Origin of the sequence: Tenacibaculum halocynthiae (assembly GCF_964512825.1) — a bacterium.
GTDB classification, from domain to species: Bacteria; Bacteroidota; Bacteroidia; order Flavobacteriales; family Flavobacteriaceae; genus Polaribacter; species Polaribacter halocynthiae.
In genome coordinates this window covers 1,214-58,884 of record NZ_CAZELG010000036.1, presented here as the reverse complement: position 1 = coordinate 58,884, position 57,671 = coordinate 1,214, and the positions used below count along the sequence as shown (strand labels likewise).

The 57,671-nt window shown below is 29.9% G+C and carries 57 protein-coding genes and 1 tRNA gene (2 of these 58 running past the window's edge); 20 read left to right on the top strand and 38 right to left on the bottom strand.

Going from position 1 to position 57,671, the window contains the following annotated elements; translation table 11 throughout:
* A protein-coding gene (locus ACKTTQ_RS13910; RefSeq protein WP_408049549.1) for a hypothetical protein crosses the window boundary here: on the top strand, window positions 1-479 show its 3' portion. 55 nt of this gene lie to the left of the window's left edge; 479 of the gene's 534 nt are visible here — the last part of the coding sequence; its start codon lies off the left edge, out of view; it ends in the stop codon at window positions 477-479.
* 81 nt (window positions 480-560) lie between these two features.
* Here the strand turns inward: ACKTTQ_RS13910 and ACKTTQ_RS13905 are convergent, their stop codons facing one another.
* The 3 genes from ACKTTQ_RS13905 to ACKTTQ_RS13895 form a co-directional block, all read right to left on the bottom strand.
* Window positions 561-1,040, bottom strand: a complete 480-nt coding sequence (locus tag ACKTTQ_RS13905) for an ABC transporter ATPase (protein WP_408049548.1) — start codon at window positions 1,038-1,040, stop codon at window positions 561-563.
* Window positions 1,041-1,131: 91 nt separating this feature from the next.
* The gene (locus tag ACKTTQ_RS13900) at window positions 1,132-1,722 is read right to left on the bottom strand and encodes a thioredoxin family protein (RefSeq protein ID WP_093870108.1); all 591 of its coding nucleotides are present in this window, start codon (window positions 1,720-1,722) and stop codon (window positions 1,132-1,134) included.
* 75 nt (window positions 1,723-1,797) lie between these two features.
* On the bottom strand, window positions 1,798-2,757 hold the full coding sequence (locus ACKTTQ_RS13895; protein WP_408049547.1) for an NAD-dependent epimerase/dehydratase family protein: 960 nt from the start codon (window positions 2,755-2,757) through the stop codon (window positions 1,798-1,800).
* A gap of 144 nt (window positions 2,758-2,901) precedes the next feature.
* Here ACKTTQ_RS13895 and ACKTTQ_RS13890 point away from each other — a divergent pair, with 144 nt between their 5' ends.
* The 3 genes from ACKTTQ_RS13890 (at window position 2,902) to ACKTTQ_RS13880 (ending at window position 7,638) form a co-directional block, all read left to right on the top strand.
* Entirely contained in the window at window positions 2,902-3,447 is a 546-nt protein-coding gene (locus ACKTTQ_RS13890; protein ID WP_408049546.1) for a hypothetical protein, read from the top strand.
* A 101-nt stretch (window positions 3,448-3,548) separates the two neighbouring features.
* A complete protein-coding gene (locus tag ACKTTQ_RS13885) occupies window positions 3,549-6,983 on the top strand; it encodes a T9SS type A sorting domain-containing protein (RefSeq protein WP_408049545.1) in 3,435 nt (1,144 codons plus the stop codon).
* A 133-nt stretch (window positions 6,984-7,116) separates the two neighbouring features.
* Window positions 7,117-7,638 (top strand): nuclear transport factor 2 family protein, encoded by a 522-nt coding sequence (locus ACKTTQ_RS13880; RefSeq protein ID WP_408049544.1) that lies wholly within the window; start codon window positions 7,117-7,119, stop codon window positions 7,636-7,638.
* Here the strand turns inward: ACKTTQ_RS13880 and ACKTTQ_RS13875 are convergent.
* Genes ACKTTQ_RS13875 through ACKTTQ_RS13860 form a run of 4 tightly spaced genes read right to left on the bottom strand, consistent with a single transcriptional unit; the run spans window position 7,631 to window position 10,333 of the window.
* The gene (locus ACKTTQ_RS13875; RefSeq protein ID WP_408049543.1) at window positions 7,631-8,101 is read right to left on the bottom strand and encodes a regulatory protein RecX; all 471 of its coding nucleotides are present in this window, start codon (window positions 8,099-8,101) and stop codon (window positions 7,631-7,633) included. The two genes, ACKTTQ_RS13880 and ACKTTQ_RS13875, sit on opposite strands and share 8 nt — an antisense overlap.
* A 14-nt stretch (window positions 8,102-8,115) precedes the next feature.
* Window positions 8,116-8,517: a GlcG/HbpS family heme-binding protein gene (locus ACKTTQ_RS13870; RefSeq protein ID WP_408049542.1), complete on the bottom strand. Its 402-nt coding sequence runs from the start codon at window positions 8,515-8,517 to the stop codon at window positions 8,116-8,118.
* A 31-nt stretch (window positions 8,518-8,548) separates the two neighbouring features.
* Window positions 8,549-9,256: a LytR/AlgR family response regulator transcription factor gene (locus tag ACKTTQ_RS13865; protein WP_408049541.1), complete on the bottom strand. Its 708-nt coding sequence runs from the start codon at window positions 9,254-9,256 to the stop codon at window positions 8,549-8,551.
* A gap of 3 nt (window positions 9,257-9,259) precedes the next feature.
* Window positions 9,260-10,333, bottom strand: coding sequence for a sensor histidine kinase (locus ACKTTQ_RS13860; RefSeq protein ID WP_408049540.1), 1,074 nt, complete (start codon window positions 10,331-10,333; stop codon window positions 9,260-9,262).
* 210 nt (window positions 10,334-10,543) lie between these two features.
* Between ACKTTQ_RS13860 and ACKTTQ_RS13855 the strand changes: the two genes are divergently transcribed.
* Together ACKTTQ_RS13855 and ACKTTQ_RS13850 are read left to right on the top strand one after the other, a co-directional pair.
* Window positions 10,544-11,083: an ankyrin repeat domain-containing protein gene (locus ACKTTQ_RS13855; protein WP_408049539.1), complete on the top strand. Its 540-nt coding sequence runs from the start codon at window positions 10,544-10,546 to the stop codon at window positions 11,081-11,083.
* A gap of 5 nt (window positions 11,084-11,088) precedes the next feature.
* A complete protein-coding gene (locus ACKTTQ_RS13850; protein WP_408049538.1) occupies window positions 11,089-13,416 on the top strand; it encodes a TonB-dependent receptor domain-containing protein in 2,328 nt (775 codons plus the stop codon).
* 234 nt (window positions 13,417-13,650) lie between these two features.
* On the opposite strand, the gene ACKTTQ_RS13845 is transcribed toward ACKTTQ_RS13850, so the two are convergent.
* From ACKTTQ_RS13845 to ACKTTQ_RS13830, 4 genes are read right to left on the bottom strand one after another with little or no spacing between them, the layout of a single operon-like run.
* Window positions 13,651-17,115, bottom strand: coding sequence for an efflux RND transporter permease subunit (locus tag ACKTTQ_RS13845; RefSeq protein WP_408049537.1), 3,465 nt, complete (start codon window positions 17,113-17,115; stop codon window positions 13,651-13,653).
* 9 nt (window positions 17,116-17,124) lie between these two features.
* Complete coding sequence (locus ACKTTQ_RS13840) at window positions 17,125-18,291, bottom strand: efflux RND transporter periplasmic adaptor subunit (RefSeq protein ID WP_408049536.1); 1,167 nt, start codon at window positions 18,289-18,291, stop codon at window positions 17,125-17,127.
* Window positions 18,292-18,298: 7 nt separating this feature from the next.
* Window positions 18,299-19,642 carry a TolC family protein gene (locus tag ACKTTQ_RS13835; protein ID WP_408049535.1) on the bottom strand — a complete coding sequence of 448 codons (1,344 nt, stop codon included), beginning with the start codon at window positions 19,640-19,642 and terminating at the stop codon, window positions 18,299-18,301.
* A gap of 2 nt (window positions 19,643-19,644) precedes the next feature.
* The gene (locus tag ACKTTQ_RS13830; RefSeq protein WP_113787599.1) at window positions 19,645-20,256 is read right to left on the bottom strand and encodes a TetR/AcrR family transcriptional regulator; all 612 of its coding nucleotides are present in this window, start codon (window positions 20,254-20,256) and stop codon (window positions 19,645-19,647) included.
* Between the two features lie 126 nt (window positions 20,257-20,382).
* Between ACKTTQ_RS13830 and ACKTTQ_RS13825 the strand changes: the two genes are divergently transcribed.
* On the top strand, window positions 20,383-21,354 hold the full coding sequence (locus ACKTTQ_RS13825) for a polyprenyl synthetase family protein (RefSeq protein ID WP_093871989.1): 972 nt from the start codon (window positions 20,383-20,385) through the stop codon (window positions 21,352-21,354).
* A gap of 52 nt (window positions 21,355-21,406) precedes the next feature.
* Window positions 21,407-21,480 (top strand) — tRNA-Ile (locus ACKTTQ_RS13820).
* Window positions 21,481-21,542: 62 nt separating this feature from the next.
* On the opposite strand, the gene ACKTTQ_RS13815 is transcribed toward ACKTTQ_RS13820, so the two are convergent.
* The 21 genes from ACKTTQ_RS13815 to ACKTTQ_RS13715 form a co-directional block, all read right to left on the bottom strand.
* Window positions 21,543-22,490 (bottom strand): hypothetical protein, encoded by a 948-nt coding sequence (locus tag ACKTTQ_RS13815; RefSeq protein ID WP_299135493.1) that lies wholly within the window; start codon window positions 22,488-22,490, stop codon window positions 21,543-21,545.
* 11 nt (window positions 22,491-22,501) lie between these two features.
* A complete protein-coding gene (locus ACKTTQ_RS13810) occupies window positions 22,502-22,969 on the bottom strand; it encodes a hypothetical protein (protein WP_299135494.1) in 468 nt (155 codons plus the stop codon).
* Between the two features lie 133 nt (window positions 22,970-23,102).
* Window positions 23,103-25,682, bottom strand: coding sequence for a PKD domain-containing protein (locus ACKTTQ_RS13805; RefSeq protein WP_408049534.1), 2,580 nt, complete (start codon window positions 25,680-25,682; stop codon window positions 23,103-23,105).
* Window positions 25,683-25,722: 40 nt separating this feature from the next.
* Entirely contained in the window at window positions 25,723-26,520 is a 798-nt protein-coding gene (locus tag ACKTTQ_RS13800; protein WP_299135496.1) for a hypothetical protein, read from the bottom strand.
* 15 nt (window positions 26,521-26,535) lie between these two features.
* On the bottom strand, window positions 26,536-27,543 hold the full coding sequence (locus ACKTTQ_RS13795) for a hypothetical protein (protein ID WP_299135497.1): 1,008 nt from the start codon (window positions 27,541-27,543) through the stop codon (window positions 26,536-26,538).
* 67 nt (window positions 27,544-27,610) lie between these two features.
* Entirely contained in the window at window positions 27,611-28,054 is a 444-nt protein-coding gene (locus ACKTTQ_RS13790; RefSeq protein ID WP_408049533.1) for a hypothetical protein, read from the bottom strand.
* Window positions 28,041-28,334 carry a hypothetical protein gene (locus ACKTTQ_RS13785; RefSeq protein ID WP_299135499.1) on the bottom strand — a complete coding sequence of 98 codons (294 nt, stop codon included), beginning with the start codon at window positions 28,332-28,334 and terminating at the stop codon, window positions 28,041-28,043. The genes ACKTTQ_RS13790 and ACKTTQ_RS13785 overlap by 14 nt, the downstream gene beginning before the upstream one ends.
* Window positions 28,335-28,338: 4 nt before the next feature.
* Window positions 28,339-28,539: a hypothetical protein gene (locus tag ACKTTQ_RS13780; RefSeq protein WP_299135500.1), complete on the bottom strand. Its 201-nt coding sequence runs from the start codon at window positions 28,537-28,539 to the stop codon at window positions 28,339-28,341.
* Window positions 28,539-29,414 (bottom strand): hypothetical protein, encoded by an 876-nt coding sequence (locus tag ACKTTQ_RS13775; RefSeq protein WP_299135501.1) that lies wholly within the window; start codon window positions 29,412-29,414, stop codon window positions 28,539-28,541. Before ACKTTQ_RS13775 ends, ACKTTQ_RS13780 begins: the two co-directional genes overlap by 1 nt.
* A 2-nt stretch (window positions 29,415-29,416) precedes the next feature.
* Window positions 29,417-30,754, bottom strand: coding sequence for a hypothetical protein (locus tag ACKTTQ_RS13770; protein WP_299135502.1), 1,338 nt, complete (start codon window positions 30,752-30,754; stop codon window positions 29,417-29,419).
* Entirely contained in the window at window positions 30,747-31,322 is a 576-nt protein-coding gene (locus ACKTTQ_RS13765) for a DUF6046 domain-containing protein (RefSeq protein WP_299135503.1), read from the bottom strand. The genes ACKTTQ_RS13770 and ACKTTQ_RS13765 overlap by 8 nt, the downstream gene beginning before the upstream one ends.
* A 14-nt stretch (window positions 31,323-31,336) precedes the next feature.
* Window positions 31,337-31,813, bottom strand: coding sequence for a hypothetical protein (locus ACKTTQ_RS13760; protein ID WP_408049532.1), 477 nt, complete (start codon window positions 31,811-31,813; stop codon window positions 31,337-31,339).
* Between the two features lie 3 nt (window positions 31,814-31,816).
* The gene (locus ACKTTQ_RS13755) at window positions 31,817-32,032 is read right to left on the bottom strand and encodes a hypothetical protein (RefSeq protein WP_408049531.1); all 216 of its coding nucleotides are present in this window, start codon (window positions 32,030-32,032) and stop codon (window positions 31,817-31,819) included.
* A gap of 359 nt (window positions 32,033-32,391) precedes the next feature.
* A complete protein-coding gene (locus ACKTTQ_RS13750; protein ID WP_408049530.1) occupies window positions 32,392-32,730 on the bottom strand; it encodes a hypothetical protein in 339 nt (112 codons plus the stop codon).
* A 145-nt stretch (window positions 32,731-32,875) separates the two neighbouring features.
* Complete coding sequence (locus tag ACKTTQ_RS13745) at window positions 32,876-33,526, bottom strand: hypothetical protein (RefSeq protein ID WP_408049529.1); 651 nt, start codon at window positions 33,524-33,526, stop codon at window positions 32,876-32,878.
* Between the two features lie 5 nt (window positions 33,527-33,531).
* Entirely contained in the window at window positions 33,532-37,449 is a 3,918-nt protein-coding gene (locus ACKTTQ_RS13740) for a hypothetical protein (protein ID WP_408049528.1), read from the bottom strand.
* Window positions 37,450-37,531: 82 nt separating this feature from the next.
* The gene (locus ACKTTQ_RS13735; RefSeq protein ID WP_299135511.1) at window positions 37,532-37,867 is read right to left on the bottom strand and encodes a hypothetical protein; all 336 of its coding nucleotides are present in this window, start codon (window positions 37,865-37,867) and stop codon (window positions 37,532-37,534) included.
* Between the two features lie 195 nt (window positions 37,868-38,062).
* On the bottom strand, window positions 38,063-38,491 hold the full coding sequence (locus tag ACKTTQ_RS13730; RefSeq protein WP_299135512.1) for a hypothetical protein: 429 nt from the start codon (window positions 38,489-38,491) through the stop codon (window positions 38,063-38,065).
* A 22-nt stretch (window positions 38,492-38,513) separates the two neighbouring features.
* Window positions 38,514-39,770 carry a DUF2586 domain-containing protein gene (locus ACKTTQ_RS13725; RefSeq protein WP_408049527.1) on the bottom strand — a complete coding sequence of 419 codons (1,257 nt, stop codon included), beginning with the start codon at window positions 39,768-39,770 and terminating at the stop codon, window positions 38,514-38,516.
* Window positions 39,771-39,876: 106 nt separating this feature from the next.
* Window positions 39,877-40,032: a hypothetical protein gene (locus tag ACKTTQ_RS13720; RefSeq protein WP_299135515.1), complete on the bottom strand. Its 156-nt coding sequence runs from the start codon at window positions 40,030-40,032 to the stop codon at window positions 39,877-39,879.
* 10 nt (window positions 40,033-40,042) lie between these two features.
* Entirely contained in the window at window positions 40,043-40,759 is a 717-nt protein-coding gene (locus ACKTTQ_RS13715) for a hypothetical protein (protein WP_408049526.1), read from the bottom strand.
* Window positions 40,760-40,871: 112 nt separating this feature from the next.
* On the opposite strand from ACKTTQ_RS13715, the gene ACKTTQ_RS13710 reads away from it, so the two are divergent.
* The 3 genes from ACKTTQ_RS13710 to ACKTTQ_RS13700 are packed head-to-tail and all read left to right on the top strand — an operon-like array spanning window position 40,872 to window position 42,278.
* Window positions 40,872-41,465, top strand: coding sequence for an N-acetylmuramoyl-L-alanine amidase (locus tag ACKTTQ_RS13710; protein ID WP_299135517.1), 594 nt, complete (start codon window positions 40,872-40,874; stop codon window positions 41,463-41,465).
* 21 nt (window positions 41,466-41,486) lie between these two features.
* A complete protein-coding gene (locus ACKTTQ_RS13705) occupies window positions 41,487-41,948 on the top strand; it encodes a hypothetical protein (protein ID WP_408049525.1) in 462 nt (153 codons plus the stop codon).
* 6 nt (window positions 41,949-41,954) lie between these two features.
* Window positions 41,955-42,278: a hypothetical protein gene (locus tag ACKTTQ_RS13700; protein ID WP_299135519.1), complete on the top strand. Its 324-nt coding sequence runs from the start codon at window positions 41,955-41,957 to the stop codon at window positions 42,276-42,278.
* A gap of 84 nt (window positions 42,279-42,362) precedes the next feature.
* Here the strand turns inward: ACKTTQ_RS13700 and ACKTTQ_RS13695 are convergent, their stop codons facing one another.
* Both ACKTTQ_RS13695 and ACKTTQ_RS13690 read right to left on the bottom strand, forming a co-directional pair.
* Complete coding sequence (locus ACKTTQ_RS13695; RefSeq protein ID WP_408049524.1) at window positions 42,363-43,898, bottom strand: patatin-like phospholipase family protein; 1,536 nt, start codon at window positions 43,896-43,898, stop codon at window positions 42,363-42,365.
* 231 nt (window positions 43,899-44,129) lie between these two features.
* On the bottom strand, window positions 44,130-44,720 hold the full coding sequence (locus tag ACKTTQ_RS13690) for a riboflavin synthase (protein WP_408049523.1): 591 nt from the start codon (window positions 44,718-44,720) through the stop codon (window positions 44,130-44,132).
* Between the two features lie 58 nt (window positions 44,721-44,778).
* Here ACKTTQ_RS13690 and pdxA point away from each other — a divergent pair, with 58 nt between their 5' ends.
* The 9 genes from pdxA to ACKTTQ_RS13645 all read left to right on the top strand — a co-directional run bounded on the left by pdxA (window position 44,779) and on the right by ACKTTQ_RS13645 (window position 52,038).
* Entirely contained in the window at window positions 44,779-45,813 is a 1,035-nt protein-coding gene (gene pdxA / locus ACKTTQ_RS13685; RefSeq protein WP_408049522.1) for a 4-hydroxythreonine-4-phosphate dehydrogenase PdxA, read from the top strand.
* A 73-nt stretch (window positions 45,814-45,886) separates the two neighbouring features.
* Window positions 45,887-46,423 carry a YceD family protein gene (locus ACKTTQ_RS13680; protein ID WP_093870070.1) on the top strand — a complete coding sequence of 179 codons (537 nt, stop codon included), beginning with the start codon at window positions 45,887-45,889 and terminating at the stop codon, window positions 46,421-46,423.
* Between the two features lie 8 nt (window positions 46,424-46,431).
* Window positions 46,432-46,626 carry a 50S ribosomal protein L32 gene (gene rpmF, locus ACKTTQ_RS13675; protein ID WP_028892219.1) on the top strand — a complete coding sequence of 65 codons (195 nt, stop codon included), beginning with the start codon at window positions 46,432-46,434 and terminating at the stop codon, window positions 46,624-46,626.
* Between the two features lie 152 nt (window positions 46,627-46,778).
* Entirely contained in the window at window positions 46,779-47,774 is a 996-nt protein-coding gene (locus ACKTTQ_RS13670; protein WP_408049521.1) for a beta-ketoacyl-ACP synthase III, read from the top strand.
* A gap of 24 nt (window positions 47,775-47,798) precedes the next feature.
* Window positions 47,799-48,284, top strand: a complete 486-nt coding sequence (gene accB / locus ACKTTQ_RS13665; protein WP_113787603.1) for an acetyl-CoA carboxylase biotin carboxyl carrier protein — start codon at window positions 47,799-47,801, stop codon at window positions 48,282-48,284.
* A 76-nt stretch (window positions 48,285-48,360) separates the two neighbouring features.
* Entirely contained in the window at window positions 48,361-49,698 is a 1,338-nt protein-coding gene (accC, locus tag ACKTTQ_RS13660) for an acetyl-CoA carboxylase biotin carboxylase subunit (RefSeq protein ID WP_093870067.1), read from the top strand.
* Between the two features lie 144 nt (window positions 49,699-49,842).
* Window positions 49,843-51,009, top strand: a complete 1,167-nt coding sequence (locus tag ACKTTQ_RS13655; protein WP_408049520.1) for a 3-deoxy-D-manno-octulosonic acid transferase — start codon at window positions 49,843-49,845, stop codon at window positions 51,007-51,009.
* A 53-nt stretch (window positions 51,010-51,062) separates the two neighbouring features.
* Window positions 51,063-51,623: a YeeE/YedE family protein gene (locus ACKTTQ_RS13650; protein WP_093870065.1), complete on the top strand. Its 561-nt coding sequence runs from the start codon at window positions 51,063-51,065 to the stop codon at window positions 51,621-51,623.
* Between the two features lies 1 nt (window position 51,624).
* Complete coding sequence (locus ACKTTQ_RS13645; protein WP_093870064.1) at window positions 51,625-52,038, top strand: DUF6691 family protein; 414 nt, start codon at window positions 51,625-51,627, stop codon at window positions 52,036-52,038.
* On the opposite strand, the gene ACKTTQ_RS13640 is transcribed toward ACKTTQ_RS13645, so the two are convergent.
* From ACKTTQ_RS13640 to ACKTTQ_RS13625, 4 genes are all read right to left on the bottom strand, one after another.
* On the bottom strand, window positions 52,035-52,640 hold the full coding sequence (locus ACKTTQ_RS13640; protein WP_113787606.1) for a DUF4230 domain-containing protein: 606 nt from the start codon (window positions 52,638-52,640) through the stop codon (window positions 52,035-52,037). The two genes, ACKTTQ_RS13645 and ACKTTQ_RS13640, sit on opposite strands and share 4 nt — an antisense overlap.
* Before the next feature lie 123 nt (window positions 52,641-52,763).
* Window positions 52,764-54,713, bottom strand: coding sequence for an OmpA family protein (locus ACKTTQ_RS13635; protein ID WP_093870062.1), 1,950 nt, complete (start codon window positions 54,711-54,713; stop codon window positions 52,764-52,766).
* A 19-nt stretch (window positions 54,714-54,732) separates the two neighbouring features.
* Window positions 54,733-55,656 (bottom strand): PorP/SprF family type IX secretion system membrane protein, encoded by a 924-nt coding sequence (locus ACKTTQ_RS13630; protein ID WP_093870061.1) that lies wholly within the window; start codon window positions 55,654-55,656, stop codon window positions 54,733-54,735.
* A 217-nt stretch (window positions 55,657-55,873) separates the two neighbouring features.
* Window positions 55,874-57,671, bottom strand: the 3' portion of a protein-coding gene (locus ACKTTQ_RS13625) for a T9SS type B sorting domain-containing protein (RefSeq protein ID WP_408049519.1). Its footprint extends 23 nt past the window's final position; only the last 1,798 of its 1,821 coding nucleotides appear in the window; its start codon lies off the right edge, out of view; its stop codon occupies window positions 55,874-55,876.

Genomic DNA, 57,671 nt, shown 5'->3' with positions numbered 1-57,671 from the left:
AAAATGATAAAGCGCATCCTTTTTTTACAGGATCATTAAGCACAACTTTTGGTATAAATCAACAGTATAAAATAAACGAAGAAGGAAACGGTCCTTTTATAGTTCCTAAATCTATTTTATTAAGAACAGGATTCGGGTATCAATTTAACAAACGTTGGGCTTCAAGTATAAATGTTGGATATGATCATCATTTTAGCTATGCCATTAACTCTATTCCAGCATTTGCTAGCTTACGATATAATTTCATTAGAAATTCAAGCGATGCTTATTTTATAGAAACTAGTTACGGACAAATGTTTAGGTTATCGAAAAAATTCTCAAATGGGAACTATTATAAAGTAGGGTTTGGAATGCTTTCAATAAGTAACAATAGATGGAATGGGCTCTTACGATTAGATTTTCATAGAAAAAAAATAGCTGGTTTTAAAAACGGTAATCTCGATAGCGTTTCTATTGGTTTTGGTTTCTCTTTTAATTAAAAGCCATAAAAAAGAGGTAGATTAGTTAATCTACCTCTTTTTTATTTATTACTGCACTTTAAGTAAATCAATACTATAAAATTATAAAAATCTATTATACCAACTTTCTGTAATAGGCACTTCCCAATGGCTTTCTAATTCTCCTTTTGTTTGAATTAAATTATCAAAAACTATGGTTTTAGGAGATACTGATTTTTGCTTTAGCATCTTTTTAAAATCTTTCAAATCTTTATACTGAACAAATTCGCCTTGCTTAAAGCATACATTCATTTTATCTAGTAACTCAACACTATATTTTTCTTGTAACCCAAGAATAAAAGCTACTTGTTTATCAATATCTTCATTTTTTAACTCTACATCTTCAGCAGCATAGAAAACAATGAACCTATTGTAAATTAATTTATATGATGCTTTAAAGTTTTCGTCTTCTAACTTCCATTCAGTTGTAAAATCTTCTAATTCTTTTTTTATTCCTTCAATTTCTTGAGGATAAAATTTTCTACTTGATGGATATACCCAAACCTTTGCTTCATTAGACAATAAATCACAATCTATCAACATATTACTTTCTTTTAAGCTGCAAAGATACCAAAACAAAAATCCGTTTAGCCATAATGGTTAAACGGATTTTAAACTTTTAATTTTAATTTGATTAGCTCAATAATGATACCAAATCATCCTCGGTATTTCTACCCTTATTTTTATTGTACCAAATTTGCAAATCTTTTTTGAATTCTGCATCTAATTTTCCATTTTTTTCTTTATAAGTTTTCACCATAGCAGTTGCCTCACTTGGTCGAGGTCCCCATGTACCAACCACATTTTTCTTATCATCTAAAACTATTAATTTCGGAATTGAACGTCCTCCATTTGTCAAAAAACTATCCATCAAATCTAAATTCTCATCTCTAAGAACTAATTGTAAGTTTATATTTGAGTTTTCTTTCGCTATTTTATTTATCATTGGTAAATTTTGAGCTGCGTCACCACACCATCCTTCAGTTAATACCAACCACGTTTGTTTATCCTTAATTTTTTTTACGTTCTCAATAGACTCAGAAGAAACATGTAACGTTTTATCTAAACGCTTCATTCGTTTATCATTTAAAACACTATAATTTAAAAGATCTTCAGATTGATTTTCTCCAGTTGATTTTCCTTCTTTAATCAGTTTATCAACCAACACCTTATAATCATCGTAAGACATTGCTTTACTTAAGCTCTTTTCAATAATTTCTTTCATCTTAAATATTTTTAACTAAAACACTAAACTATTTAGTTGTATTCACTCAATTTTAGACGCAACTTTTTAGAAAGCTTACAACGAGTATTCTTTACTTTTTTTCAGATTCGAAATAATATCATTAGTCATAGAAGCTAAATCAAATTCATGCTTCCAACCCCAATCCTTTCTAGCCTGTGAATCATCAATTATTTGAGGCCATGTATCAGCGATGTCTTGTCGAAAATCAGGCTTATAAGAAATAGAAAAATCTGGAACATATTTTTTTATCTCATTAGCAATCTCTTTTGGAGTAAAACTAATTGCCCCCAAATTATAGGAGGTTCTTATTTTAATTTGATCAGAATTGGCTTGCATAATTTGTATTGTAGCGTCAATAGCATCTTTCATATACATCATTGGCAACCTAGTATTTTCGCCTAAAAAACATTCAAAATTTTTGTTCTTTAATGCTTCAAAATAGATATCAACAGCATAATCTGTAGTACCTCCACCAGGTAATGTTTTCCAACTTATGATCCCCGGGTATCTTATACTACGTACATCAACCCCATATTTATTATGATAATAATTACACCAATGTTCACCAGCAACCTTACTAATACCATAAACTGTTGACGGCTCCATTACAGTTTTTTGAGGAGTATTCATTTTAGGAGAAGTATTACCAAATACAGCCATTGAACTAGGCCAATAAACTTTCTCAATATGTTTATCTTTAGCTAATTCTAAGACAGCTAATAGTGAAGTCATATTTAAATCCCAACCTTTTAAAGGATACTTTTCAGCAGTAGCTGATAACATTGCTGCCATTAGGTATACTTGATTTACATTGTACTTTTCAATTACTTCTAAAATTTGTTCTTTATTGGTCGCATCAACTATTTCAAAAGGGCCAGCAGCCATCATTTCATCATTCCCTTCTCTAATATCAGAAGCTATTATATTTTTACCCCCATAAACCTCTCTTAACCTTTCAGTTAACTCAGTACCTATTTGACCACAAGCACCTATAATTAGTATTGTATCTTCCATTTATTAATAATTCAAAAATATAAACATACAAAAGTAACAAATTTCAGATTTCATAAAATAAAAATATTGTTTTTTAAGAATTAATAATTTTTCTATCAAAAAACATCAATTTGACTTTAACTAATAAATCTGTAATTTTACATCATGATAAATTTAAAGAAACTTCCAGCTCTTCGTTTTTTAAAACTATTTGTATTAATTATAGTTTTAAGTTGTTCTCAGTCTAAAAAAGAGACAAAAAAAACTACTATAACAAAAAGTGGAATGAATATTACAAATAGTTATACCTATAATAACTTAGATAGCCTTTTTCTAATCAAATTAAAAAAGTGGAAAGAATACTCTGATTTAGCTGAATTTCTTAATCAATATGAAAAAACAACTCCTAGAGAAGCTTTGAACAACGCTTTAGAATTAAAAAATTTAACAAAGAAAGCGAAAGATAGCAATATTATAAAAACACTTAAAACACCTGCTTTCAATGCACGAATTAATGTTTTTGAAAATGAAGTTTTAAGATTAGCTGACATGACGTATATTCCTGCAATTTCCTCACAACAAGTAAACAAACAAATAGAAAATATTTTTTCAACATTTAACAGTCTTAACTCTAAAATAATTGCAATTTATAAAAAAGACAAATTCAGCAACTCTGTTAAAATTGATGAAGTATTCAAAAAAATACGCTAAATTAGTAGGGTTTATGGTGTTAAATATGTTAATATTGTGACTACTAAATGTTATTTTAGTTAAAATGAAATAAAAAACATAACTCTTTTACAATTTTTAGAATGAAAAATACAATTACCCTTTTATTGTTTTTCGCTTTAACATTTCCTTTTTATGGGCAGGTTCAGCTTAATGCTCCTTGGTCTGAATCAAGTGATTTAAAGCAAAAGAAAAAAACCACCTTAGAAAATGTTTCTAAGGCTGCAGAAGCTTACTTTAAAACCATTGACCGAGATAAAAAAGGTAGTGGTCTAAAACCCTTTAAACGATGGGAATACCATTGGTCAAATTATTTAAAGGCTGATGGAACTATTGCACCTGCCAAAGATTTATGGAATGCTTGGGAACAAAAAAAGCAATTAAGTGCACAAAACAAAAAAAATAATGGAGACTGGAAACCTCTGGGACCTTTTGAAAATTCAAATAGGTATAATGCCACTAATTTTAAACAAACTGGACAAGGTCGTATTAATGCAATAGCTGTAGACCCAAGTAATACAAACACCTATTATGTTGGTTCTCCAGCTGGAGGTATTTGGAAATCTACTGATGCTGGCCTTAACTGGAATCCTTTAACAGATTATTTACCTCAAATAGGAGTATCAGGAATTGCTATACATCCAACAAATTCAGATATTATTTATATAACCACAGGAGATGATGACGCTAACGATTCTTACTCTGTTGGTGTATGGAAATCTACCAATGGAGGAACTTCATGGAGTAACACTGGAGCTATTCCTGGAATATCACCTTCTGGTAGTACACAATTCATGAATGAAATCTATATTAATCCTAATAACCCTGAAACAATTTTAGTTGCAACTACTTCTGGAGTTCAAAAATCAACTAATGGAGGTAATTCATGGACTACTAAACTAAATGCAAATATTATAGATCTTAAAATGAAACCTGGTGACTCAAACACTTGGTATGCTATAACAAAAGATAAATTTTACAAATCCACTGACGGTGGTGATTCTTTTATTGAAAAATCAATTACAGGTCTAACCAATTCCTCAAGGATGACTATGGATGTTACCTCTATTGACCCTAATTATATATATATAGTTAGTGCAGGGTTTTCTAGAAGTAATTTTAATGGAATCTATAAATCAACAGACAGTGGTGAAACTTTTGCAAAAACAAAAGAATCTGATGATATTTTTGAAAGTACTCAAGCATGGTACGATCTAGCTTTAACTGTATCTTCTACTGATAAAAACACAGTCTATGTTGGAGTATTGGACATCTGGAAATCTACTGACGGAGGTGATGATTTTGCTAAATTAAATCGTTGGAATGATCCTAATACAGGTTCTTATACACATGCAGATATTCATTTTCTTCGTTTTATAGATAATAAATTTTTTGCTGGTACGGATGGAGGTATTTATGTATCAACTGATGAGGGAAGTAATTTTACAGATTTAACTAAAAACCTAGCAATAAGTCAGTTTTATAGAATATCAGTATCACAACAAAAGGCTAATACAATTGCAGGAGGATTACAAGACAATGGAGGTTTTGGACTTACTGATGGAAAATGGTATAATTATCATGGTGGTGATGGAATGGAAGGTGTAATTGATCCCACTAACCCTAAAACATACTCAGGATTTACACAATATGGAGGAAGTCTAAATATTTCAACCAATGGAGGCCTTAGCTCTGATACATGGGTCCGTTCTCCTAGCGCAGAAAGAACCTCTGCTAATGATAGTGGAGGAAAATGGATCACCCCCCTAGTATCAAACAGCAAAGGACAACTATATGCTGGTTACAGTCAAGTTTATAAATTACAAGACAATAACTGGATTAAAGTTTCTAATCAAGACTTTGGAGGTGATTTAGAAGTAATGGAAATAGATCCAAATAATGATAATATTATATATGTTGCTAGAAGCTCTGATTTATACAGAAGTACTAATGGTGGTGCAAATTTCACTAGAGTAAATTTCAACAATAGTAACGTAAAATCAGTAGAAGTAAGTAACTCTGACTCTAATACCGTATGGGTGGTAAGTGCTCTTGGTGTGTACAAAACCACCAATATAAACGCTCTCTCAGCCAACTTTACTGAAATAACAAAAAATTTACCTTCAGAAAATAAATTAGTAATAAAACACCATCAAAGAAGTGGAAATAATACTATATATTTAGGTACAAATTTAGGAGTATATTACACTAATGATGACCTTTCTGAATGGAAGACATTTGATAGCGGCTTACCTAATGTACAAATTAGAGATATAGAAATCAACGAAGAAGACTCTAAAATATTTGCAGCTACTTACGGTCGTGGTATCTTCTCTTCAGATATTCCAAATGCAGCTCCTGAAAAGGATATACGTTTATTAGAAATAAACTCTCCTACTCAAGGATTAAATTGTAATGCTACAATTAGTCCTGAAATAACAATCAAAAATCAAGGTAAGCAAGCTGTAACAGATGTTATTATTAAATACAATATTGATGGTGGTTTTGACAAAACTTATAATTGGAGTGGTAATATTACATCTGGATCAAGTCAAAAAATAACAATCCCAAATATAACATCAACTAAAGGTAGTCATATATTAAACATAAATATAACTACAACTAATGATGAATATACATCTAACAATTCATTAAAAACTGAGTTTAAAATTAATGATTTTAATTCAAAGCCTACCGATGTAAATACATTTAACAATGGGGAAACTTTATACACAGACACAACAAATGAAACCGTATGGGAAATAGGTAGTATTAACAAAACATTACTTAAATCTTCTTCTAAAGCCTATTCTACTAAAGTTAGTGACAACTACCCTAACAAAACCAAAGGATATTTATACTCTAATTGCTATAATTTAATAAACGTAACCAATCCTGTTCTTAAATTCAAAATGGGATTTGATACAGAAAGAGATTTTGACTATATGGTAGTTGAATACTCTTTAGATCAAGGAAATAATTGGACTGTCTTAGGAAACGCGTCTGACCCTAAATGGTATAATAGTAGCGCTACTAAAACTCCTCAAGGAAACCCTTTACCTGGTAAACAATGGACCGGTCAAGGTGAAGACGCTAATCCATTAGGAGGAACAAATGCTACAATACATGAATACAGCCATGACTTAAGCACTTTTACAAATGAAAGTAGTTTTATATTTAGATTTACTTTCATCTCAGATGATAGTTCTAATGAAGAAGGAGTAATTATTGATGATTTAGTAATTGAAGGTACATTATCTAGTGGTGATGTTACTTTACTAAATAACATTTCAATTTCTCCAAATCCATCTGAAAGTATTTTTAATTTAAAATGGAAATCAGAAGGTGAAACTATGAATGTTGGTGTTTTTGATATTACTGGTAAACAAGTATTCTCTAAAAAGAATATTAAAGATAGTAATCATCGTTTAGACATGAGTAACTATTCTAGTGGTATATATTTACTAAAAATGCAAATGAATGGTAAATCAGCTACTAAAAAGCTTATTTTAAAATAATAAAATATTTTTTTTGATTCAAAACCGAAGCTATATGCTTCGGTTTTTTGTTTTTATAATTAAAAACAAGTAATTACAAATTCAATTATTTTTTAGTAGTTTTGGTTTTATTAGACCAAATTCTATAATCAAGATGAAAAATTTTCTATTATTATTTTCTTTAAGCGTACTTTTTTTTACTGCCTGTAATGAAAAAAAAGAGACTCCAAAAATTAGTGTTAAGGAAATAAAAACAGAAGTTAATCTGTTATTAAACAATTGGCACAATGCTGCTGCAGAAGCTAATTATGAAAATTATTTTAATAGTCTGGCGAATACTTCTATTTATATTGGGACTGATGCTTCAGAAAATTGGACTAAAAAAGAATTCAGTAATTTTTGTAAACCTTATTTTGACAAAGGAAAAGCTTGGAATTTTAAACCTCTTGAAAGAAATATTTACACTAGTAATAACAAAGAAATTGTTTGGTTTGATGAATTACTAAATACATGGATGGGAACCTGTAGAGGCTCAGGAGTACTAGAAAAAAATAAAAATAACGAATGGAAAATTAAACACTATGTTTTATCTGTAGAGATTCCTAACAACAACATCAAAAAAGTAATTGACATCAAAAAAGTACAAGACTCGCTATTCTTATCTAAATTCAAATAACGACTTCATTTACCGCTTCAAAAATTAAATTAGTTTCAAAACCTTTGTATAATAGGTGATCTATAATTTTCTTTTTTTTCTTAAATAAGTTTGTTTCGCTTGAAAAGTTATTTTTCTTTTCTATTAAACTGTATAAAGTAGTTATATAATCTTGTTCATCAATTTCTTTTAAAGCCGTTTTTATATTATAAGACGATATCTCTCTTTGTTTTAATTCACGAACTATTCGTTGCTTACCCCACTTTTTTATTCTAAATTTTCCTCTAGCAAAACTTTTTGAAAATCGTTCTTCATTTAAAAAATTGTGCTCCAAAAGATGTAATAAAATATATTCTCTTGCTTCGGGGATTAAATTATATTCTCTTATTTTTTTTTCTACATCTTTATGACATCGATCTTGGTATACACAATAGAATTCAATTTTTCTCTTAATTTCATCAACAGTAAATATTTTTTTATTCATATTTTCTTATAAACTTACTGTATTAATGCAACTGCATATTCTGCTACAAGGAAATCATTTTCTATTGAACTTCCACTAACCCCAATAGCCCCTATAATATCACCTTCAGTATTTTTTATTGGAATTCCTCCTGGAAATGTAATTAATCCACCATTAGAATGTTCTATATTAAATAAAGGTCCATTAGGTTGTGATAGCTCACCTAACACTCCTGTTTCCTTATTAAATAAACGAGCTGTTTTAGCCTTTTTAATAGCAATATCTATAGCTCCTAGTACAGCTCCATCCATTCTAGCAAAAGTCAATAAATTTGCTCCCGCATCAACAACTGCTATATTCATATATACATTTAATTGATTTGCTTTAATTTTCGCCCTGCTAATTACATTTTCAGCTTCAAGTAATGTGATATTCATAATGGATATTAATTTTTCAACTACAAATGTATTAAACTATATTCTTTAAAAAAGTAATAACCTTATCTTTATAACTAGCCCCAATAGGAATTTCAACTGAATTCACTTCTATATCATTAATTGTAAAAGCTGAAATTTTATTTGTATTTATGACATAGGAACGATGTACACGTAAAAAATTTTTATGTGCTAATTCTTCTTCTATTTCACCTATTTTGTATTTAGAAACAATTCGTTTATCATTAACCGTATGAATTTTAATATAATCTTTCAAACTTTCTATAAATAAAATTTGATCAATTTTAATTTTATGATGCTTATTTCCTGATTTAACAAGGATAAATTCATCTTTTAAAACTTCTTTTTTTTCAGGTACAATTAAAGAATTCGCTCTAAGAAATTTATCAATAGATTTGAAGAAACGCTCAAATGTTATAGGTTTTAATAAATAATCAACCACCTCTAAATCGTAACTCTCAATAGCATAATCTCTATATGCTGTTGTGAAAATTGTTTTCGGAGGGTTTTTTATAGTTTTCAAAAAATCAATTCCAGTAATATTAGGCATTTTTATATCCAAAAACAATAAATCTATTTCCTGAGTGCTTAAAATTTCAAATGCTTTTATAGCATTATTGCAAGTAGCCACAACCTGTAAAGAATCAATTTTTGAAATATGATTTTCTATTAACTTAATAGCTAATGGCTCATCATCAACTAACAAACATTTTATTTTCATAAACTAACTTTCATTAATATTTAATATTACCGTAAAATTATAGTTAGAATAATCTATTTCCAAACTATATTTTTTTTGGTAAATTAAATTAAGTTGCTTTCTAATATTCGTAAGACCAATGTTCTCTTTGCTTTTAGATTGATAGCCTTTTGACACAGAGTTTGAAATCTTAAAAAGAAACCCATCATCATCATTTGATATATAAATATTAATTTTTGGCGACCCGCTATCTTCTCCAGCTCCATGTTTAAAAGCATTTTCTACTAACGACAATAAAATTAATGGAGGGATTTCTATATCATTTTCAATTTCTGTAATAAAAGAAATTTGCAATCTATCATCATATCTTAATTTTTCTAATTCTATATAATTTTTCATCAACTGTATTTCACTAGAAAGTGTTACAAACTTACCATTACACCTATACAACACATGATCTAAGATTTCTGAAAGCATACCAATTGATGTTGCTGTTTTTGGGGAGTTCTCTAAAGAAAGTGTATAAATATTATTCAACGTATTGAATAAAAAATGTGGATTTAATTGTGCTTTTAAAGTTTCCAACTCACTTTTAGTTTTTTCTTTCTCTAGCACCAACCCTTTTTCCGTTACTTTTTTATAATCCATAAAATACTTAACCGAAAGAAAAATTAATGTAATTAAATACATACTTGGTATGTAATAAAAAAGTAGTTTTTTCCAATCGGATAGTATTTCCAAGATTGGCTCTTGTGTAAAAAAACCTTTTCTAACTAATATTTCACCAACATGCACCACTAAAAACCGATTAAATGCAGCTAACAAATAAGATCCCAACAAAAACAATATAATTGTTTTTACATATTTTTTCTTCAACAAAAACTTTGGAATTACATAATACGCTAAAAAATAAGAAGTCAATATTTGTGGAATCATATGACATAAGGACATCACTGTTGTTCCTATAAAAGTAAACTCTTGATTATGTTTAATAGAATCTTTAGGGAAATCTAAAATAAAAAAAGCAAACCAAAATAGAAGATGTTGTAATGCTCTGTTCTTCTGAAAAAAATTAATAATAGTTGTTATTGTAATCATACTTGTAAATATATAAATAGCATAATCAATTATTAGTACTAATCGACAAACTAGCTTTTTTTACTCCTAATTGTATTCTTTTTCCTCCTAAACTAATTATTTAATTAAAAAAACACCAAACGTCGACTTTTAGTACTCATTTGTCTATTCTCTATATAATATCCTCAAATACATCTCATTTTTGTTTAACAATTTAAATATTCTAAAAAGATGAAAAGGTTATTATTAATCATTATTAGTTCTTTTACTTTATCAAGCTGCTCTCAAGACAATTGTAAGAAACTACTAGATGCAGTAAATAAAAGAAACATAACACAAGTTCGTACATTATTAAGAACTACAAATCCAAATTGTAGCTACAGAGGTTTAGGAGAACCAAGATCTCCATTAGTTTCTGCGGCCCGAAAAGGAGACTTAACTATTGGTAAACTTTTAATTTCTTATAGCGCTTCAACTGAATACCATTCATCTGGAGACGAAACTCCTTTAATTGCTGCTTCAGCAAATGGGCATTTAAATTTCGTTAGTTACCTTATTAAAAAAGGAGCAAAAATTAATAAACAAGTAAATGGTGATGGCACTGCTTTAATTGCTGCTGTTAGAAATAACCATTATAAAATTGCTGAAATTTTATTAAAAAACGGCGCAGATCCTATGCTGAATTCTCCTGGTGACGAATACCCAATGTACCATGCAATTTCAACAAAAAATGAAGCTATGATAACCTTATTAAAAAAATACATTAAATAAAAAACATGAAAAATTTACTATCAATATTTATTTTATTCTTTGTAATTTCACTTTCAGCACAGGTAACAGTTACTGGAAAGGTTGTTGAAAAGAGCACAAATCAACCATTAGAATTCGCAACAATTATTTTTAAAAACCCTGCTACAAATCAAATTATAACCGGTGAATCAACTGATCAAAAAGGGAACTATTCTGTAAAAGTCAAAAAAGGTGTTTATAACGTAATAGTTGAGTTTATAGGATTTAAAAACTATTCCATAAATAGTCTCTCACTTACAAAGAGCAAAAAAATGGTTACTATTCATTTAGAAGAAAATGCTCAAGCCTTAGATGAAGTAGAAGTCATTGCAGAAAAATCAACTACCGAATACAAGTTAGATAAGCGTGTTTTTAACGTTGGTAAAGATTTAATTTCAAAAGGAGGGTCAGTAAACGACATTTTAAACAATGTTCCTTCTGTTAATGTAGATATTGAAGGTGCAGTAAGCCTAAGAGGAAACTCTAATGTACGTATTTTAATTAATGGAAAACCTTCTGTTTTAACAAGCAACAACGGCTTGGAATCTATTCCCTCAGAAACCATCCAAAAGGTAGAAGTTATTACGAATCCATCAGCCAAATACGATGCTGAAGGAACCGGAGGAATCATTAATATTATTTTAAAGAAAAATAAAAACAATGACTTTGGTAGCTCACTCCAACTCACCGCAGGAGTGCCAGACAATCATAGTATTAATTACAATATGAACTATAAAAAAGAAAAATTTAATCTATTTTCAAATATTTCATATCGTTACATGTCGTTTAATGGTAATGGTTACTTAAACAGAACTAATTTTACCAATAACACTATTAGTTCATTTTCTAATAGAACAACAGACATGAATAGATCCCGCAGTACGTTTAATCTTTATTTTGGGAGTGATTACTACATAAATGATCAAAACACCCTAACCCTAAGCTACTACTATAGAAATAACACCAGTAAAAACAATGTAGATTATACTTTTAATTTTTTAAACAACTTAAAACAAATAGACAATATTCTTACCTCTAAAGAAACATATAAAGAACCTCAAAAAGCGAATCAAATTGAATTAAACTTTGTAAAAAAATTTGCCAAAAAAGGTCAAAAATTAACTGTAAATTTTCAATATGATTTTTGGAATGATGACGAAAACGAATTAGTTGAAGAGCAACAAACATTTCCTACAACCTCAGCAATAAATTTATTAAAAAGTAGAGATATAGAAAGCAGTAAAGATTTTTTATTTCAATCTGACTTTAAATTACCTATTTCAATAAAAACACATATTGAAATGGGAATAAAAGGAGAAATCAGGAACATTGATAGCGACTATAAAGTATGGGACAACGCTACACTAATAGATAGCTTAGATAACTTATTAAAATACAACGAACGTATTTACGGAGCATACATACAATATGGTAACAGAAAAAACAAATTACAATACCTAGTTGGACTACGAGCAGAATATGCTAATACTGGAAGTACAGACAGGAAAAATAAATTTAAAACTGCAAAAAGTTATACTGACTTATTTCCAACAGCACATTTAACCTATAACTTTAATAAGAGAACAAACATACAACTAAGTTATAGTAGAAGAATAAGACGTCCTAGTTTCTGGCATTTAAACCCTTTTGGAGGAATTTCAGATAGGCGAAATATTCGTGTTGGTAATCCCGATTTAAATCCTATGTACACAAACTCTTTTGAGTTAGGTGTATTAAAACGTTGGAATAAATTCACCTTTAATCCTTCTATTTATTATCAACGTACAACAAATGTTTTTGAAACCTTAATAATTCCAAATACGACAGGAGCATTAATTTCCAAACCTATAAACTCAGGAACTGAAAATAGATTTGGAGCTGAATTAGCTTTACGATATTCTCCTTACAAATGGTGGCGTTTATCTAGTGAATTTAACTATTATTCTTTTGATCAAAGAGGGATTTACACAGTAAACGACAATACATGGTCTACTCGTTTAAATTCAAGAATAAGATTTTCAAAACTTACCATCCAGTCAAGCTTTAACTATAGAGGAGAAAGACAAAGTGGGCAAATATTTACTGAAGCTCAATACAGAGCAAACATAGGGATTAGCAAAGATTTCTTAGAAGATAAAGCTACTGTTACTCTAAATATGAATAATATTTTAGACTCAAGAGTTAGCAAACAATTAATAACAGGAGAAAATTACACAACAAATACATACAATCGTCCAATTGGTAGATTTACTTCAATAACGCTTACTTATCGCTTTAACCGATCAAAAAAAGATAGAGATCGTTTGCCTGATTAACACTTTATATTATAACCTATAAAAACCAGTAAGAAATCCCTTTTTTACTGGTTTTTTAATATTCTATATTTCTTAAAAGATTATCTTCCATAGGCATCCAATGAATGACACACTTTATAAAGAGCAATAATTCAGCTTTAAATTACTTAATTGTATAGCAATCATATCAAATTACAATAAAAAAGGTTGAAAGCTTTAAAACTTCCAACCTTTTTTAGTTAACAAATAAACTAATTATAAAACGCTACGTAACCACATTTTAAACTTAGTTATTAAATAAAATAATATTGGCACTACAATTAAAGTTAAAAAGGTAGCTATAAATAACCCGTAAATTACCGTTTTTGCAAGTGGCCCCCAGAATATTACATTATCACCTCCAATATAAATATGTGGGTTTAACTCACTAACCAAGGTAAAAAAGTTAATGTTTATTCCCCATGCTAATGGTATTAACCCTAAAATAGTAGTAATTGCAGTTAATAATACTGGTCGTAAACGTGCTTTACCTCCTCTAATAATAGCTTCTTTTAAGGTATCAACATCTACATAATCATTTTCTCCTATACTTTGCTCTACTTTTTTGCGATCAATCAGTAATTGAGTATAATCTAATAAAACCACTCCATTATTCACAACGATACCTGCTAATGAAATAATACCCATCATCGTCATCATTATAACAAATGGTGCTGCGGTTAATATTAACCCTCCAAAAACTCCAATTAAACTTAAAAAGATTGCCAACATAATAATAGCAGGCTTTGAAATCGAATTAAATTGGAAAATCAAAATAAAGAAAATCAACCCTAAACCAGTAAAGAAAGCCCCCATTAAGAACAACATTTGCTTATTCTGTTCTTCAATTTGTCCTGTATAATCAATTTTAACAGTTGCTGGTTTTTCAGTAAACGTTTTCATTTCGCTTCTAATTTTCCCAACAATAGAAGCCGCATCTGTATATCCAGGAGCTAAAGCTGAATAAACGGTTACAATTCTCTTAGCTTGCTTATGTTTAATTGCACTATATCCTGACGTATTAGTTTGTTTAGCTACTGCAGAAACTGGTATTGTTTTTACTTGACCATTTGAAGGATCTCTAAATGTTATTTTCTGATTAAAAATGGCGCTCTTGTTATACCTATTATCCTTATTAAAACGAACATAAATATCATAATCTTCACCATCTTCTTTATAAATCCCTGCCTTAGCTCCAAATATTGAATTACGCAATTGTTGCCCAACTTGAGCAGAACTAACTCCTAGCTCTCCAGCTTTTTTACGATCAACATTAACTAACATTGCTGGCTTTGATTTATTTACATCAATCTTTAATTCATCTATTCCAGGAATACTTTTTGAGTTGATAAAATCACGCATCTTCTCAGCAGTATTTATCAATTCTCCATAATCTTTCCCTTCCAATTCTATATTAATAGGATAACCAGCTGGAGGACCTACTGCCTCTTTTTCTACGGAAATTGCCAATCCAGGATAAACTCCTTTTAAAACTTCCGTTACTTTTTTCTGCAATTCTTTACTATTTGCCCCTCTTCGAAATTTATACTCACGCATTGACGCAGTTATTTTTCCTCTATGTGGCATTTCAGCAGTAGAACCCCCATCAGTTTGCGGATTCCCTGAGCCTGCTCCTACTTGAGAAACAGTACTTTCTACCAAGAAGTTATGATCACCATCAAGATATTCGGAAGAGTTTAATACTTTATATACTCGCTCTTCTAAATCTTTCATTATAGTATTCGTTTTTTCTATATCTGTACCTTGAGGGTATTCAATATAAACTATAATTTGATTTGGCGTATTATCTGGAAAAAATTCAACTTTTGTTCTTTGACTAGCTACAGATGCTCCAAAACCACCAAAAGCAACCACTAACATTACCACTGTTAAAACAGTTAAAACTATTGGTCTGTATCCTTTTAAAACTGCTCTTAATGATTTTTCATAAAAACGTTCCCATCTAGGTAATATTTTATTTTGAAAAGCATTTGCCCATGGTCTTAATGCTATTCGATACAACCATAACATAATAGCCGTAAATACCATTATTGTTCCTAAAGCTCTATTAGCACCTCCAAAAATTATAATCAATAATCCAATACCTCCCATGATTGAAGACATCGTTATAATACGCTTTAAAGGCATGCTTTTATCTTCCACACTCATAAATTGAGAAACCATTACTGAGTTAAAAAAGATCGCAACAAATAAAGATGACCCCAACACTACAGATAATGTTATTGGAAAATAAATCATAAACTGCCCCATAGTTCCTGGCCACATTCCTAAAGGAACAAAAGCAGCAACTGTAGTTAATGTTGAAATGATAATAGGAAAAGCAATCTCTCCAATCCCTTTTTTAGCAGCCTCTATTCTTGTCATTCCTTCATCCATCAAACGGTATACATTTTCAACAACAACAATACCATTATCTACCAACATTCCTAGCCCCATAATTAGACCAAAAAGGATCATTGTATTCATAGTATATCCTAACCAGTTTAATATCATTAATGACATAAACATTGACATCGGAATTGCAAAACCTACGAATAGTGCATTTTTAAACCCAAGGAAAAACATTAGTACTAATACCACTAAAATAACTCCGAAAATAATATTATTCACTAAATCATCTACCTGACCTATTGTTTTAGAAGATTGATCATTAGCTATAGTAACTTTCAAATTACTAGGAAATACATCAACTTTTGCATCAGCAACAATCTTTCTAATTTTCTCTGCTGCTTCCACCATGTTTTTACCTGAACGTTTTTTAACATCCAACATTACAACAGCTTCCCCAAATTCACGTGCATAAGTAGTCTTGTCTTTATCTTTAAAGGTTACAACAGCAAGATCTTTTAAATAAATTGAATTCCCTTTTTCAGATTTTACAACAAAATTTTGCAACTCTTGTGGTTCTTCAATTTCACCTAAAATACGAATAGTACGCCTTTGTCCACTTGCAATTAAGTTTCCGGCAGACATTGTTAAGTTTCCTCCATTAACAGCATTAATGATATCTTGAAAACTAACCTTAGCTGCCATCATTTTGTAAATATCTACCGCTATTTCAACTTCTTTCTCTTCTGCTCCACGGATATCTACCTTTTTAATTTCTGATAACGTTTCTATCTCATCTTCTAAATATTCTCCAAATTCTTTTAACTTATCTACAGGATAATCTCCAGAAATATTAATATTTAAAATAGGCATTTCTTCAGAAATACTTAACTCAAAAACATTAGGTTCTACCTTCGCTCCGTTAAATGTTGGCCAATCTTCACCTGACGTTTTTTGATCTATTTCATCTTTTACTTTTTGTTTTGCTTGATCTACTGCTATTTTTTCATCAAACTCTACAACAACCATAGAAACATCTTCTTGTGAAGTAGATGTTACTTTTACAACATTACTAACCGTTTTTAATTTCTCTTCTAACGGGTCAGTTATTAATTTCTCTATATCTTCAGCTGTATTACCAGGGTATATAGAGCTGATATAAATCTTAGTCTCTCTAATTTCAGGGAAATTCTCTCTAGGCATGTTAACAAAGGCAGAAATTCCTAAAATAAGAATTAACACCATTAATACATAGATGGTAGTTTTATTACCAATAGCCCAAGAGGATAGACCAAATTCTTTATCGACTTGTTTTTTTTGTTTTTCAGTCATCCTAAATAATTATTGGTTTAATAGTTTAACCTCTTGTTTATCCTTAACACTACGAGCTCCTTCTTCTATAATTTGAACTCCATTGGTAAGACCTGATAAAACCTCAATAACATCTCCTTGAGTTTTACCTGTTTTTATAATTACTTGTCTCGCTTTTCCTATTTTATTCTTAACATTTTCAACAATGTATACATATTGCTCTCCCTTTGCATTTTCAGAAATAATACTTTGAGGAATTAAAATAGCTTTTTGATTCGTGTAATCGTTAATTCTTAATTTCGCTGTTAAATTTGGTTTAATGCTTCTATCTTTATTTGGCACTCCAACCTCAACTTTAAATGTTCTATTAGCAGGATTTATAAAGTTTCCGGCTTGACGTACAGAAGATGTTACTGTTTTTCCTAAAACTGGAAACTCTACTTGTACTTCTTTTCCTTTTTTTACCGTTGTTATATAACTTTCTGGAACATCAGTTTCAATATACATATTCCCTAAGTTAACAACTCTAAACACTTCTGCACCTGCTCCAGGTGCTACTACAGTACCTTCCTCTTTAATTACATCATCAACAATTCCTGTAAAAGGTGCTTTAATTACACTTCTTCCCAACTGTTGTTTTAATTGATTTACAGATCTAGTAGTAGCTTCATAGTTTGTTTTTGCTTGCAAAAATTGAATTTCAGAACCAACTTTTTGATCCCATAATCTTTTTTGTCTTTCAAATGTAGTTTTCGCTAATGCAGCTTGAACTTCTACTTGAGCAACTTGTTGGTATAAACCACCATCGTCAATTTTAGCTAATGCCTGACCTTTTACTACTCGTTGTCCTTCTTTAACGTAAACCTTTACTAATTTACCAGCCATTTCAGGATATACTAGTACATTCTTTTTAGTTTGTACATTCCCTTGTAAATCTAAATAGTGAACAAAAACTTCTTCATGAGCACTAATGGCAGTAATTAATGGTACTTTTTTATTTGTATCTAACTTAGCTATTTCATTGTTTAATAATTTAATTTGAGTAGCTAATTCTTGTTGTTTCTTATCTAACTCGTCTTTTTTAGTACGAATTGTTTTTAAATCTTTTGAGTTTATTACCGACTCAACTGATTGCTCTTTGCTTCCACATGAAGCTAAAAGTGTTGCTGTGATTATTATAATTGCAATCCTTCTCATTAGTTGATTATTTAATAGGTATGTTTAGTGCGTTTTCTAATTTGGCTTTTTTGGCAATGACATTTAACATCGATTGCACATAATTATTTTGTTGCGAATACAATTGATTTTGTGCTTGCAACAAATCAAAACTTGAAGATATCCCTTCAAAAAACTTTATTTGTTGTTTTTTTTCTATTCGCTCTGCTAATGCTAAATTTTTCTTAGCAGTATCATAATTTTCAATACTTAGTTGATATTCACTTTTTGCTGATTTTGCTTGAAGGCGAAGTTTTTGCTTTACTTCTTCTTTTTTAATATCGGCATTCTCTAATTCAATTCTAGCCCTAGCTGTTTTTGACTTTCTTCCGAAACTACTAAAAATAGGTACATTTAAAGTTACTCCTAGCAACGAATAATCAAACCATTTTTGATCTCCACTAAAAAAATTAAAATCATTTGAATTGGCATTAGCTCCATAATTAACAAAAGCTGATAAGCTTGGTAGTGCTTTACTTTGTTCCAACTTCATTAATAATCGTTTACTTTCACGATCGTTCTCAACCATTTTAAAGTCAATGTGTTTTTTAACATCAAATACTTTACTTAGCAAATCTAAATCGGTATTAGTAACCACTAAGCTATTTAACGAATCAGTTAACACTAACTTTTTTTCTATTGAACTTCCTAATGATATATTTAACATTTGATATGCAATTTCTTTCATTCTTTTCGCATTATTCAAATTGTTTTCTACATTACCAAGAGTTATTTGTAGCTGCTCAACATTTTCTAATTCAGTTAATCCATTATCATATATTTTTTGAGTTTCATTTAAGTTTTTTTGTAAAACTTTTCTGTTTTTCTCCAAAATACTAATAGTTTCTTCAGTTATTAAAACATTACCATATGCGTTAATTACTGCTTCTCTTGTTGTTAAAACAGTTTTTTCTTTTGCCTGCTCAGAAATCTTTAAGTATGTTTTAGCAGATTGCAATCCAACTAAATAAGAACCATCAAATAGTAATTGTCTTAATGTTACGGAAGCATTCATTGTTTGTTGCGTTCCAAATCTCACAGGTACAAAAGACCCAGGAGCACCTCCTGCAATTTCTCCTGGCAATAAAGAAACTTGCTGTTTCAACCAGTTTTGATAATCTACCTTTCCATCAATTTGAGGTAAACCAATTGTTGTTGTTTCCCATTTCCTTTCTTTTGCAGCTTCAATATTTTTTGAAGCTATTTTATTGCTGTAGTTATTTTTTATAGCGTAATCAATTGCCTCTTGCATTGATATACTTATTTCTTTTTCTTGTGCGAGTAAAAAACTCGTACAAAAGAATACAAATACACTATATATGTATTTTCTCATTGTTAGTGATTTTTATTTATGATTTTTAATTGTTTCTCTAATTCTACTATCCCTTTTTCAGTAGCAATAGCTCTAATATGATATTCTAATACTTCATATTCTATTTTCATTACTTCTTTCATTTCATGCCCATATAAATCGCTTTCAAAAACGCCAAAGATTAATGTGAAATAAAAATTCACTATTAAATCTATTTTTATGTTTTCCCTATACAGTCCTTGTTCAATCCCTTTTGTTAAATTATCTACATTGCAATCTCTGAACATACATGCTTCACGTTCCATTAACTCAGCATATGTTTCAGGATAATACTTTTTAAGTTGATACATTGGTGACGTTTTCGCGTTTTTAAACATCTCTTTAAAAATTGCTTTTACAGCAAACTCTTCAGCTATCGCATTATGTTTTTGTCCTTTAATAAATAAAATTGCTGCATCAATAGCTTCTTGAACTGCTTCTGTTGATGCTCCTACCAAACCAACTTTATTAGGAAAATACTTATAAATTGTTTTTTTAGATATCCCCAGCTCCCTTGCTATATCATCCATAGTAACACTTTTAAACCCAAGGTTTAAAAACATTTCTCCCGATTTTTCTAAAATTTTATCTCTCATAATTCTTTGCAAATCTACGAAAGGAAACTTAGGAAACAATAAAAGTTTCCTAAGTTTTAATCTTTTTTTAACATTCTTTTGGGTGTACTTTTTTTGTTTACCTTATTTTTACAAAAAATTTCAGATTTGGACTTATTAAAATATCATTCAGACTTTTTAACCTATTTAGAAAAACAAAACTTTACAAGAGAGCCTAAAAACCTATACGAACCAGTAGATTATATTCTACAATTGGGAGGTAAGAGAATTAGACCAATCTTAACATTAATTGCTTCTGATATCTTCTCAGGAAGTCATACAGAGGCTCTTCCTGCTGCATTAGCTGTAGAAGTTTTTCATAACTTTACATTGGTGCATGATGACATTATGGATGATGCCCCTTTAAGAAGAGGTAAAGAGACTGTTCATGAAAAATGGGATATAAATACTGGTATTTTATCTGGTGATGCTATGTTAATACTAGCATATCAATACTTTGAAAACTACAAACCAGCTGTTTTTCAAAAATTAGCTCAATTATTTAGCAAAACCGCTTTAGAAGTTTGCGACGGACAACAGTTAGATGTTGATTTTGAAACTAGAAATGATGTTACTATTGATGAGTATATTAAAATGATTAGTTTAAAAACTTCTGTTTTAGTAGCTGCTGCTTTAAAAATGGGAGCTATTGTAGCTGAAGCTGATGAAGAACAAGCTCAACATTTATATAATTATGGCTTAAACTTAGGTATTGCTTTTCAATTACAAGATGACTACTTAGATACTTTTGGAAACCCAGATACTTTTGGGAAACAAATTGCTGGAGATATTATAGAAAACAAGAAAACATATTTATATTTAAAAGCTCTTGAAGTAGCGAACACCTCTGATAGAGAAAATCTATTAAATTTATTTAATGGAAAAGAAAAAAATATTGAAGAAAAAATCAAGCAAACAACTTCTATTTTCACTGATAATAACATACCTCAACACACACAACAACTTATTGAATACTACACAAATAAGTCGTTCGAGTTTTTAGATATCATGACACTAAATGAGGACGCAAAGCAAGGCTTACGCACTTTTGGTGAAAATTTAATGAACAGAAAAGTGTAAAAAATGTTTGGTATTTTAAAAAAGATGCTATCTTTGCACACCCAAAATAACGGGTCCTATAGCTCAGTTGGTTAGAGCACCTGACTCATAATCAGGTGGTCCGAGGTTCGAGTCCTCGTGGGACCACTTTTAATCAAAAAGCACTTACATAAATGTAAGTGCTTTTTTTATTTAATATACTTTTTAACTTATAAATTAATAACTCTGTAAGTTAAATAAAAATCAACTGAACCATCTCCTAATGTTGGCAAAGTTCCTGATGGCACTACTTTTAAAGGAGCATGTTCCTGTAATCTTTGTGATTCAGTTTCTGCATAAGTAAATTTCTCTATATAACTTGTTGTACTAGAAATATAAACCACTCTTGAGCCATTAAACATATCTTCTGCTCCTATTTGAAACTTTAGCCCAGCTGAATTATTAAATACAGAACTACCCACATTAAATTTATAAACAGTAGAAATCAACTCTATAACAGTATCTTTTCCTTGCGCTGGAATTAAACTTACGGCTTTTCCTGCAATTAATTGAGCTGCAGAAAGGGACACTTTTATTTTTTTAAGTTCAACTGTTGAAGTATTGTCTTTAATACTCACTCCTTCTCTTATAATAGAAAAATTATAAAAACCTGAATTTCTAAAGTTAAATGACAAAACACCGCTGTTACTTGGATAAAGCTTATAAAATACTCGCTTATTATCTTGAAATGTTATTTTTTCATCAGCCAAACAGTAAAAAGAAACCGGTACAGGGTTAAAAGGATCATTATATAAATTTATATCTAACTTAATAACTGCACCCTGAGGATTGAATCTAGAATTTGGTTTGATTCTATCAATACCAAAGAAAAATTCATCTTTTGTGTTTTTTACTATAGCATAGGGATTTGGATTAAAAAATAGTGCCGAATTTGAAAAAGTATCATTTTTCATTTGAATGAAAGGAACTCTATCATAATGTAAAACACTTCTATTTCTACCACCTAAAAACTCAACACCTTGTAATCTTCTACTAATTCCTGCAAACAACAAGGAATTATCTTCATAAATAGGAATAATTTCTTGTGGATGAATTTGCCTTTCACCAACTCCTATTTTCCCTTTTCCTCCTTTAATTAAAAATCTTCTTTTACTCATATCCTTTTTTATTAACTTTGCATTTGCTCAACTAAATTATATTCAAAAATCACTATTTCATCTTCTAAAATAGTAATTGGAGGGTTCGATTTATTTAAAATATTCACTAATAATTTCTCAACACCTCTAACAATTCCACCAATCGGTAATGGCCCCATAACTCCACCTTCTATAGGTCTTGCTATATTAATTTCTCTACGCCCACCTTCAGAATGACCTGGAAAAAGTCGCACATCGCCTAAATCTATTACTCTTATTTTATTATCCTGAGAAATCTTAGGTTTTGGAACTGTTATAGATCCTCTATTTGACAATCCTACTACAGTATCTCCTCTATCATTTATTTCTACTTTAGATATATATATTTTAGTTTCATCATCTTGATGTACTAAACTATCAATTAAATCTTCAAATTGTACTTGTGTTGGCTTATCTCCAGCTTGAAAATAGGATTTAAGCACTTCTTTCGATTTTTTCATATCATTTTAATTTAACTTCTTAAAAATTCTACATATAAGATCTAGCTTATAAAAACGAATGGAATAAACTTAGTAAAAACTAACTATCCCATTCATTGATTACAAACATTAAATTTTCTATTAAACTTCTCTTTTAATTATTTCTAATTGACACCTCTTCAGGTAGTTTATCTAAAACATCTACTCTAGCTATTGGCTTTGCTTCTATATCTCCAACAACTCTAGCTTCTGCTCTTATAATTTTCGCATTGTGTACCATACAACCTTCCACAAAATAATTATCACCTTTTTCTAGCTGTAAAAGGCCTATTTCCAATGGTTCTTTTATAGTCTTTTTCGACTCGATCTCAACCAAAACTCCATTTTTATCAACTATATAATAACCACCTCTTAAATCATCAGGTAACAACCAAGCTACTTCTTCCTTATCTCTACTTGCTAATATTGGGTGCGAAGGAGTAACATGTAATATCTCACCATTTAATAATGTTATTTTTCGATATTCGCTCACTTTTTTAGTACCGAAATCTACTACTTTACCAACCTCTTTAGTTGCTCCTTTAATCAACTCACTTAACAGCCTAAATTCTTCTTTACCTGCTGGTAATAACTTAGTAAATCCGAACACTCTTAATTCATCACCTACTACAATATTTTTAAGTTTTTTACTTCTGCCTGTAGCCATTAAAACGTCAGATTCAAGATCGAAGCAACCTCCGCCTCCACCTCCGCCACCGCCACCTGGACCGATAACTATTGACTCTTGACTCCAAGCTAAAGAAGCTCGTTCATTATTTTCATTTAAAAAAGATATAGTTCCACTACGTTTAACACTAGTAGGTTCAATTGTTACAGTAAGAACTTCTGTTCCGCTTCCACTATTAGGAGTAATCGTCATAAAATCTGGCTTATTTTCCAATTGCCAATTATAACTTGATGACATTCGAACTTTTACTTTCCCATCAATACCAATTGGAATATTATTTTGAGGAGAACCATCTAACTTAAACTTAAGAACTCCAAAAGCACTAAATATTACAGGAGCATGAACCGCTACAACAACAGTATCATTTACTACAGCTCCTTCATTGTCTTTAACTGTAAGTTTAAACGTATAATTTCCTTGAACCAGACCTGTAACTTGAGTTGTTAAAGTATTATTACTTACTATAACAGCCCCACTAGGGTTACTAGAACCTTGACTCCAAATTGTACTAGAAATAGTACCATCGCTATCGCTTGCACTACCAGAAAGCGTTGCGCTATTTGTTGGCAACTTAATTATTTGATTTTTACCTGCATTTACTACAGGTAAAACATTATAATCTCCCACATAAATAATAAAAGCTAATACGTAATAAGGTGGGCGGTTTTCGTGTGGACTATCTCCTCCTGCATCCTCTATTGGGCTAACATAATTATTCCCTTTAGGAATTAATGTAAACTCGTTATGTGATCCTCCTGAATTATCATCATCTTTTTCTGTCCCATATTTCCACTCATGCTTATGCCTTGGCATTTCACTTATTTCCAACTTAACAGTACCTAACCCTCCAGTATTATGAATTTTACCATAATTTTCTGTGTTCTTTGAAGAAGTATTAACAGGAGAAGTAGACTTTCTTGAGTCATATCCTACAATAAACCGACCTCTTAAATCTGGTATTTTAATTCCATTAATTCCTGTTCTTCCATCACAAAGTATCCAACCAACTGGCACAGTAGTAGGGTCTCCACTCCACATCATTACCATTCCTGGTAAAAAGTTAGCACTACTAATACCTGTAGTGTTTTTACCGACATTACCCTCAGCATCAATAACTAATGGTGTTTGACTAGATACGTTTTTTAAATTTTTAAACTTTAAGCTTTCTCCTCTAGCATCAACTTCTAAACTTTTATCTGGATCAGACACTCCAATACCAACTTTACCATCTGTTTGAACCCTGAATTTTTCTCTCCAAGTTTCTTGACCAGCTACTGCTCCTCCAACCACAAAAGCATCTCTTCCCCCCTGATCAGTATTGTCTCCTATACTCACTCTTAACTCTGTGGTGTCTGAACTAGGGGTATGCTTATTTATAAAAACATTATCTGTATTATTCCCTGTGCCTTTAAAAAACAACTTTGTACCATCTTCCCCATTAGTTACACTAGATTTCTCCTCTCCAAGATGTAAATTTCCTGTCATTGGTTTTGACCCATTTCGAGGCAAGTACGCTTCTTTAATCGTATTTATTTGAGTTTCATTGTTAGATACCTCATCTGTCAATTCTTTAATTGTTTTTAACTTATTAAAGTTAGACAGATCGTAATTACCTCCAGATAGTACTAGTTTCGCAATAAACTCTTCGTATACTTTATTTTTAGTTCCACTAGCATATTGTAAACTTCCTTTTTCTCCTGCTCTAACATCTTCAACACTTACTCTAGCACCTCCTTTATTATACAATAACCTTACTAACTGAAGCTTTATCTCTTTTCTTCCTTCACTAGTATCTTCTTTACCTTCTACTAAAATTTCAATAGGTAAAACAACCCAGCCATCTTCATTTTCAGTAGCTTTCTTTATTAAATATTTCTTACCAGAATCTAACCCCCATTGTGCAAATAATGCTTCTAACATATCTTCAGAATATGCCTCTTGTATTTGCATTAATGTTTCTTGCTCTAAAGGAAAACCTCCTCCGTAACCGAATACAACTCTTTTCATTTCTTTATTTTTTTTTATTATTTTAAATCAACCCTAACTATTATTTAACGTACATGTACTTCTTTAAAGATTGCTTTTCTTCTTTATCTTTTCGTACTGTATCTAACGTTGTTTTTTTGGAATATTTATAGGTATGTGTTTCATAACTTTTCCCTGCTAGTTTATAATAATTGACCACTTTATGAAACTTAGCACTTGTTATTTTTATAGCATCAGGATGTTTACTAAACGAACTATCTTTTTTACCTATTAACATCTCTGCCAATTCCTGTATTTGTTCTGATTGTTCTTTAATAGTGATCATTCCACTTTCTAGTTTACCATTTAAACATGAAAGTACTTCTTTGTATTTCTCATAGGATACTATCAAGTTCCCTGGTATATATATTCTAAAATTAAAGAACTCAGTACTATCAAAATCTGAAGCTCCAGATAAATACAAAAAGTTCTTATACCTTGTTTCATCTTTTAATACTTCTCCATTTCTTGTTACTATAATAGCCTCATCTCCATTATTTTCAATTTCATTATGTGTATATAAATATTGAGCTCTTGGCCTAAATGCATCTTCAATAAAAATGTATCCTTTCTCAATCTTATCTTCTATTGATGTACTATAAGTATACTTTACCCCTGGATTAAAAAGTTCATTCAATACTTTTTCTAAGTACATTACTTGTCCATTATGCTGCATTTTATATAAAGTATCTTTATATAAACTTTGTAATGGAGTTGATAAAACTTGTAACCAAACGGCTTGTTTCTTCTTACGTAATAAAGGTGGTAGTAACATTAACAATGTTTTACCCCAATGTATTTCTGTATATTTTTTAAACATAATTTTTATCAGGATCTAAACATTAAAATTAGGATTTGTTTGAAGATTGTATGGCTTATACGTAATATTTAAACTATCAGAATCTAGATTAAAATACCCTGAATTTGCCACAAAAAATGGAGTTTCCTTTTTAGCATCTGAATCATTATAAACAACATTTTCAGTATCTTCACCTTCTTTTTTAATTGATATCTTTCTTAAAAGAGGTAATGCTACACCTGGTACTTTTTGAACTTTATCAATTAAGTAAGTAGGCACGAAAGCGCCATTAAATTCCAAAGTAGAAACATATTCGTTTATAGCATCTTCAACAGGACTAATAGCTAAATTATTAAGCAACTTACCTACATTTTGTTTATCTGAATCCGTTTCGTTTTCTGTATAAATTACTAAAGGATCTACATATACCTCTAACTCAATAAAAATAATATCCCCTTTATTTGACACTACTCGTATTTGAGTACCAGCATCTTTAATTTGATTCATATAGGCACGAAAAGCTCTTTTTTCCTGTAGCTCTAGTGGCACTTTTTTTCCACCTACTTCTTTAGCTACTTTTAGCGTTAACACCCCAACTTGATTGTAGTAGTACTCACTTATTATATTTGATAAGTTTTCGCTATTTAAATCTTGATCTCCTTTTTTCTCTACTTCATCAAACAATCTTTCTGAAATAGCACAGTGTTTTATAATACTCAACTCTTTTACTTTCTCTTCAGATAATTTAGGATATTGAAAATACCCATCTCTCCATTCTAAATTTATTGCTCCTTTATCTACATCATCTCCAATTCCATATAAAAAACCAAGCGCTTGTTCTTTATACCAATTAAGTGTATGTGGACGTGAAAGCAGTGCATTTCTTTCTACTATTTTTTCGTGTAACCAAATAGCAGTAGACACTATATACACCCACAATTTCCATACAGCTGTTTTTGATGTACTTGTTAAAGCTGATAGTTCACTGTATTTTTCTTTTTCTACTAATATTTCTTGTTGTATTTCTGCAATTGTACGAGCCATTTTTATTTTTCTTTTTATGTTAGATGATTTATAGTAACATTTACTTCAACAAACATCTATGTAATTTTTATTCTTCTTTCTTGTGCACTATGAAGTCTTGAGCTACTTCCATATACCCGATACCTTCATCCTTTTGATTGTAAATTATTTCTTCTATACAGTTTTTAGGCTTCAACTCTGGTTCTTTATACACAATAAAATCGTGTTCAATCTCCATACATTCTATCCCTTCACAATCTTTAGATTTCACTAACAGTTCTAATTCATTTTTAGACAATTTAGTTGCTGGTTTTTTACCTCTTGAGATATAGTATTCTACAATATCTCTTTTTGCTATTTTACCCTTTACTTCTAAATCATTATAAACCGAAATTTCTGTTTCATTATTTACAGGAGCTATATTAGTTATTTCATTAGCTTCTAATAATTCAAACAACCCTTCTATGCTACCATATTCTTGTAATGTAGCATCAAATAGGTTTTGATTTTCTTCTAATCTAATAATTCCCATCTATATGTATATTTTCAAGATTATTAACATCTACTTCCTTTATCGTAAAATTGTCGTATTCTAACTGATTATTTATTTCATTTTCCAATCGAAGTCTTGAAATTATTTCAGGACTTTTTAAATAATCAGTAATACCCACACCTAATATTGGATATTCTTTAAAACTTCCTTTATGAGTTAATAAAATAAGTTCTATGTTTTGTTGATCAGTATTTTCAATAGAAAAATCTCCATTTTCAAATGCTAAATCCATTTCTTCATTTAATTTAAAGTCTTCCATATATTTATGATATTGAACCCGGTCCGTGAGGAGTTATTATTGTTGCTGACTTAATATAGTTATGTATTGCATCAGTTAAATCTTTAGCCAAATCATTAATAGATGCTTCTATTTGTTGTTCAGGGTTATCTCCTCCATTAGGTTTTTGATTTTTTTCTAATGCTGCTTTTATAGCAGTTTCTAATGTTATTTTAACTAATGGCATTATTCTAAAATTTTGGAAATATTATTTTTAATTGTTATTAATTTACCTACATCTGGGCTTGTTCCTTGTACAACTACTATTTTTGACACTACATCTATAAAGCCCTCAATTTCATCTTTTAAGTTTTTCCCATTTGCTTCTACCTTAAAAAGTTTCTCCATTTTAAAGTGAAGTTTTTCATCTGGTGCATTTTCATTTTGATAATCAAACTGTACTTTATCCTTATCCATAAGAGTTTGATAACCCAACCCTTCATCAAAATCTACAGCCACTTTTGTAGCATCTAAAGTTGTTTTTTGTAACACTTTATCATCATCTGGATTTATAAATAATGTTTCTACTTTATCATAACCTATTGTAGTTTCATGAATTACCTTATTCTCTTCTTCTTCATTCCAAAACTTAACATTTAATGCTTTTTCTACACCATTAAATTCTAAACTCGTGCTATTTTTATGTGTTATTTTTTTATCTTTTTTTTCTTCTTTCTTAAATAACAGACTTGTAGAATTCACATCAGATTGCAATTCAAAAAACTTATTTTCATTATCCTTGATACGTAAAAATATTTTTTCTATTTCAGAATATTGAGAAATGAAAGCTCTAGTTTCTGTAGTTTCAATAATTGACACAAGAACCCAGCTATTTAATTTCGGCACACACACAACCCCTTGCTCTTTATCTTGTACAGATGCTTTTAATCTAACATTTTTTATTTCTGCTCCATCTGACCTTAGTACATTTACTGTAAAGGCTTCTTCTGAGTTATGAGTTGATTTCTCTTCTCTATTTACAGCGATTACTTTAGCCGCATACGTTTGTATGGTTCCTTCTCCATTAGCAATTTGCTCTATTATAGTATTTGCTCCTTCCATCTTTATTTTTCTTTTTTAAGCAACCTTCCTACTGTTATTACTTGTCTATACCCACTAGTTCCATAACTACGCTGAACTTCTTCTACTTGAAATACACCTGCTTTTTCAGAATCTTCTGAATTTTCAAGACTTATTTTATCTAATGGTCTCATAAAAGGTTCTCCAAAAGTTGTAATAGTACCAGTAAGTCCTGTTTGTTTTAACTTAGCTAATCGTAATCCTGAAATCACTTCTAATTTTGCTTTTATTTCCTCTATCTTTTTTTTACATTTAATAGGATCTTCAAAATCTAATTCTTCTTCATTATTATGAAAAACGTATTTTTTTACTAGCGCTCCATCTGGATCTCCAATTTCTGAAGCAATTGGTATGTTTGAGTTAACATAGTATTCTTCTGCTCTTATGCGTACTTTTTTTACTTCCTCCTCAGTTACTTTTAAACTATCATTAATTATATTGTAATGAAAACGAAATCGCCCTTCACCTATATACGTATCATCCTTTTTAAAAAAATTTAATACGTCACCAATTCCTGTTAAAGAAATAGCTCTTTTTAACAATGCTTTTGGCAGCGGTGTTTTCACTTCAATATTTTTATATTTTTCCAAAAAAGTATTGATCTCATTTTCTTTATACAAACAAGGGTTGTTAGTTATGTATAATACACTCTTATAAACATCTCCGTCTTTTTCTAATCTGAAATATGAATAAATATCAAATTTATTTCTGAGTTCTTTTAAAAACTGAACAATATTCCAACGTCTATCAATTACTAAATCTCCTATACTTTCAATTGTTATTTTAGTTGCATCATAAAAAGGAATATTTATCTCTTTTAATCTACTCTTTAAAGTCTCTATAGGAGTATTAACTGTCTTTGAGTTATTCTTTGGAATTTGATTTTTCTCATCCTCTTCTTTAACCTCTTTAGCTTTATCTCTTGCAACCATTTTGTACTTTTTCAAGTAGTACATCATGTCATCACATTCAATTTGCACAGGCGCATCACCTTTTACTTCTCTTATGTACCCCCTAAAAGCAGGTTTAGAATCTCCGTTATATCCTAAAAAAATTTCGACATAATAATCGATCTTAAAAAACTCATGAACACTTCTTTCTTTTAAATCAACAGGTAATCTTCTAGCAATTTCAATACCTAGTGTATCATTTAATTTATTAGCAACAATAGCTTTTGGTATTGTTATAGTAGCAGTATCTGTAAAATTTTTATACGATGAATTTATAGCTATATTTTTTACATGTGTAAATTGATATACTTTCCCTGAAGGTTGTAAATCCTTCGTTTCATATACTTTTATTTTGCAATTTAAATTAAGCATTATCTCTAATAATTAGTTCTATAGGTTCATCTGAAGTTGCTTGAAATGAAAATTTCTGGATATTTTTCACCCCATCTATAGAAGGTATACTATAACTATCTATTACTATCTCATACACTCCTAATCGATTTAAAATAGCATGTGTTACTCTTAATGCATAAGGTGCGTGTAAAAATTGCTTTAATAAAAACAACTTCCCTTTTGGATACTCTTTTGTATATCCATCGTCTGCAATTAATCCTTCAACAGAAATACTAAAATCTCCATTAGAAATATGCTCTTTAACAGTATGATCTCTTCCTTCAATTGCTGTTTTTACGATATTTTTAGACCTACTTGTTGAAATATTTACTGCATCTATTCGTAAAAACGGAAGTACAAGATCTTTTTTTATTAAAGGTTCAAATACTAAGGGAGCAAATACAGGTAAATTAAATTCACCTCCTTTTTTATCTACAATAAAGTCTTTGAACTCGGTAACTCCTAAATCAACTACTTCTTGTGCCGCATAATCAATAAGTGTCTCATATTGACTTAATGCATTTTTTAGCTTTATATTAAATGCCATTTTCTTTTTCTTTTTTAAAATGAATTATTTGCAAATGTTTTCACCAACACGTTTGACAATGTCATTTCTAATTGCTTATTTTTATATTCCTGTAACCATAAAGCTTCTCCTACTAATTGATGAAACTCATCAATTGGCATAGCATACGGATCTTTATTAAAGTAGTGTCGTACTAAAGCTGCCGATTTTTTAATCTCATCTACTCCTACTTCTTTACTTATAGTGCTTTCAACAGCTTTTGGTATTTTTTCTAATAATGATTTACTTGCTGAGAGTATAAATTCATCTTCATATACTTTATCTTCTAATACACATTCTTTAAAGATAAAAGCTAATGCTTTGTACTGATCTTCTTCTTTTAACTCTTTAAATTTTTGTACTGTAGCTACTGTTGGTTTTTTTAAATAAGCAATTTCCTCTTCTGAGGTTACTTTAATTACCTCTTTATATATTTTTTTCCACTCTTCTATTTTCAATGCTATTTCTGCCATAAATTATAATTGAGTATCTCTTCGTATTATTTCTAATTCTTCTCTTAACGTTTTACTTGGCGTTTCTTTCACCACTTGTGCTACCGTTAAATTACCTATTACAACTTTTGGTTGTTGATTTTGAGCATTCATAAATGCTTTACCTACAACCGAAACATCAGGTATTTTTGGATTTTCATTTAAGTCAAAAAAGCTATCATTATCTGTAAGTAAACTCATATTTCATCTTCTTCTTTGGTGAGTTATAAAAATAAAAAGATGATTCTGTTACACGAATTTTTAGAGGTTCCTTTTCCTGTGTTTGCAGTAAATTTATAAACGTGTTATTTTTCGTTCGTTTGTATTTTTTTGATTTCCAACTATTAGTCAATAATCTACTCTTGCATAAAACAACAACATTAATCCAATATACTATCTGAATTTTTACACCAGTAAAAACAAACTATCTTATATAATTTTTTCACCATTGAGATATGTGAAACTTTTAGGAAGAGCACAAAAAAATAACTCTCGATATTTATTCAAAATGAATAAATATCGAGAGCATATATACCTCTTTAACTATTTTATACTACGTATTATTTAACCAAACCAGGAAAAGATGTTACTGGTTGAATTTTAATATCTGGGAAACTTTCTGTGATGTACACTTTTAAATCTTCATTGTTTTCTACAATTTGCCATTCACCACATTCATCAGCAAAGTTCTCTACAAATTTCACTTTTAAATCAGGGAAATTATTTACTATTTTCACTTTAACATCTGCCTGTGATGCATATTCTACCAGTTTTATTTTACCATATAACTTTTTCCCTTCAAACTCACATGAATTTAAATTTTTAGCCACTTCTTTTGTTTTTGGTTGCGCAATTACAAACGACAAGCATAAAACAGCAATAATAGATATAGTTTTCATTTTTTTAATTTTAGCAATTAATAATTTATACTAAATTCTAGTTTTTAAATATACCAAAAATCTTGCCTCTTTAAATATTATTAAGTTTTTGAAAAGAAATCTTCTGAGCTAATAAAAATAATTCAAATTTATCAGAAACTAATTTCTACTTCAAATACTCAAACTCAACAGGAAAAGGTGTTATTTCAAAACCTGTAAGCTCTGCTTCTTCCAAGGCATTTTTTAACCGTTCACTAATTAAAATACCATAAGGATATGGCATTGCCATACAATCTATTTCTTTGAATTCTGGTTTCATTACAGCTCGTTCAAACCCCCATCTTCTCCAACCTTTAGTATATTCAATATCATTCAAATTTTCTTCACCTTCAGCTTTTACATAATCAATTCCTATTTTCTTATTTCTTTTCCATTCACAAAAAGTGCTATTTTTAAAATTAATATACTTATCAAAGCCTCCTCCTTTTAATTCCCATACATAATATTCATAATCATTCTGCTTAAAAATAACTTTACTTTTATGAAAAACACTATTATAAATATTAAACCTACTTAAAACTTTTTTCATTTTTTTAGAAACAATAGGTCCGTTGAAACTGTAATTCACACAAGCTCCTATCCAACCATGATAATCTTCTATTCTGGTTACTTCCCTATACTCATCTATATGTCTAGGGAAAAAGTAACCTGTCCCACCTGGAAAAGCTTTTTCTCCATCCAGTAAAGAACATATTATTTCATTTTCATTGTTTTTATATGTTACTCCTATTTTTAAGTTAAAAACTTTAAACTCCATAAATTTTATAAATTATCTAATTTACCATTATTAACCTGAATTACTTTTTTTACAATTAATTCAGTTTCTTCCTCAAGGATGTCTTCTATTTGATTAAAAGCTTTCTTAAAACTTTTTTCATCATTATGCTTAATAGTATTCTTCAATTGATCTATTTTTAAAATAGCAGACTGGGTATGCTTCTCAAAAACATTTTCAACTTCACTTATTATATCATGCATTTTTCCAGTTCTAACATTATGATATCCATGTTGCTCTTTAGCTAATATAATAATATTTTGCTTGAATTCATTAAAGCCTATCGTTAAAGGAGGCTTCCTACTTAATGCCCAATCCATTACCTTTTGAAAAGTTGGGTTTTCTTTCATTATATTCAACATAATTTGGTGATGTCTCTCATACCCCTTCATCACTTTTTTCAATTCTTTAGATGATACCTTTTCTATTTTTTTACCTGTTTTCCTTAAGGCTTCCAAACCTTCACCTAATTGTTTGTAATAGGGCATAAAGGCGTTTCCTGCTTTACCGCCTACTCTAAAAATATTTAAATATTCATTAAATTTTTCGTCAGTAGCGTTAAGTATAAACTTTTTTAATCCTTCATCATGAATTTTTGCATACTTTTTAGTTTGTTCTGCTAATTTTACTAAATGATCATACCCCCTCTCTTTAAGGATTCTAATAGTTTCCTTAATTCGGTCTTTTCTTATTTTGCTTGGATTTCTCCATTTATTAGTAACTTTATCATACTTCCATCCTTTTTTAATATTGTCCACAACTTTTTTAGGAGTAATAGTAAGACCAGATGTGTTTTTACCATGCTGTATTACTTTCTCAAGTAATTCTTTATTTGTAATATTAAGCTCTTCTATAGCCTCAAAATACTTAGACTGTTGTGCTGTTAAATGCTCAATGCCGTACTTTTTCTTTATAGCTGCTTTTTTTGCTAATTCTTTAGCTACTCTTTCAGCCTTTCTAGTATTTCTTCCATTATCAACAGCATCGAAAGCAGCATCAAAATTAAGTTTTTTACCAGTTTTAGCACTATTATCTAACATTGCAAATGCCAACTGGTACTCTGGTCCGTTTGCTACTATTACATTGTCTAAGAAAATATTTAGGTCTTTTTCTAAATCAAACATATGCTGGCTAAGCTTAGCTGGCACCTCTTTCCCTTCTTGTACAAGTTTTTGTATTACCTCATCAACTTCATATATATATTGCTTAAACTTTGTATAGCTTTCTACTATGTTTTTATCAAAACCTCGCTGTACTCCCTCCTTTACTTTTTTAAGGTTTATTTTTTTAAGACTTTTTAAACTGCTTCCTAAGTATATTAAATCTCCTGTTGTATCAAGTATTTTCCAGGTAGTTAATAAATTTTCGTACTTATTTTCTAACATCCATTCAGTAATCTCCTCAGATCGTATAGCGAAAGAACTTGTTTCTTTTGCTATATTGGCGACAGCTAATGCCCGTTTTAGTAATTCTTTTTTAACTACTTTTTTCCCTGCATGTTTTATTGCGGAAGTAGCTAGGAATCGAACAGATCCATAAATAGAGGCTACACTTACTAAATCTAATAAAAACTCAAACGTATCCCAATTACTTTGGCTTTCTAATTTTTTATATAAATAAAATGCTGGTACTTTTAAGGTACCTACTTCTTTTCCGTTTATTACCGTTTTTATAGCTACCAGTTCTAAAGGATGAAAAGTAAATGAACCTTCATTTAAAGCTACTTTTTTACCATATTTAAATATAAAACTGCTTTGGTTGTGGTTATCAAAAGAAATAGTATTTTCTCCTTTCCAATCACTCGATTCTATATGGATTTTTCTTCCTATATATGAGCTTTCACTTAAATACAATGCTCTTGGAACTTTAGATTTAGCATCAAAAATAGGAATATACTGTCCTAAATACTTTAACAAACGTTCATATTCAGCACCATCTACCCTATCAACAATTTCATATAGTAAATCTGTACGCTTGTGTAAAAATGTATACATATCTTCAGGCTTCATAGCCCTTAATACACTTAGTAACGCTATCTCTTCATTTGCCCCACTTAAGCCAGCATCCCAAGTAAAAGTTTTACTTAGCATTTTTTCTAAATACCCTTCTAACTCAACTTTTGTAAAGGTATCTATACGTAAATTCGCACTTGTTCTATAAGCACTTGTTGGTAACGAAGCAAAGTACCTACTTAATTTATTTGGTTGATTTTTTGATTTACGTATTCCTTCAATATATACATTAGCTAACGGTTCTGTAAAAGACACTTCAAGGTTCACCCCTAATTTTTTTACCAACATTTCAAAAGCTAAATAATCTTTTGTTTGCAGATAATACCTTTTTTGATCACCTTTTTCATCTTTAAAATGCAAATAATAACTGTAAGTACCATGATGTAGCTTTGCAGATGCTTTTATATATTCAGGGCGAAGATCAAGTTTTATATCAAAATCTTCAGGAGAAGAAAAACCGTGAATGCTAAATTTAAAATTATCAATTACTAAACTAGCAAATCCTTTTGCCTTTATTTTATGGTCTTTTACATAGGGTACAGCTCCCCTGAAAGAACTAATTTTACCAGCTTTTTTTATTAAATACTCAAAAACATGCTTAGTTTCTGCTTCATAATGCCTAATACTGCCCCAATAAGTAGTTTTCTTTTCTAAATTAATTACTAGTGCATTAATTGTAATATCATCTAATAAATAACTATAAGTACCATCTTTATTTATTATAATTTCACTAGTTGCCCCTTTAAAATAAATATTATTTACTCCTAATTTTGCATACCATTTACTTAATGCAAACTCTTTATAAATTAAATTTAATTTAGGGTATAGTTTATATTCATTAAACTGCTGTATATCTATTTCTAATGCACTCAAAATCAAAAAAACCTCTTGATTCTCCTTCATTATATCTAGTAATGAGATAGAGTGATTTTTTAATTTTTCTAATAACGTTTTATCTCTAACCCTCTTTTTTTCATTATAAACCTGAGCCACTTTATGAATTAAAGCTTCTCTATATTTTTCTACATTTACTTTTTGCTTTGGTATCCCTTGTTCAAAATTTTCTATGTAATGAAGTAATTCTGCATAATTCGGATTAAGTAACACATCGTTTACCGAAAGTTCTTTGTTTTTTATTTTTTGAATAATATTTTCCCAAAACACATTAACTTCTTTAACATCACTAGGAGTTATTAAATATCTTTTTTTAATAAGTTTTATGAGGTTTTCTTTAGTAACATCTACACCTGATTTTGTTATATATATGTTTTCTTCTTTACCACTTCCTGATGACTCTCTTAAAAACCTATGAGCTTTGTACCCTTTATAATTCGTATTTATAAAATTTATTAAAGCCGAATACTTTTTATTAGTAATTACTCCATAAGTATCTAAACTCCCTGTAGCTAAAAGAGCTTTTAAATCATCTAATAATCTAACCTCTATTTTTATTAAGTGTTTATTCTCTTCAATTATTTGAATTAACATTGGTGTATTTAACACCTTTATTTTTTGTGTAGTAGTAGTAGTAGTAGTAGTAGTAGGTTTTTTCTCAGGTTTTGTTGATTCAAATTCTGAAAAAGGTATTATCTCTTTTCTTTCTTCGGTAACAATTGCCATTTCTTGAGATATAAATTGCTTATATTCTTCGGCAGTATACTCTCCTTCTTCAACTAGTAAATTCAAATCTATTTTAGGTGGAATTGGCTCAGTGTAATTTGTTACTGACAAACCCGAAGCAATTAAATTCTCTCTAACCTTATTTTCTTCTTTTTTCACTCTATGACGCTCTATATCTAGCTTATTCCATATTAAATGAAACTGCCTTCTAAACTCTGCTCTAGAGCTACCATCAGTACTTTTTATCTTTATAGTGTGCAATTTATTCTCCATTACTCTGAAAGAAAAACATTAAATTAGAAGGATTAATAGTACTTATATCCTTCTAAAAGTTAAACCCTTAAATTATTTTGTCTTACAAAACCTCTATTTTAACAGGCTTAGGCTGAATAAAATCAGAAAATGAAGTGGTAATATTTAATCGTAAGTCATCCTCTTCTTCAATAGCATGATCTCCCCCTAAAAAACAATTTTTAAATAGTACCTCTAAAGCTTTAAACTCATCCATTTTTGAAGCTTGTAATACTGCTGACCGAATAGCTATACTTGGTTTTTTAAAATATGCGTGCAATGTTTTTCCATCATCATCTTCAACCGATAACTTTACTACTCTTTTATGTTTATGTTTCCAATGTTTTAGTTGTACCTCAGTAATATTTCCGTCTAATATTTGTACTGTTTCGTTTTCCATAATACTATTTTATAGCGTGTTTATTAAAAATCCCGTTTTATTTTGATAACTCAATATAAAACGGGACACTTCTTTTTAGTACTATCTCACCAATTTAAATTAGCTATTTAATTTGGCATTAGTTCTCAATCTCATCTAGAACTGATAGTTATTGTTAGCAATCTTGTATAAACGAACTACTAACTTTAGTTTTTTTTAGTTCCATTCAATATGAGACACAATAAGATCTAACGATACTTCAATTTTAGTATCTCCTTGACTCATGTTTCTGTTATTAGACTTAAACTCACAATTACGTATTACGTGCGTTACTATTTGATCGCTTCCATCTTCTAAAAAACTAATTTTCACATCAAAAGGAGGTACATCTTGCATACGTTTTCCTCTTGGCAATGATGTTTGTATAGCTTCTACTTCATAGTTATATAAAGTAAAAGATGCATTTGCTTCATAACGACCTCTACCTCTATGCACAGGCATATTTCCTGCACCATAATGGTTTTCTTTTGCTTCTGAATCGTCGTAACTAATGGCAGTAATACCAGTTACAATACGATCTAATAAATTTACTTCTATAGATGACCAGCTGTGGCGCTGACCGTTTATTAATGGTAATTGAGACATATTTTTTCGTTTTTACAATTTTTTAATTTGATGGGCTTGGTGTTGGAGCTGGAGCTCCTACTGATACAGCTTTTAATTGAAATGGGTTTTTAAATCCTAAATTCACAATAATTCTACGAGCAGTTCCCATTGGCACTACTGACATTTCAATTTGAAGTTCTGAATTAGCTAGTATATCTTGGTTTGGATTGATGTAAACTTCAATTTCAGAAACCTCTTCGTTGCTAATCATTCTTTCTAAAGCCGCCTTACATAAAGTTTCGTACCCTTTTACTACTGTTGGTGCTAACTTTCCTGTATCAGGGTCTACTAATACTGGTGAATTTAACTTTGGCAATAAGGCTGTACGTGTAATACGTGCTGCTTTATTAATAGTTCTGTTTGCTTCAATGAATGCAAAATCAGATGTACGTTGTGTACAAGTATGGCTATCATTAAAATAAACCCCAGGTACTCCTGTGTGTTTACGTGTAAAAATATACCTTGCTTCGTCTAACGTTTTCATTTGACCTTCAGAAAGAAGTTCTTTTCCTCCTACAAAACCAACTGAACGAAAACCTTCACCTGTAAGATTAAATTTTTCTACCCATGCGATATTTTCAGATACTTTTGCTTTTGATACTGCTCCTAATAAAACTCCTACTGCAGCTGTATTGTTATAGTTAGCATTAGTAGCTACCACTTCTTTATCCATAGCAATTACTACAGAAACATTTTCTGCATTAAAACCACCTAAATCAGTAACTTTTTTTGGATCAAAACCTTTTCCTTCTAAAATAACTTCTAAAGGTCTAAAATCTTCAAATGCTTTTTCAGTAACCGTTTTAGCATGAGTTACAACTCTTGTTAACTCTGAAAACTCTGTAGCTCCATTATATATAACTGCTAACTGGCGAACATCACCATTAGTCTTCATTAACATTTCTTCTACCTTATTCTCTACCAAAGCACTATAATTTGGTTCCTCTGAAGCCATTATAAATAAATCTCCTGAAGGATTCATTCTAAAAAACTGAGAAATCTGATAAAATGCTGATATTCCATTTACATCATATGATTCATCTATACCTAAAGCTTTTGCATCTTTTAATGATGCTAAACGATATACCTTATCTTTTTCTAATACTTGTTTTGGTTTTGCAACACTTTGTTTTGTTTTCCTAACTGAAACAACTGAAGTGTTAAACAATAATCCTGAAACCATGTCTTTACTTGGTGTTCTACGACCTAAACCTCCTGAGAGTTTGTTGATGACTACATCATTAAATAGTACGCCCATATTTTTTTAATTTTTTAAACATTTTTTTTAATACCATAAAAATAGATTACCAATTTTTATTAACCTGTAATTTTTAAATCTCTATACTGTAGTTTCAGTAAAAAACTTATTCGTTTATGATATTATAAATGGTACGCTCTGATAAAAATAATCTTTCAGATAGCTCAGAAACTATTAATTTCATTTGTTTCTGTTGGTTGCTATCAATATAGTATTGAACAAACTCTTTTCTCTTTTTAGTTAAATTTAAATTTCTTCTCATTTTATTTTTCTTATTTAGTTTGAAGGTTTATTTCTTTTTTATTTATTATTAATTTTTCGTTTATTTTTTTATACACTAGGAGTTTTTTACCTTCATGCATCACTTCATGATAATCATCAAGATTATATCCTAACTTCTCTAAGTTTTCTTTTACATTTTCTTTCTTCTTTTTCGTACTCAGGTCATTTTCTACAAATGCCCCATTACTTACCATAGCATATTTTTTCTTGTACTCTTTTTCAACTAACGTAGTTTTATAATTAATTTCCCATATAAAAAATTCATTTTTTTCCCAATTATCGTCCTCTACTGTATATTGTCCTTCTCGAACTTTAAATGCAGAATTAGGTATTAACCTCTCTGTGGTTGTTCCTGATGCTAACGCTTCATTATTTTCAATTAATTCTGATTGAGTTGGGTGTAGTAAAATAGCTTTATCTATTTTTTTTACCAATTCGAAGTTTTCTAAATAATCATTTTCAAAATCTGATTTTAACACTACAAAAACACTAAAATCAACATCTGCTTTGTATTCGTTTTCTGACGATGTATTCCAAACAACATTATTATATTTAAACATAACCAATGGAAATTTTGCCTTTGATTTTTCTTTAAATACTAAGTCGTTAAATAAGGCTATTGAAATTTGTTTATTTGGGACTGCTCCTTTATTTATGAGCACAGAAATAAGGCCCTTCTTTTGGGCATAATAATCTTTCAAGATCATAGTTTTATTTTTTTTAAAATTATTCTTTCACTGTAAAACTATAAAAAAAAACGAGAGATTTTCAAAAAAATCATTAATTATTTATTAATTTTATCATAAAAAATTAACTACTATGATTGTACTACTTGACAATGGACATGGAGGTCTTATTAATGGAAAATACCAAACCAATGGAAAAAGAAAAGACTGGGGAAGTAAAGGAATTATTTATGAAGGCGAGTTCAATAGAGCTATTGTAAATGGAATAATAGAGCAACTTACAGAACTTCAAATACCCTATGTCAATATTGCTCCTGAATATAGAGATGTACGTTTAGAAACTCGTGTTAAAAGAGCTAATAAACTACCTAAAAACAACTGCTTTTATTTAAGTATTCACTCTAATGCTGGAGGCGGAAAAGGTAGCGAAATTTTCACTTCACCAGGAAATACTAAAAGTGACAAAATTGCTACTATTTTTGGTGAGGAATACAAAGAACAATTCCCTAAAAATCATTTACGTACAGATTTTAGTGATGGTGATTTGGATAAAGAACAACGATTTTATGTTCTTACAAAAACTAAAATGCCTGCTATTCTTACAGAAAGTTTTTTTATGGATAATTTTGATGAATTTAATACTATTTTAAAAACAAAAGAAGGAAGGCAACAAATAATAAATTACCACGTTAAAGCTATCCTTCGTGTAAAAAAAGAACTTTTTTAATTAACCACTAATATTTTTATTATGAAAAAGATTAAACTCAATTATTTATTACTTTTAGCCACAAGCTTTTTAATTTCTTGTAACGCTTTAAAAACAGCTCCTTACGATCAATTTTCGTATCAAAAAACAACAGAAATTAAAGTTGATGCTATTAGACTTATTGATAAAGCTACTTCGCTATATCAAGACAATATTACAGAAATTCTGCATTTAGAAAATGAAATTGCTAAGATTGTTGAATACGAAAAATATAAGCCTAATAATGAATTAACGTATGAAATGTGGCAAATTTTAGCCAATGAAAACAAAAATTTACTTGCAGGATTTTTTAAAAGATGGAAAGAAAAAGAAAAACTGTCTCCTTTTTTCGTTAAGGAAGCTAAAACACAAATAACAGAAGCTATGAATTTACTTCTTCAATATGAAGGGAAGAAGGAAACCGCTCTGAAAAATCAATTATTAGAACTTATTTCAAAAAATTAATTTACTATGGATTTCGATCAAATATTACAAGAACTAAAAAAATCGTTAGTCGATCTTTTTAATAATAAATACACAAACTTTACTAAAGAATCTAAAAAAGACATTGAACTATTTTTAGATGACTCGAAAGATAAACTTGAACGTTGGACTATTCTTTTAAAAAACCAACAATTAACCCTTGATGATTTTGAATGGCTTGTTAAAAGTCAGAAAGATTTATTTCACTTAAAAGCATTACAAACTGCAGGTGTTTCAAAAATAAGTCTTGGTCATTTCAAAAATAAAGTTGTTAAAACAATTATTAATACTATCAAATTATTAATTTTTTAACTTCAATTGAAAAGCACTTTTTAAAACTTTCAAATAAGTTTTAAAAAGTGCTTTTCAAACAACTAATTTTAATTTTAGTTAAAATTAATTCACATTAGATTTCTCCTTTCTTTCTTCTATTAAAAAAGTAGGATTTATCTGAAATTCTTTCCAAAGCACCATTAATTCATTAAAAAGGGGGATTGAAGTTGACCTACTACCATATTGTATAATAATATGTGCCAATAAATTATAACATGCTGTATATTCTCCGCTCGCTATTAAGCTTTCTAACATCTTATTTTTTTTCTCTTTTTTAGTAAACCATAACGTGGTACCAAATGAAGCACTTTTTATGGAGTTTCTTATAACTTCATTACTTATAGCACCAGTATACTTAACTATTTTATCCCAATTCCTAACCCTTTCAGGCTTATCTGTTTGATTTCCTGAAGAATCTTTACATCTTAATTCATATACAGTAGATGAAATTACTTTATTAGGAAAAGTACTGTATATAGCTGTTGCATGCTGTCGCCTGTCATTTTTAAGAAAAATAACACCAGCCATTCGCATTAGTGATTTTGCTCTGTTAATAATATAAAAACCAACTCTTCTCGGTGGCAAATATAATTGCTGATCTATTCCTGTTTGATTTTGCATTAATTTAGAAAGCGAGAAAAACAAAAAGTGTATAAACGTTAAAAACGCAAAAAATATTACACTTATAGTATACCATACTAACCATTTTTTTATGAAGAAAAAAACGGTTGCCATTAGCACAATTAATAATGTAAATGCACTAGATAGTAACGATGCATATTTACTAAACTTACTTTTTGAAGCAAATTCAAAACCTTTTCCTGGATAAGGTGAAGCAACATCACTAACAAAATACAAATCATAACTCTCATCACTGTTACTTTGAGCTTCAGAAACAAAAACAGAAGTACCTTGATTGTCAACAATACCACCATCCATTAACCCTATTTCATTTAGATCATTATATTTTGATGTAAAATCATATGGAAAGCCAATAGGTTCAAAACCTCCAGGAAAAGCTGTAGATGCTGCTATAACATCACCTAACTTAATATCATCAATAATATGCTTGTATTTACTATGAGCTTTACCATTTCCAAACCTTTTTTGATTTCCTTTTATATTTTGAAATCTAAATTGGTGAGTACTATCAAAATCTGTGGCATTAAAAATCACTCTTTCTAAATGAGTCTTTGAACCACCCTCATTAATTAAATTTTGAATCTGTCCTAATGTAGTGTTATTCGTAAAGTTATTGTATTCAATTGAAAAAGCATTAATAGGGTTTTTCCTTTTATGCTTATTTTCTGCCTTGTTCCACACCAAAGGTCCTCGTAAATGACTTATAGCATTACTTGCTAACTCATCTTTATCAAGCCAATTATAATAATCATCTAAAAAAGCATCAAAATCTTTTCCTTCAATTTGAGATTGCACATATTTTACACCAGTAATAGTACCTCCAGATACTGTAGATATTGCTTTAACATTTTCTAACAAGCCAACTTTTTCAAGAAGAGAAAGAGTTCCTAAAGAAAAACAAGCAGCCCTATAGCCACCTCCAGAAAAACATAAAGCAATCGATTTAAAAAGTTCCATAAAATAATTTGATTAATTTATCCAAATACATTTAGGAAAAACAACAGCAATTATTTAACCTTTTCCTTCTTTCTTCAGGTTTTAAAACTACTCTTTTTTTACTTTTTAAAAAAAACTAAATACTGTCTTTTCAGTATTTTTAGGTATCAAAAAAATTAACACGTTACCATATAAAGTTCAACTACCTATAATTAAAGCTAATATCTTTACTTTAAAGAACCGAATAAAAAACTAATAATTATTTAAGCCTTGTAATCTAGTAACGTATTTACCAATAACATCAAACTCTAAATTCACTTTAGTACCTTTTACAAAGTTTTTAAATGTGGTATGCTCTAGCGTATAAGGTATAATAGCTACACTGAATTCATTTTTCTTAGAATTCACAACAGTTAAACTAACTCCATTAACCGTAATTGATCCTTTTTCAATAGTTACATTACCGTCAAAATCATAAGAAAAAGTAAAAATAGTACTTCCATCATCGTCTTTTACATTTTCACAAACTCCCGTTTTATCAACATGTCCTTGTACTATATGACCATCTAACCTAGCTCCTAACTTCATTCCTCTTTCAAGGTTTACTTCATTTCCTATCACTAACTCGCTTAAATTAGTTTTATCTAATGACTCTTTAATTGCTGTAACCTTGTACTCATCAGCAACTATATCAACTACAGTTAAACAAACACCATTATGAGCAACGCTTTGATCTATTTTTAATTCACTTGTAATACTACTTTTAACTGTTAAATGAAGATTACCCCTTTCTTTTTCTAGTTTTGTTACAATACCAAGAGTTTCAATTATTCCCGTAAACATTCTCTAAATTTTAATTACTTTTGTTACCATCAAAAATACGACATTACAGAAGTAAACTATGGATAAATCAAACAAAATTATTGTTGGTATTTCAATTGGAGACATAAATGGTATTGGTATTGAAATTATTTTAAAAACTTTTGAAGACAAACGCATGTTAGAGTTTTGTACTCCTGTTCTGTTTGGTTCAAACAAGTTGATCTCTTATCATAAAAAAGTATTAAAATTAAACAACAGTATTCATGGTATTACTTCTATTGATAAAATAGTTCATGGAAAGGTCAATTTAGTTAATATTTGGAAAGAAGATGTTAAAATAGAAATAGGAAAAATAACGGAAGCTGGTGGTAATTACGCATTGAAGTCATTACAATCTGCCGTAAGTGCTTTAAAAGAAAATAAAATTGATCTTTTAATAACTGCTCCTATAAACAAAGAGAATATTCAATCAGAAGAATTTGACTTCCCTGGACATACTGAATATCTTGAAGATAATTTAGAAGGAGAAAGTTTAATGATTTTAATGACTGATGAGTTACGCATTGGATTAATTACTGGTCATATTCCTATTTCTCAAGTAGCAGAAACCATAAGCTCGGAATTAATAAAGAGTAAAGTTGAAATTATGCACACCTCTTTAAAAGAAGACTTTAATATAAACAAACCAAAAATAGCTGTACTTGGTTTAAATCCTCATTGTGGAGATAAAGGAGTTATTGGTAAAGAAGATGATGAAATTATAAGGCCTACAATAAAAGAAATTCAAGAAACTGGTAAATTAGTTTATGGCCCGTATGCAGCAGATGGTTTTTTCGGATCAAAAACTCATCAAAAATTTGATGGTGTATTAGCAATGTATCACGATCAAGGACTAGCTCCTTTCAAAGCTCTATCTTTTGGTAATGGCGTTAATTTTACTGCTGGACTAAACAAAGTAAGAACATCACCTGATCACGGAACGGGATTTGATATTGCAGGTAAAAACAAAGCAAACCCAGCATCTTTTAAAGAAGCTTTATTTACTTCTCTTCATATTTATAAGAACAGAATTGAGTATCAAAACCTTATAAAAGGAGCCTTAAAAACAAAATAGTGAAAAATTTATTTCCAAAATATAAATATAAAAACATTTTTTATATCTTTGCACGCTCAAATTGATGTTGTAGATGAAAGACTTAAAACAATTCAACATACCTTTTATAGGTTTAAAGGAAGGGAGTCATTTATTTGAATATCATATTGATAAAACGTTCTTTGAAGCTTATCAGTTTGATGATTTTAATGATTGCGCCGTAAATACGACTGTAGATTTCGTAAAAAAAAGTAACTTAATGGAACTTAATTTTACGATAAATGGTAGTGTTAATGTTCCTTGTGACATGACAGGTGAGTTATTTAATCAAGAAATTGATGGTACTTTACATTTAATTGTAAAATTTGGACATGAATATAATGATGACAATGATGAAATTTTGATTCTTCCTAACGAAGCTTATCAAATTAACATTTCACAATATATATATGAACTCATAATTTTATCAGTACCTAATAAAAGAGTACATCCTAAAGTATTGGATGGAACTATGGAATCTGAAGCTTTAGAGAAATTAGAAGAATTAAGAATAGACGAAGATAAAACTGTTGAAGAAAAAACAACAGACCCTAGATGGGATAAATTAAAGGATTTACTAACAGATAAATAAGACATAAAATGGCACATCCAAAGAGAAAAATATCTAAAACTAGAAGAGACAAAAGAAGAACTCATTATAAAGCTTCAGTACCTCAAATAGCTGTTGATCCTACAACTGGAGAAGCTCATTTATACCATAGAGCACACTGGCATGAAGGAAAATTATACTACAGAGGTCAAGTAGTATTAGAATCTGCTACTGCAGAAGCTTAAAAACTGGTTTTCAAAAAAGCTGAAAAAACCCTCCTTTCGAGGGTTTTTTCGTATTTTTAAGTCAGAAATATAAGTTTTTGCTTTTTTTTATTTAAAGAAGTGAAATAATTTTCATTTCTTTGAAATCTCGTTTTACAACAAAACAAACAACTATGACTAAAATATCTGCAGCTATAACAGCAGTAGGAAAATATGTTCCAGAATATGCTCTTACGAATAAAGAGCTTGAAACTATGGTAGACACCAATGATGAGTGGATTACTAGTAGAACTGGAATCAAAGAAAGAAGAATTTTAAAAGTAGAAGGTGCTGGAACATCTTACATGGCAATTAAAGCTGCTGAAGATTTACTAGAGAAATCTGGTGTTTTAGCTTCTGACATTGATATGGTAATAGTAGCTACAGCTACTCCAGATATGCCAGTTGCATCAACTGCAGCCTACACTGCTTCAAAAATTGGAGCTGTAAATGCTTTTTCTTACGATTTACAAGCAGCTTGTTCTAGCTTTCTTTATGGAATGTCAACTGCATCTAGTTACATTGAAAGTGGTCGTTACAAGAAAGTGCTTTTAATTGGTGCTGATAAAATGTCTTCTATAATAGATTACACAGATAGAGCTACTTGTATTATTTTTGGTGATGGTGCAGGTGCTGCACTTTTTGAACCTAATACTGAAAATTTAGGTTTACAAGATGAGTACTTACGTAGTGATGGAGTAGGAAGAGAGTTTTTAAAAATTGACGCTGGAGGTTCTATTTTACCTTCTTCAGAAGAAACAATTAAAAATAATAGACATTTTGTACATCAAGAAGGACGTACAGTTTTCAAATTCGCTGTTTCAAACATGGCAGATGTAGCTGAAAAAATGTTAACGAGAAATAATTTAACTAAAGAAGAAATTCAATGGTTAGTTCCGCATCAAGCGAATAAAAGAATTATTGAAGCAACAGCTAATAGAGTTGGATTAGAAGAAAATAAAGTTATGATGAATATTCATAAATATGGAAACACTACTTCTGCCACTCTCCCTTTGTTACTTGCTGACTATGAAAAAGTTTTGAAAAAAGGAGATAACTTAATTTTTGCCGCATTTGGTGGTGGCTTCACTTGGGGAGCTATCTATTTAAAATGGGCATATAACTCATAAACCAAACAACTTAAATTTAGGAAAATGGATATTAAAGAAATTCAAAGTCTTATAAAGTTTGTAGCTAAATCTGGTGCAAGCGAAGTAAAGTTAGAAATGGAGGATATTAAAATCACCATTAAAACCGGAAGTGAAACTCCTGAAACTACAATTATTCAGGCCCCAGTTGCTGCTGCTCCTCAAATGATAGCACAACAACCAGTACCAGTTGCTCAACCAACTGCTCCTGTAGCTTCTACAAACGAAACTACTACTGAAGACGACTCGAAATATATTACTATAAAATCACCAATCATTGGTACATTCTATAGAAAACCTTCACCAGACAAACCTAATTTTGCTGAAGTAGGTACAGAGGTTAAAGTTGGTGATACTGTATGTATTATTGAAGCAATGAAATTATTTAACGAAATAGAATCTGAAATATCAGGTAAAGTAGTTAAAGTATTAGTTGACGATTCTAGTCCTGTAGAATTTGATCAACCTCTATTCTTAGTTGACCCATCATAATTAATAGTTATTATTTAGTTCGTAATACTTAAACAAGTATACTTATTTTAAATTTTAACCCTTAAATTATCTAATTATGTTTAAAAAAATATTAATTGCCAATAGAGGTGAAATTGCACTGCGTGTAATAAGAACCTGTAAGGAGATGGGAATAAAAACTGTAGCTGTTTACTCTAAAGCAGATGCAGAAAGTTTACATGTACGATTTGCTGATGAAGCAGTTTGCATTGGCCCTGCTCCAAGTAGTGAATCTTACTTAAAAATGTCACATATTATTGCTGCTGCTGAAATTACTAACGCAGATGCAATTCATCCTGGATATGGTTTTTTAGCTGAAAATGCTAAATTTTCAAAATTATGTGATGAACACGATATTAAATTTATCGGAGCTTCGCCTGAGATGATTGATAGAATGGGAGATAAAGCGAACGCCAAAGCTACAATGAAAGCTGCTGGTGTACCTTGTGTTCCTGGTAGTGACGGTGTTATTAATACTTTTGAAGAATGTTTAAAAGTAGCTGAAGAAACTGTATATCCTGTAATGCTTAAAGCTTCAGCAGGAGGTGGAGGAAAAGGTATGCGTGCTGTTTGGAAAGCTGAAGATTTAAAAGATGCTTGGGATTCTGCTAGACAAGAATCAAAAGCTGCTTTTGGAAATGATGATATGTATATGGAGAAGTTAATTGAAGAGCCTCGTCATATAGAAATTCAAGTAGTTGGAGATGCCTTTGGAAAGGCATGTCATTTATCTGAAAGAGATTGTTCAGTTCAACGTCGTCATCAAAAATTAACAGAAGAAACTCCTTCTCCATTCATGACTGATGAGTTACGTGATGAAATGGGTAAAGCAGCAGTAAAAGCAGCAGAATTTATTAAATATGAAGGTGCTGGTACTGTTGAATTTTTAGTTGACAAGCATCGTAACTTCTACTTCATGGAAATGAATACTCGTATTCAAGTAGAACACCCAATTACTGAAGAAGTAGTTGATTATGATTTAATACGTGAACAGATATTAGTTGCTGCTGGTGTGCCAATTTCAGGTAAAAACTACACACCTCAATTACACTCTATAGAATGTAGAATTAATGCTGAAGATCCATACAATGGATTTAGACCAGCTCCAGGAAAAATAACTTCTTATCATGCTCCAGGAGGACATGGTGTACGTATAGACACACACGTATATGCAGGTTATATGATACCACCTAATTATGATTCTATGATTTCAAAATTAATTGTTACTGCTCAAACAAGAGAAGAAGCTATTAATAAAATGAAACGTGCATTAGATGAATACGTTATTGAAGGTGTAAAAACTACGATTCCTTTTCATAGACAATTAATGGATCATCCAGATTATGTTGCTGGTAACTATACCACAAAATTTATGGAGGATTTCGAAATGAAATAAACTATTATAGTACAATAAAAAAAATCAGTGAATATTTCACTGATTTTTTTTATTCCCTAACTTCGCATTATGAATTTAGTATATAATTTGATTTTACATTTTGTCTATTTTTTATTAAAAATCATAGCCTTATTCAATAAAAAAATGAACTTATTTATTGAAGGAAGAAAAGATTCTTTTTCTAAATTAAATACTATTTCTAAAGATGATAAAGTTGTATGGTTCCATGCGGCTTCGTTAGGTGAATTTGAGCAAGGAAGACCCATCATTGAAAACTTCAAGCTTTTATATCCAAATTATAAAATAGTTCTTACTTTTTTTTCTCCTTCTGGTTATGAAATAAAAAAAGAATATAAACATGCTGATGTTGTTTGCTATTTACCTTTTGACACAAAAAGAAATATGCAAAATTTTATAGAAACAGTTCACCCAGAACTCGCTGTAATAATTAAATATGAATTTTGGCCAAATCTATTATCTGAACTACAAAAACTAAATATACATACTGTTTTAGTTTCTGGTATTTTTAGAGAAAAACAATCATTTTTTAAATGGTATGGCGGTTTTATGCGAAAAAAATTAAATGCCTTTAATTATTTTTTTGTTCAAAACGAAACTTCAAAAAAACTTTTAAATTCTATAAATTTAAAAAACACTTCAGTTTGTGGAGATACTCGTTTTGATAGAGTATATGATATATTAAAACAAAACAATACTTTAAACTTCATTTCAGAATTTAAAAACAACAATTATACAATAGTTGCTGGTAGTTCATGGGCTGAGGATGAAGAATGTATTGTAAACTATATAAATAATGGTTCTTCAAAAGATGAAAAATTCATTATTGCTCCGCATAACATAAACTCACAAGACATAATAGCTTTAAAAAAATCAATAAATAAAAAGACTGTTTTGTTTTCTGAAAAGGAAGAAAAAAACTTATCAGAATATCAAGTATTCATTATTGATACAATTGGTATACTAACCAAGATATATTCGTATGCTGACGTGGCTTATATTGGTGGTGGATTAAAAACTAACCTTCATAATACCTTAGAACCAGCTGTTTTTGGTATTCCTTTGGTTTTCGGAAATAAAAAATATAAAAAATTTCAAGAAGCTGTAGATTTACTTTCTTTAAAAGGTGCTATTGGTATTCATAATAAAAATGATTTTTACACTACATTTACAACTTTAAAATCAAATAATACTTTAAGAACTAAAATGGGAGTTATTAACAAAGAATATATTGAAAATAATATTGGTGCCACCAAATTAATTATTGATTATATAAACAATACTTTACATTAATTGTTGTTAGGTTTAAATGAGCTTTAAGACTTAATTTTAAAGTAAAAATTATAATGGAATTTATTTTACAGCCTTGGCCTTGGTATGTGTCAGGATTTTTGATATCGATTGTTTTATTTTTATTATTCTATTTCGGAAAAAACTTTGGCATTTCTAGTAACTTAGAAACGATGTGTACAATAGCTGGTGCTGGAAAAATTTCTGACTATTTTAATACCAACTGGAAAGATAAAACTTGGTCTCTAATTTTTTTAATAGGATTGATAATTGGTGGTTATGTTACCGTAGAATATTTATCAAAAGATACTTCAATAGATATCAGTTTAGAAACAATCAAAGACTTAAATGAATTAGGTTTTAACGATATTGGAACTACTTTTGTTCCTTCTGAAATTTTTAGCATTGAAAGTTTATTAACTTTAAAAGGTTTTTTAATACTTTTTTTTGCTGGTGTTTTAATTGGATTTGGAACAAGATATGCTGATGGTTGTACTTCTGGACATGCAATTACTGGTTTAAGTAGCTTTCAATTACCGTCTTTAATTGCTGTTATAGGCTTTTTTATTGGCGGGCTATTTATGGTTTGGTTAGTATTTCCTCTAATATTTAATTAATATGAAATATTTAAAGTTTTTATTCACAGGAATTTTATTTGGAATTATTTTAACAAAATCTGAAGCTATTTCTTGGTACCGAATTTATGAAATGTTCAAGTTTCAATCATTTCATATGTATGGTATTATTGGTACTGCTGTTGCTTTTTCTATGATTTTCATGTATTTATTCAAAACAGGTATCATTACTAATTATTTAGGAAAAAAAGTTTTTATAAAAGAAAAGAAAAAAGGACTTACAAAATCCTTAATTGGTGGTATAATATTCGGTTTAGGCTGGGCTTTAGCAGGTGCTTGTCCAGGTCCTATATTTGTTTTAATAGGACATGGTATACTTCCTATTCTTATTGTACTAGTAGGAGCCGTTTTTGGAACTTTTATTTATGGTATACTGAGTAAAAAACTACCTCATTAATATTTAATTCTATTCTTTTTTAAGAACTCCGAGTCAGTTTTATTTACTACTTCCCATTGATATATTTTTGAAAGCTGATAAATTTTAGACAGCTCTTCAAATAATCGGTTTTTAGCTTCTTTTTGTAACTCTGATACAGTTATGGTTGTTTTTATCTTTTCAATGGCTCTATCGCTCAATTTATTCAATTCTGATTTAGAAAAAGTATTAAACTTACTCTGTTGTAAATCAAAATATTTAATATCTGGTGAAATAGTAACTTCTTCTTTAGGAATCTTATTAATTATAATTTGTTTTCCTATAGTATCTATTTGAATATCTAATTTTGACAAATCATAGCCGACTTCAACTTTAGCATTGACAGATAATATTGCTTTTTTTTGAAAAGAAATGTAATCGTAGAAATATTTCTTAGTATCAGAAAAACTATACATTTCTGAAAAACTTCCTTCAGTAACAACTAATTTACTTAAGTTTTGTACTCCATTAAGAAACACTTCTATTTCTTCTTTTTCATGTTTAACTTCTTTTCTGTCATACCAAAGTTTAGCTATTAAAAAACCTAGTAAAAAAATTGCTATATACTTTATAAAACGCACCATAATTCTAGTATAAAATCTAGTTACAATGTACTAAAAACTATCCGAATTAATTCTACAAAAAACACCTATTCATATTTTTGTCATTTTATAAACTACTTAAATAAAAAAACATTTATTGGAAACCTATTTATTAACTATTGCTTTTACATTTTTTGTATCACTTAAAATATAAAAATATGACCTCCTATTTTGTTGATGCTCTTCTTCTGAACATTTCTTTTGATTCTTATCATTACAATCATTCAATAACTGATCTTCTCCATATCCAATAGCACTCTCTATTCTATTTGAAGAAATACCTCTAGAAATTATATAATCTCTTGTAGATTTAGCTCTATTGTCTGAAAGAATTCTATTGTATTCTTTAGTTCCTCTACTATCAGTATGCGATTCTATTTTAATAATCATATCAGGATGATTCTTCATAACAGTAACTATTTTTTCTAATTCATACTCAGCATCTTCTCTAATATTGAATAAATTAAAGTTAAAATAAATAGGATTAATAACTATTTGGTCTTCTACTATCAAAGATTCTAATTGTAAATCAGTTTTTAATACTTTCTTATTTACATCTAATGTTGCTGTTTCTTTTTCAGTTACTTTGTAATCATCTTTTGAAGCTACCACTATAAAGTTTTTTTCACAATCTATTTTATCAAAAGAATAACTTCCATCTAAATTTGTTATTTGCTTAGAAACTGGTTCGCCTTTTTCATTTATTAATCGTACTGTTACCTTATCTATTGGATCTCCAGTTCTAGAATCAGACACAATACCGTTAATATCTTCTTTACATTTATAAATTGTAAAACTATAGATATCATCATCTCCTCTTCCATCTTCTCTATTAGAAGAAAAAAAACCAGCAGTTCTTTGGTCATTAATAACAAAGGCAAAATCATCACGAGGTCCATTAACTGGAGCGCCTAAATTAACTGGATCTGAATATGTATTATTCTCTATTTTAGATTCAAATATATCTAATGCACCTAAACCTAAATGACCATTAGAAGCAAAGTATAAACGATTGTCTTTTCCTGCAAATGGAAACATTTCTCTTCCTTCAGTATTAATTGTTTCACCTAAGTTTTCTGGTTTCCCATAACTACCATCAGCCTCTATAGCTACTTTATAAATATCTGTACCTCCATATCCATTTGGCATGTCAGATACAAAATATAGCGTTTTTTCATCTGCACTTAAAGCTGGGTGTCCTGTAGAATATTCATCGCTATTAAATGGTAATTCTTTTACATTCCCCCAAGTTTCATAAATTTTTTCAGCTTTATAAATTTTTAGATGAGTAGTTCTTTGTTTATCAGACTTTAACTTATCTCCATCATAATTATCTCTAGTAAAGTACATGGTTTTACCATTTTTACTTATAACAGCATTAGATTCATGGTATTTTGTACTTAAAGCTGTTATCTTCTCAGATAATTCCACATCTAAAGCCTTATCTTCTTCTAATCTTTTTAATTTTGAAGTATAAATATTTAAATAAGGTTGATTATTCCATTGATAAATCTTCTTATTTTCTTCGTCAGGCCTAGTTGATGCAAAATATAAAGTATTGTCATAAATAAATCCTCCAAAATCGGAATATTTAGAGTTAGAAGATACATTGTGAATATTTATAAATGTTTTTTCTTTGTTTGTATATTCAACAAAATAATCTTTATTTTTCTCTAATGCAATGGCTCTACTATCATTTCCTTTTACTTCTTTTAATTTCAACAGCCATTTATCAGATTCATTTATTTTACCATTACTTTTTAATGTTTGAGCATATCTAAACACATGCTTTGGAGAAGCTATGACTTCAAACTTATTCATTAACTCGGCATACCATTTTTCTGCTTTATCAAAATCAACATTAAAATAATAGGAGTCTGCCAACCTACTTATAACCAAATATGTTTCATCACCTTTGTCGTAAATAGTTTTGTATAATTCAGCTGATTTTTTATAAGCGTATTCTTTAAAATACCTATCAGCTGCATATTTTCGTTGCCCGAAACTGAAAACAGTAACGAATAACAATACGTATAAAAATATTATTTTTTTCATATCCTTCGATTTTAATTGTTTAGAAAAATCTTGGTGATTTCATCTTTTGTTCTTTAAATATCTCATATCGAAGCATTACTTCATGAGTTCCTGAATTATAATTGCTATAATTAGATGTCGTTAAATCGTAAGCATAACCTATTTGTAATGATTCATTAATTTGAAACCCTAACATTGCACTAATTGAATCATCCCATCTCCATGCTGCTCCAACTCTAAATTTATCATTAAATAAAAAGTTTGCTGATACATCTAATGATAATGGTGCTCCACTTACTATTTTACTTAATACCGCCGGCTTAAACTTTATTGTTTCGCTTAAATCAAACACATAACCTCCTATTAAAAAATAATGCATTCTTTCTGTTGCCACAACTCCTCCACTTGACACATCATCATAATGATCTGTTCTCAAAATGTTTGGAACTGCAAAACCTAAATACCAATTTGACTTGTAATAATAAACTCCTGCTCCTATTGTTGGTAAAAACTTACTTATATTCTGATTTAATGATCTATCATTTCCATCTCGAAAAACTCCTTTACTCCAGTCTACATTAAAAAAACGCCCTCCTAATTTTAATCCAAATGCTAAATTTCCATCTTCACTTGTTCGAACGGTATAAGAAACATTTGCATCTATATACGTTTCATTAGATGGACCAATTGCATCATTTACCAAATTTATTCCTAATCCAACTCCTGAATATCCTAACGGAGTATCATAACTTAATGTTTGAGTATCTGGCGCTCCATCAATTCCAACCCATTGTGTTCTTGCCAAAACATTGATCATTGTATGTCCTTTTGAACCTACATATGCCGGATTAACACTCATTGTATTAAACATATATTGTGTATACTGAGGATCTTGCTGTCCATATACTATACATGAACTTAGTATTAATATTAGTATGCTGATTACTTTTAATATATTATTCATCCTTACTAATTTCTTTAGATTTATTAACGATTTATTAAAATATAATTCTTGATTTCAATTCAAGTATTTACACCAATTTACCTTCTTATTTATTTTTTACCATCGATCAAACGTTCGTTTTCGTATATCTTTCGTTGAATGGTTCAATTCTGTCGTTAAATAAAATTGAATTCTAAATAGGCTAAATGATTTAACCTATTTAGAATATTTACTAGTGTTAATCTCTATTAATATAAATCCATCCTTTTTTAACCTTATTTCCATTTCCTAAGTCAAGAACATAGAAATACGTACCAGAAGGCAACTTATCTTCTACTTGAATATTTACTCTTCCATTAGAAGTACCATCCCAGGTGTTATTATATTGCTGCTTACTATACACTAAATTACCCCACCTATTAAATATCTCTAATGTATTGTTTGGATAATTTTCAATACAGTTAATAATTAATGTATCATTACTACCATCATCATTAGGTGTAAATTCATTATAAACCGTAACACAATCATCAACACCAACTGCATCACCAAAGGCAGTATCGTTTAAATCTGCACTATCTGAAATTCCATCACCGTCTGAATCTGTTCCACTATCTGGTAAAACTCCTGTTCCCCCACTATCTGGATCGGTTGGATCTGTATCGTTTACATCTGTATTTCCTGAATCTCCAAATCCTGAATCATCTTCATCTACTTCATCTGAAATTCCATCTCCGTCACTATCTGGTCCATCTACTACTCCATTTCCATCTTCATCATCATTTCCGCCTTCAGTGATATCGTTTATTCCATCATCATCACTATCTAAATCTTGATAATCTGGTACGCCATCTCCATCGGTATCAACTGTATCTCCTTCTCCTCCATTTCCTTCTCCAAAATTACTTGAGTCTGAATCTACACTATCTGAAATACCATCACCATCACTATCTGATCCTCCAGTATCATTTGAATCGATAACACCATCATTGTTCGTGTCTAAATCACCATTTCCATTCTCAATAACATCATTGATTCCATCATTATCACTATCTAAATCTTGATAATCTGGTACGCCATCTCCATCGGTATCTGGTTCTTCATCAGTATCAACTGAATCATCTGCTTGCCCATCATTATCTGTATCTACATATCCTGTATCATTTGAATCGATAACTCCATCGCCATTGGTATCTAAATCACCATTTCCGCCTTCATCTACATCTAATATCCCATCATTATCACTATCTAAATCTAAACTATCTGGTATTCCATCGCCATCTGTATCTCCTGTTCCTTCTGCTGTATCTGGAATTCCATCATTATCATCATCTACATCTAAATGATCTGGTATTCCATCACCATCGGTATCAGTTGCATCTCCAAAATTAGTATCATCGCCATCAACACTATCTGATATACCATCGCCATCACTATCTGTTCCACTATCTGGTAAAACTCCTGTTCCCCCACTATCTGGATCGGTTGGATCTGTATCGTTTACATCTGTATTTCCTGAATCTCCAAATCCTGAATCATCTTCATCTACTTCATCTGAAATTCCATCTCCGTCACTATCTGGTCCATCTACTACTCCATTTCCATCTTCATCATCATTTCCGCCTTCAGTGATATCGTTTATTCCATCATCATCACTATCTAAATCTTGATAATCTGGTACGCCATCACCATCGGTATCAACTGTATCTCCTTCTCCTCCATTTCCTTCTCCGAAATTGCTTGAGTCTGAATCTACACTATCTGAAATACCATCGCCATCACTATCTGATCCTCCAGTATCATTTGAATCGATAACACCATCATTGTTCGTGTCTAAATCACCATTTCCATTCTCAATAACATCATTGATTCCATCATTATCACTATCTAAATCTTGATAATCTGGTACGCCATCTCCATCGGTATCTGGTTCTTCATCAGTATCCACTGAATCATCTGCTTGACCATCATTGTCTGCATCTACATATCCTGTATCATTTGAATCGATAACTCCATCGCCATTGGTATCTAAATCA

What these genes read in the sequence shown, in the direction of transcription:
- ACKTTQ_RS13905 (WP_408049548.1), bottom strand. Translation starts at nt 1,040, where the DNA reads ATGTTGATAGATTGTGATTTATTGTCTAATGAAGCAAAGGTTTGGGTA.
- ACKTTQ_RS13900 (WP_093870108.1), bottom strand. Translation starts at nt 1,722, where the DNA reads ATGAAAGAAATTATTGAAAAGAGCTTAAGTAAAGCAATGTCTTACGAT.
- ACKTTQ_RS13895 (WP_408049547.1), bottom strand. Translation starts at nt 2,757, where the DNA reads ATGGAAGATACAATACTAATTATAGGTGCTTGTGGTCAAATAGGTACT.
- ACKTTQ_RS13890 (WP_408049546.1), top strand. Translation starts at nt 2,902, where the DNA reads ATGATAAATTTAAAGAAACTTCCAGCTCTTCGTTTTTTAAAACTATTT.
- ACKTTQ_RS13885 (WP_408049545.1), top strand. Translation starts at nt 3,549, where the DNA reads ATGAAAAATACAATTACCCTTTTATTGTTTTTCGCTTTAACATTTCCT.
- ACKTTQ_RS13880 (WP_408049544.1), top strand. Translation starts at nt 7,117, where the DNA reads ATGAAAAATTTTCTATTATTATTTTCTTTAAGCGTACTTTTTTTTACT.
- ACKTTQ_RS13875 (WP_408049543.1), bottom strand. Translation starts at nt 8,101, where the DNA reads ATGAATAAAAAAATATTTACTGTTGATGAAATTAAGAGAAAAATTGAA.
- ACKTTQ_RS13870 (WP_408049542.1), bottom strand. Translation starts at nt 8,517, where the DNA reads ATGAATATCACATTACTTGAAGCTGAAAATGTAATTAGCAGGGCGAAA.
- ACKTTQ_RS13865 (WP_408049541.1), bottom strand. Translation starts at nt 9,256, where the DNA reads ATGAAAATAAAATGTTTGTTAGTTGATGATGAGCCATTAGCTATTAAG.
- ACKTTQ_RS13860 (WP_408049540.1), bottom strand. Translation starts at nt 10,333, where the DNA reads ATGATTACAATAACAACTATTATTAATTTTTTTCAGAAGAACAGAGCA.
- ACKTTQ_RS13855 (WP_408049539.1), top strand. Translation starts at nt 10,544, where the DNA reads ATGAAAAGGTTATTATTAATCATTATTAGTTCTTTTACTTTATCAAGC.
- ACKTTQ_RS13850 (WP_408049538.1), top strand. Translation starts at nt 11,089, where the DNA reads ATGAAAAATTTACTATCAATATTTATTTTATTCTTTGTAATTTCACTT.
- ACKTTQ_RS13845 (WP_408049537.1), bottom strand. Translation starts at nt 17,115, where the DNA reads ATGACTGAAAAACAAAAAAAACAAGTCGATAAAGAATTTGGTCTATCC.
- ACKTTQ_RS13840 (WP_408049536.1), bottom strand. Translation starts at nt 18,291, where the DNA reads ATGAGAAGGATTGCAATTATAATAATCACAGCAACACTTTTAGCTTCA.
- ACKTTQ_RS13835 (WP_408049535.1), bottom strand. Translation starts at nt 19,642, where the DNA reads ATGAGAAAATACATATATAGTGTATTTGTATTCTTTTGTACGAGTTTT.
- ACKTTQ_RS13830 (WP_113787599.1), bottom strand. Translation starts at nt 20,256, where the DNA reads ATGAGAGATAAAATTTTAGAAAAATCGGGAGAAATGTTTTTAAACCTT.
- ACKTTQ_RS13815 (WP_299135493.1), bottom strand. Translation starts at nt 22,490, where the DNA reads ATGAGTAAAAGAAGATTTTTAATTAAAGGAGGAAAAGGGAAAATAGGA.
- ACKTTQ_RS13810 (WP_299135494.1), bottom strand. Translation starts at nt 22,969, where the DNA reads ATGAAAAAATCGAAAGAAGTGCTTAAATCCTATTTTCAAGCTGGAGAT.
- ACKTTQ_RS13805 (WP_408049534.1), bottom strand. Translation starts at nt 25,682, where the DNA reads ATGAAAAGAGTTGTATTCGGTTACGGAGGAGGTTTTCCTTTAGAGCAA.
- ACKTTQ_RS13800 (WP_299135496.1), bottom strand. Translation starts at nt 26,520, where the DNA reads ATGTTTAAAAAATATACAGAAATACATTGGGGTAAAACATTGTTAATG.
- ACKTTQ_RS13795 (WP_299135497.1), bottom strand. Translation starts at nt 27,543, where the DNA reads ATGGCTCGTACAATTGCAGAAATACAACAAGAAATATTAGTAGAAAAA.
- ACKTTQ_RS13790 (WP_408049533.1), bottom strand. Translation starts at nt 28,054, where the DNA reads ATGGGAATTATTAGATTAGAAGAAAATCAAAACCTATTTGATGCTACA.
- ACKTTQ_RS13785 (WP_299135499.1), bottom strand. Translation starts at nt 28,334, where the DNA reads ATGGAAGACTTTAAATTAAATGAAGAAATGGATTTAGCATTTGAAAAT.
- ACKTTQ_RS13780 (WP_299135500.1), bottom strand. Translation starts at nt 28,539, where the DNA reads ATGCCATTAGTTAAAATAACATTAGAAACTGCTATAAAAGCAGCATTA.
- ACKTTQ_RS13775 (WP_299135501.1), bottom strand. Translation starts at nt 29,414, where the DNA reads ATGGAAGGAGCAAATACTATAATAGAGCAAATTGCTAATGGAGAAGGA.
- ACKTTQ_RS13770 (WP_299135502.1), bottom strand. Translation starts at nt 30,754, where the DNA reads ATGCTTAATTTAAATTGCAAAATAAAAGTATATGAAACGAAGGATTTA.
- ACKTTQ_RS13765 (WP_299135503.1), bottom strand. Translation starts at nt 31,322, where the DNA reads ATGGCATTTAATATAAAGCTAAAAAATGCATTAAGTCAATATGAGACA.
- ACKTTQ_RS13760 (WP_408049532.1), bottom strand. Translation starts at nt 31,813, where the DNA reads ATGGCAGAAATAGCATTGAAAATAGAAGAGTGGAAAAAAATATATAAA.
- ACKTTQ_RS13755 (WP_408049531.1), bottom strand. Translation starts at nt 32,032, where the DNA reads ATGAGTTTACTTACAGATAATGATAGCTTTTTTGACTTAAATGAAAAT.
- ACKTTQ_RS13750 (WP_408049530.1), bottom strand. Translation starts at nt 32,730, where the DNA reads ATGAAAACTATATCTATTATTGCTGTTTTATGCTTGTCGTTTGTAATT.
- ACKTTQ_RS13745 (WP_408049529.1), bottom strand. Translation starts at nt 33,526, where the DNA reads ATGGAGTTTAAAGTTTTTAACTTAAAAATAGGAGTAACATATAAAAAC.
- ACKTTQ_RS13740 (WP_408049528.1), bottom strand. Translation starts at nt 37,449, where the DNA reads ATGGAGAATAAATTGCACACTATAAAGATAAAAAGTACTGATGGTAGC.
- ACKTTQ_RS13735 (WP_299135511.1), bottom strand. Translation starts at nt 37,867, where the DNA reads ATGGAAAACGAAACAGTACAAATATTAGACGGAAATATTACTGAGGTA.
- ACKTTQ_RS13730 (WP_299135512.1), bottom strand. Translation starts at nt 38,491, where the DNA reads ATGTCTCAATTACCATTAATAAACGGTCAGCGCCACAGCTGGTCATCT.
- ACKTTQ_RS13725 (WP_408049527.1), bottom strand. Translation starts at nt 39,770, where the DNA reads ATGGGCGTACTATTTAATGATGTAGTCATCAACAAACTCTCAGGAGGT.
- ACKTTQ_RS13720 (WP_299135515.1), bottom strand. Translation starts at nt 40,032, where the DNA reads ATGAGAAGAAATTTAAATTTAACTAAAAAGAGAAAAGAGTTTGTTCAA.
- ACKTTQ_RS13715 (WP_408049526.1), bottom strand. Translation starts at nt 40,759, where the DNA reads ATGATCTTGAAAGATTATTATGCCCAAAAGAAGGGCCTTATTTCTGTG.
- ACKTTQ_RS13710 (WP_299135517.1), top strand. Translation starts at nt 40,872, where the DNA reads ATGATTGTACTACTTGACAATGGACATGGAGGTCTTATTAATGGAAAA.
- ACKTTQ_RS13705 (WP_408049525.1), top strand. Translation starts at nt 41,487, where the DNA reads ATGAAAAAGATTAAACTCAATTATTTATTACTTTTAGCCACAAGCTTT.
- ACKTTQ_RS13700 (WP_299135519.1), top strand. Translation starts at nt 41,955, where the DNA reads ATGGATTTCGATCAAATATTACAAGAACTAAAAAAATCGTTAGTCGAT.
- ACKTTQ_RS13695 (WP_408049524.1), bottom strand. Translation starts at nt 43,898, where the DNA reads ATGGAACTTTTTAAATCGATTGCTTTATGTTTTTCTGGAGGTGGCTAT.
- ACKTTQ_RS13690 (WP_408049523.1), bottom strand. Translation starts at nt 44,720, where the DNA reads ATGTTTACGGGAATAATTGAAACTCTTGGTATTGTAACAAAACTAGAA.
- pdxA (WP_408049522.1), top strand. Translation starts at nt 44,779, where the DNA reads ATGGATAAATCAAACAAAATTATTGTTGGTATTTCAATTGGAGACATA.
- ACKTTQ_RS13680 (WP_093870070.1), top strand. Translation starts at nt 45,887, where the DNA reads ATGAAAGACTTAAAACAATTCAACATACCTTTTATAGGTTTAAAGGAA.
- rpmF (WP_028892219.1), top strand. Translation starts at nt 46,432, where the DNA reads ATGGCACATCCAAAGAGAAAAATATCTAAAACTAGAAGAGACAAAAGA.
- ACKTTQ_RS13670 (WP_408049521.1), top strand. Translation starts at nt 46,779, where the DNA reads ATGACTAAAATATCTGCAGCTATAACAGCAGTAGGAAAATATGTTCCA.
- accB (WP_113787603.1), top strand. Translation starts at nt 47,799, where the DNA reads ATGGATATTAAAGAAATTCAAAGTCTTATAAAGTTTGTAGCTAAATCT.
- accC (WP_093870067.1), top strand. Translation starts at nt 48,361, where the DNA reads ATGTTTAAAAAAATATTAATTGCCAATAGAGGTGAAATTGCACTGCGT.
- ACKTTQ_RS13655 (WP_408049520.1), top strand. Translation starts at nt 49,843, where the DNA reads ATGAACTTATTTATTGAAGGAAGAAAAGATTCTTTTTCTAAATTAAAT.
- ACKTTQ_RS13650 (WP_093870065.1), top strand. Translation starts at nt 51,063, where the DNA reads ATGGAATTTATTTTACAGCCTTGGCCTTGGTATGTGTCAGGATTTTTG.
- ACKTTQ_RS13645 (WP_093870064.1), top strand. Translation starts at nt 51,625, where the DNA reads ATGAAATATTTAAAGTTTTTATTCACAGGAATTTTATTTGGAATTATT.
- ACKTTQ_RS13640 (WP_113787606.1), bottom strand. Translation starts at nt 52,640, where the DNA reads ATGGTGCGTTTTATAAAGTATATAGCAATTTTTTTACTAGGTTTTTTA.
- ACKTTQ_RS13635 (WP_093870062.1), bottom strand. Translation starts at nt 54,713, where the DNA reads ATGAAAAAAATAATATTTTTATACGTATTGTTATTCGTTACTGTTTTC.
- ACKTTQ_RS13630 (WP_093870061.1), bottom strand. Translation starts at nt 55,656, where the DNA reads ATGAATAATATATTAAAAGTAATCAGCATACTAATATTAATACTAAGT.